Source organism: Williamsia sp., from assembly GCF_036566845.1.
Taxonomy (GTDB): Bacteria; Actinomycetota; Actinomycetes; order Mycobacteriales; family Mycobacteriaceae; genus Williamsia.
Genome location: NZ_DATCVM010000136.1, coordinates 1 through 52,901, shown reverse-complemented (window position 1 = coordinate 52,901; position 52,901 = coordinate 1). Strand labels below are relative to the sequence as shown.

45 protein-coding genes, 1 pseudogene and 1 riboswitch are annotated in these 52,901 nt (G+C 65.1%); of the genes and pseudogenes, 21 read left to right on the top strand and 25 right to left on the bottom strand.

Annotated features, from left to right (window positions below):
• The 3 genes from VIQ49_RS13040 to VIQ49_RS13030 form a co-directional block, all read left to right on the top strand.
• A partial coding sequence (locus VIQ49_RS13040; protein ID WP_331885176.1) for an isocitrate lyase/phosphoenolpyruvate mutase family protein occupies positions 1–376 on the top strand: 376 nt, incomplete at its 5' end.
• Positions 373–1,494, top strand: a complete 1,122-nt coding sequence (locus VIQ49_RS13035; protein WP_331885174.1) for a bifunctional 2-methylcitrate synthase/citrate synthase — start codon at positions 373–375, stop codon at positions 1,492–1,494. The genes VIQ49_RS13040 and VIQ49_RS13035, both read left to right, overlap by 4 nt.
• 120 nt (positions 1,495–1,614) lie before the next feature.
• Positions 1,615–4,998 carry a pyruvate carboxylase gene (locus tag VIQ49_RS13030; protein ID WP_331885173.1) on the top strand — a complete coding sequence of 1,128 codons (3,384 nt, stop codon included), beginning with the start codon at positions 1,615–1,617 and terminating at the stop codon, positions 4,996–4,998.
• Positions 4,999–5,180: 182 nt separating this feature from the next.
• Here the strand turns inward: VIQ49_RS13030 and VIQ49_RS13025 are convergent.
• From VIQ49_RS13025 to VIQ49_RS12995, 7 genes and pseudogenes are all read right to left on the bottom strand, one after another.
• Positions 5,181–5,387 (bottom strand): annotated as a pseudogene (locus VIQ49_RS13025) (hypothetical protein); the annotation flags it as partial.
• Between the two features lie 106 nt (positions 5,388–5,493).
• The gene (gene metE / locus VIQ49_RS13020) at positions 5,494–7,767 is read right to left on the bottom strand and encodes a 5-methyltetrahydropteroyltriglutamate--homocysteine S-methyltransferase (RefSeq protein WP_331885171.1); all 2,274 of its coding nucleotides are present in this window, start codon (positions 7,765–7,767) and stop codon (positions 5,494–5,496) included.
• Between the two features lie 148 nt (positions 7,768–7,915).
• A riboswitch (cobalamin riboswitch) is annotated at positions 7,916–8,145 on the bottom strand.
• A gap of 140 nt (positions 8,146–8,285) precedes the next feature.
• The gene (locus VIQ49_RS13015; protein ID WP_331885169.1) at positions 8,286–9,182 is read right to left on the bottom strand and encodes a hydroxymethylglutaryl-CoA lyase; all 897 of its coding nucleotides are present in this window, start codon (positions 9,180–9,182) and stop codon (positions 8,286–8,288) included.
• A gap of 48 nt (positions 9,183–9,230) precedes the next feature.
• Complete coding sequence (gene pucL / locus VIQ49_RS13010) at positions 9,231–10,139, bottom strand: factor-independent urate hydroxylase (protein ID WP_331885167.1); 909 nt, start codon at positions 10,137–10,139, stop codon at positions 9,231–9,233.
• A 25-nt stretch (positions 10,140–10,164) separates the two neighbouring features.
• Positions 10,165–10,491 carry a hydroxyisourate hydrolase gene (gene uraH, locus VIQ49_RS13005; RefSeq protein WP_331885165.1) on the bottom strand — a complete coding sequence of 109 codons (327 nt, stop codon included), beginning with the start codon at positions 10,489–10,491 and terminating at the stop codon, positions 10,165–10,167.
• A 54-nt stretch (positions 10,492–10,545) separates the two neighbouring features.
• Entirely contained in the window at positions 10,546–11,085 is a 540-nt protein-coding gene (gene uraD / locus VIQ49_RS13000; RefSeq protein WP_331885163.1) for a 2-oxo-4-hydroxy-4-carboxy-5-ureidoimidazoline decarboxylase, read from the bottom strand.
• 48 nt (positions 11,086–11,133) lie between these two features.
• Positions 11,134–13,140: a solute carrier family 23 protein gene (locus VIQ49_RS12995; RefSeq protein WP_331885161.1), complete on the bottom strand. Its 2,007-nt coding sequence runs from the start codon at positions 13,138–13,140 to the stop codon at positions 11,134–11,136.
• A gap of 221 nt (positions 13,141–13,361) precedes the next feature.
• On the opposite strand from VIQ49_RS12995, the gene VIQ49_RS12990 reads away from it, so the two are divergent.
• Positions 13,362–13,937, top strand: a complete 576-nt coding sequence (locus VIQ49_RS12990) for a nucleotidyltransferase family protein (protein ID WP_331885190.1) — start codon at positions 13,362–13,364, stop codon at positions 13,935–13,937.
• A gap of 88 nt (positions 13,938–14,025) precedes the next feature.
• Here VIQ49_RS12990 and VIQ49_RS12985 read toward each other — a convergent pair whose 3' ends face one another.
• The 8 genes from VIQ49_RS12985 to VIQ49_RS12950 form a co-directional block, all read right to left on the bottom strand.
• Positions 14,026–14,370 (bottom strand): hypothetical protein, encoded by a 345-nt coding sequence (locus VIQ49_RS12985; protein WP_331885188.1) that lies wholly within the window; start codon positions 14,368–14,370, stop codon positions 14,026–14,028.
• Between the two features lie 9 nt (positions 14,371–14,379).
• Complete coding sequence (locus VIQ49_RS12980; RefSeq protein ID WP_331885159.1) at positions 14,380–16,167, bottom strand: acetyl/propionyl/methylcrotonyl-CoA carboxylase subunit alpha; 1,788 nt, start codon at positions 16,165–16,167, stop codon at positions 14,380–14,382.
• 230 nt (positions 16,168–16,397) lie between these two features.
• Positions 16,398–17,882, bottom strand: a complete 1,485-nt coding sequence (locus VIQ49_RS12975) for a condensation domain-containing protein (RefSeq protein WP_331885157.1) — start codon at positions 17,880–17,882, stop codon at positions 16,398–16,400.
• On the bottom strand, positions 17,879–18,307 hold the full coding sequence (locus VIQ49_RS12970; protein WP_331885155.1) for a SufE family protein: 429 nt from the start codon (positions 18,305–18,307) through the stop codon (positions 17,879–17,881). The genes VIQ49_RS12975 and VIQ49_RS12970 overlap by 4 nt, the downstream gene beginning before the upstream one ends.
• A complete protein-coding gene (locus VIQ49_RS12965) occupies positions 18,304–19,200 on the bottom strand; it encodes a sulfurtransferase (RefSeq protein ID WP_331885153.1) in 897 nt (298 codons plus the stop codon). Before VIQ49_RS12965 ends, VIQ49_RS12970 begins: the two co-directional genes overlap by 4 nt.
• Positions 19,201–19,240: 40 nt before the next feature.
• On the bottom strand, positions 19,241–20,566 hold the full coding sequence (locus VIQ49_RS12960; RefSeq protein ID WP_331885151.1) for a condensation domain-containing protein: 1,326 nt from the start codon (positions 20,564–20,566) through the stop codon (positions 19,241–19,243).
• A 40-nt stretch (positions 20,567–20,606) separates the two neighbouring features.
• Complete coding sequence (locus VIQ49_RS12955) at positions 20,607–22,067, bottom strand: condensation domain-containing protein (RefSeq protein WP_331885149.1); 1,461 nt, start codon at positions 22,065–22,067, stop codon at positions 20,607–20,609.
• A gap of 17 nt (positions 22,068–22,084) precedes the next feature.
• Positions 22,085–23,581: a condensation domain-containing protein gene (locus tag VIQ49_RS12950; RefSeq protein WP_331885147.1), complete on the bottom strand. Its 1,497-nt coding sequence runs from the start codon at positions 23,579–23,581 to the stop codon at positions 22,085–22,087.
• Between the two features lie 616 nt (positions 23,582–24,197).
• Here VIQ49_RS12950 and VIQ49_RS12945 point away from each other — a divergent pair.
• Both VIQ49_RS12945 and VIQ49_RS12940 read left to right on the top strand, forming a co-directional pair.
• Positions 24,198–25,199, top strand: coding sequence for an ATP-binding cassette domain-containing protein (locus tag VIQ49_RS12945; RefSeq protein ID WP_331885186.1), 1,002 nt, complete (start codon positions 24,198–24,200; stop codon positions 25,197–25,199).
• Positions 25,200–25,270: 71 nt separating this feature from the next.
• Positions 25,271–26,062 (top strand): ABC transporter permease, encoded by a 792-nt coding sequence (locus VIQ49_RS12940; RefSeq protein WP_331885184.1) that lies wholly within the window; start codon positions 25,271–25,273, stop codon positions 26,060–26,062.
• 29 nt (positions 26,063–26,091) lie between these two features.
• Here the strand turns inward: VIQ49_RS12940 and VIQ49_RS12935 are convergent, their stop codons facing one another.
• Together VIQ49_RS12935 and VIQ49_RS12930 are read right to left on the bottom strand one after the other, a co-directional pair.
• Positions 26,092–26,967: a glycosyltransferase family 2 protein gene (locus tag VIQ49_RS12935; protein ID WP_331885145.1), complete on the bottom strand. Its 876-nt coding sequence runs from the start codon at positions 26,965–26,967 to the stop codon at positions 26,092–26,094.
• Between the two features lie 69 nt (positions 26,968–27,036).
• Entirely contained in the window at positions 27,037–28,323 is a 1,287-nt protein-coding gene (locus VIQ49_RS12930; RefSeq protein WP_331885143.1) for a glycosyltransferase, read from the bottom strand.
• Between the two features lie 150 nt (positions 28,324–28,473).
• Here VIQ49_RS12930 and VIQ49_RS12925 point away from each other — a divergent pair, with 150 nt between their 5' ends.
• From VIQ49_RS12925 to VIQ49_RS12915, 3 genes are read left to right on the top strand one after another with little or no spacing between them, the layout of a single operon-like run.
• Positions 28,474–29,790: a glycosyltransferase gene (locus VIQ49_RS12925; RefSeq protein ID WP_331885141.1), complete on the top strand. Its 1,317-nt coding sequence runs from the start codon at positions 28,474–28,476 to the stop codon at positions 29,788–29,790.
• Entirely contained in the window at positions 29,791–31,110 is a 1,320-nt protein-coding gene (locus VIQ49_RS12920; protein WP_331885139.1) for a hypothetical protein, read from the top strand.
• 23 nt (positions 31,111–31,133) lie between these two features.
• Positions 31,134–32,480 carry a hypothetical protein gene (locus tag VIQ49_RS12915; protein WP_331885137.1) on the top strand — a complete coding sequence of 449 codons (1,347 nt, stop codon included), beginning with the start codon at positions 31,134–31,136 and terminating at the stop codon, positions 32,478–32,480.
• Positions 32,481–32,488: 8 nt separating this feature from the next.
• Here the strand turns inward: VIQ49_RS12915 and VIQ49_RS12910 are convergent, their stop codons facing one another.
• From VIQ49_RS12910 to VIQ49_RS12900, 3 genes are read right to left on the bottom strand one after another with little or no spacing between them, the layout of a single operon-like run.
• Positions 32,489–33,142: a Maf family protein gene (locus tag VIQ49_RS12910; protein WP_331885135.1), complete on the bottom strand. Its 654-nt coding sequence runs from the start codon at positions 33,140–33,142 to the stop codon at positions 32,489–32,491.
• A 24-nt stretch (positions 33,143–33,166) separates the two neighbouring features.
• Positions 33,167–33,415: an acyl-CoA carboxylase epsilon subunit gene (locus tag VIQ49_RS12905; RefSeq protein ID WP_331885133.1), complete on the bottom strand. Its 249-nt coding sequence runs from the start codon at positions 33,413–33,415 to the stop codon at positions 33,167–33,169.
• Entirely contained in the window at positions 33,412–35,040 is a 1,629-nt protein-coding gene (locus VIQ49_RS12900; RefSeq protein ID WP_331885131.1) for an acyl-CoA carboxylase subunit beta, read from the bottom strand. Before VIQ49_RS12900 ends, VIQ49_RS12905 begins: the two co-directional genes overlap by 4 nt.
• A 160-nt stretch (positions 35,041–35,200) precedes the next feature.
• On the opposite strand from VIQ49_RS12900, the gene VIQ49_RS12895 reads away from it, so the two are divergent.
• The gene (locus tag VIQ49_RS12895) at positions 35,201–36,040 is read left to right on the top strand and encodes a biotin--[acetyl-CoA-carboxylase] ligase (RefSeq protein WP_331885129.1); all 840 of its coding nucleotides are present in this window, start codon (positions 35,201–35,203) and stop codon (positions 36,038–36,040) included.
• A gap of 114 nt (positions 36,041–36,154) precedes the next feature.
• Here the strand turns inward: VIQ49_RS12895 and VIQ49_RS12890 are convergent, their stop codons facing one another.
• On the bottom strand, positions 36,155–36,769 hold the full coding sequence (locus tag VIQ49_RS12890; RefSeq protein WP_331885127.1) for a hypothetical protein: 615 nt from the start codon (positions 36,767–36,769) through the stop codon (positions 36,155–36,157).
• Between the two features lie 202 nt (positions 36,770–36,971).
• Here VIQ49_RS12890 and VIQ49_RS12885 point away from each other — a divergent pair, with 202 nt between their 5' ends.
• The 3 genes from VIQ49_RS12885 to VIQ49_RS12875 are packed head-to-tail and all read left to right on the top strand — an operon-like array spanning position 36,972 to position 39,528.
• Entirely contained in the window at positions 36,972–37,496 is a 525-nt protein-coding gene (locus VIQ49_RS12885; protein WP_331885182.1) for a PH domain-containing protein, read from the top strand.
• A 32-nt stretch (positions 37,497–37,528) separates the two neighbouring features.
• Complete coding sequence (locus VIQ49_RS12880; protein ID WP_331885125.1) at positions 37,529–38,206, top strand: response regulator transcription factor; 678 nt, start codon at positions 37,529–37,531, stop codon at positions 38,204–38,206.
• A gap of 26 nt (positions 38,207–38,232) precedes the next feature.
• Positions 38,233–39,528, top strand: a complete 1,296-nt coding sequence (locus tag VIQ49_RS12875; RefSeq protein ID WP_331885123.1) for a HAMP domain-containing sensor histidine kinase — start codon at positions 38,233–38,235, stop codon at positions 39,526–39,528.
• A 28-nt stretch (positions 39,529–39,556) separates the two neighbouring features.
• Here VIQ49_RS12875 and VIQ49_RS12870 read toward each other — a convergent pair whose 3' ends face one another.
• Positions 39,557–40,099, bottom strand: coding sequence for a GtrA family protein (locus VIQ49_RS12870; protein ID WP_331885121.1), 543 nt, complete (start codon positions 40,097–40,099; stop codon positions 39,557–39,559).
• Positions 40,100–40,325: 226 nt separating this feature from the next.
• On the opposite strand from VIQ49_RS12870, the gene VIQ49_RS12865 reads away from it, so the two are divergent.
• Entirely contained in the window at positions 40,326–41,534 is a 1,209-nt protein-coding gene (locus tag VIQ49_RS12865) for a 5-(carboxyamino)imidazole ribonucleotide synthase (protein ID WP_331885180.1), read from the top strand.
• Complete coding sequence (gene purE / locus VIQ49_RS12860; RefSeq protein WP_331885119.1) at positions 41,518–42,060, top strand: 5-(carboxyamino)imidazole ribonucleotide mutase; 543 nt, start codon at positions 41,518–41,520, stop codon at positions 42,058–42,060. Before VIQ49_RS12865 ends, purE begins: the two co-directional genes overlap by 17 nt.
• Positions 42,061–42,124: 64 nt before the next feature.
• Here the strand turns inward: purE and VIQ49_RS12855 are convergent, their stop codons facing one another.
• The gene (locus tag VIQ49_RS12855; protein ID WP_331885117.1) at positions 42,125–43,201 is read right to left on the bottom strand and encodes an ABC transporter substrate-binding protein; all 1,077 of its coding nucleotides are present in this window, start codon (positions 43,199–43,201) and stop codon (positions 42,125–42,127) included.
• 180 nt (positions 43,202–43,381) lie between these two features.
• Positions 43,382–44,209: a dienelactone hydrolase family protein gene (locus VIQ49_RS12850; protein ID WP_331885115.1), complete on the bottom strand. Its 828-nt coding sequence runs from the start codon at positions 44,207–44,209 to the stop codon at positions 43,382–43,384.
• A 156-nt stretch (positions 44,210–44,365) separates the two neighbouring features.
• Here VIQ49_RS12850 and VIQ49_RS12845 point away from each other — a divergent pair, with 156 nt between their 5' ends.
• From VIQ49_RS12845 to VIQ49_RS12820, 6 genes are all read left to right on the top strand, one after another.
• A complete protein-coding gene (locus VIQ49_RS12845; protein ID WP_331885113.1) occupies positions 44,366–45,526 on the top strand; it encodes an acyl-CoA dehydrogenase in 1,161 nt (386 codons plus the stop codon).
• 127 nt (positions 45,527–45,653) lie between these two features.
• Positions 45,654–46,856, top strand: coding sequence for a sensor histidine kinase (locus VIQ49_RS12840; protein WP_331885111.1), 1,203 nt, complete (start codon positions 45,654–45,656; stop codon positions 46,854–46,856).
• 59 nt (positions 46,857–46,915) lie between these two features.
• Positions 46,916–47,566 carry a response regulator gene (locus VIQ49_RS12835; protein ID WP_414731628.1) on the top strand — a complete coding sequence of 217 codons (651 nt, stop codon included), beginning with the start codon at positions 46,916–46,918 and terminating at the stop codon, positions 47,564–47,566.
• 174 nt (positions 47,567–47,740) lie between these two features.
• A complete protein-coding gene (locus VIQ49_RS12830; protein ID WP_331885107.1) occupies positions 47,741–48,502 on the top strand; it encodes an ABC transporter ATP-binding protein in 762 nt (253 codons plus the stop codon).
• Positions 48,499–50,955, top strand: coding sequence for an ABC transporter permease (locus VIQ49_RS12825; protein WP_331885105.1), 2,457 nt, complete (start codon positions 48,499–48,501; stop codon positions 50,953–50,955). Before VIQ49_RS12830 ends, VIQ49_RS12825 begins: the two co-directional genes overlap by 4 nt.
• 122 nt (positions 50,956–51,077) lie before the next feature.
• Positions 51,078–52,133, top strand: a complete 1,056-nt coding sequence (locus VIQ49_RS12820) for an Rv2578c family radical SAM protein (protein ID WP_331885103.1) — start codon at positions 51,078–51,080, stop codon at positions 52,131–52,133.
• A 2-nt stretch (positions 52,134–52,135) separates the two neighbouring features.
• Here the strand turns inward: VIQ49_RS12820 and VIQ49_RS12815 are convergent, their stop codons facing one another.
• Positions 52,136–52,843 carry a TIGR03089 family protein gene (locus tag VIQ49_RS12815; protein WP_331885178.1) on the bottom strand — a complete coding sequence of 236 codons (708 nt, stop codon included), beginning with the start codon at positions 52,841–52,843 and terminating at the stop codon, positions 52,136–52,138.
• Positions 52,844–52,901 lie beyond the last annotated feature (58 nt).

Sequence of the window (52,901 nt, the reverse complement as noted above, 5' to 3'; positions counted from 1 at the left end):
GGCCTACGCCGACGCCGGTGCCGATCTGATCTTCACCGAGGCGCTCACCGGCCCCGCCGAGTTCGAGGCCTTTCGCGCGGCTGTCGATATCCCGTTGCTGGCCAACATGACAGAATTCGGAAAGAGCACGCTGCTGTCGGCAAAGCAACTCGAGGACCTCGGCTTCAACGCCGTCATCTACCCGGTGACCACACTCCGTCTCGCGATGTTCGCCATCGAACAGGGATTGCGCGAGATCGATTCCACCGGAACCCAATCCGGACTGCTCGACACGATGCAGCACCGCAGCCGCCTCTACGAAGTGCTGCGCTATCCCGACTACAACACTTTCGACCAGAACATCTTCGATTTCACCATCCCGGGGGGTACACGATGACTGCGACGGATCACCAGCGAACGATTCACAAGGGATTGGCCGGGGTGGTGGTCGACACGACCGCGATCTCGAAGGTCGTTCAGGAAACCAACTCGCTGACCTATCGCGGATATCCGGTCCAGGATCTGGCCGCCCGGTGCAGCTTCGAGGACGTCGCGTACCTCCTGTGGAACGGCGAGCTGCCGACCGACGGGCAACTGCAGTTGTTCACCCAGCGCGAGCGGGCGTATCGCCGAGCCGACCGCTGGCTACTGGGCCTGCTCACCCGGCTTCCCGACAACTGTCACCCGATGGACGTGGTGCGCACAGCGATCAGTTACCTCGGTGCCGAGGATCCGGAGGAGGACAACACCGCAGAGAATCTTGACAAGTCGCTGCGGATGATGGCGGTGCTCCCGACCATCGTCGCCGCCGACATGCGACGTCGGCAGGGCCTCGACCCCATTGCCCCGCACAGCCACCTGGGCTACAGCGAGAACTTCCTCAACATGTGTTTCGGGGAGGTGCCGGACCCTGCCATCGTCTCGGCCTTCGAGAAGTCGATGGTGCTCTATGCCGAGCACGGCTTCAACGCGTCGACATTCGCCGCCCGTGTGGTGACCTCGACCCAGTCGGACATCTACAGCGCGGTCACCGCGGCCATCGGGGCATTGAAGGGGTCGCTGCACGGGGGTGCCAACGAAGCGGTGATGCACGACATGATCGACATCGACCGGCCCGAGCGAGTCGGCGAGTGGCTGGCGACGAAGCTGGCCAACAAAGACAAGATCATGGGCTTCGGTCATCGGGTGTACAAGAACGGTGACTCCCGGGTGCCGACGATGAACACGGCGCTCGCGGAAGTCGCCGCCGTCACAGACGGTGGACGCTGGCTCGCGATCTCCGCGGAACTGGCCAAGGCGATGGACGACGCCACCGGGATCAAGCCGAATCTCGATTTCCCGACCGGACCCGCGTATCACCTGATGGGATTCCCGATCGGGTCGTTCACCCCCATCTTCGTCATGAGCCGCATTGTCGGATGGACGGCACACGTCATTGAACAGGCCGGATCCAACGCGCTCATCCGTCCGCTCAGTGAGTACAGCGGTTACGAACAGCGCACAGTCACCGCCTGAACATGTGTGAGGGTGCTCGCGGGTCGTAGGGTTCTATGCAAGGTTCTGCCCGGGCAAGGTTCTGTCCGGTCCCCACGGTGGGGTGCAGTGATCGGCGCGAATGAAGGTGGAGGCGGGTTGATGTTTCGTAAGGTGCTGGTTGCCAATCGTGGTGAGATCGCGATTCGTGCGTTTCGTGCGGCGTATGAGTTGGGTGCCGGGACGGTCGCTGTGTATCCCTACGAGGATCGCAATTCGATTCATCGTTTGAAGGCTGATGAGGCGTATCAGATTGGTGAGCCGGGTCATCCGGTGCGGGCGTATCTGTCGGTGGACGAGATCATCGCGGCGGCTCGGCGGGCGGGTGCGGACGCGATTTATCCGGGGTACGGCTTCTTGTCGGAGAATCCGGATTTGGCTGCGGCGTGTGAGGCGGCGGGGATCACGTTCATCGGGCCGTCGGCGGCGGTGTTGGAGCTGACGGGGAACAAGGCGCGGGCGATCGCGGCGGCCCGCGAAGCTGGACTGCCGGTGTTGGCGTCCTCGGAGGCATCCGATGATGTTGAGGAGTTGATGGCTGCGGCGGAGTCGATGACGTTCCCGGTGTTCGTCAAGGCGATTGCTGGTGGTGGCGGCCGGGGGATGCGCCGGGTGGAAACCATCGACGAGTTGCGCGAGGCCATCGAGGCTGCCGCCCGGGAGGCGAAGTCGGCGTTTGGTGATGCGTCGGTGTTTTTGGAGCAGGCGGTGATCGAGCCCCGCCATATCGAGGTGCAGATCCTCGCTGACGGCTCCGGGAATGTGATGCATTTGTTCGAGCGGGACTGCAGTGTGCAGCGTCGCCATCAGAAGGTCATCGAGTTGGCGCCGGCCCCTAATTTGCCGCCGGAGTTGCGGGAGAAGATGTGCGCCGATGCGGTGGCGTTCGCCCGGCAGATCGGGTATTCGTGTGCCGGGACGGTCGAGTTCTTGTTGGACCGCAACGGCAATCATGTGTTCATCGAGATGAACCCGCGGATCCAGGTCGAGCACACGGTCACCGAAGAGATCACCGATGTGGATCTGGTGCAGTCACAGATCCGGATCGCTTCGGGTCAGAGCCTCGCCGATCTCGGGCTCTCGCAGGACACGGTGCAGATCCGGGGCGCGGCGTTGCAGTGCCGCATCACCACCGAGGATCCGACCAACGGCTTCCGTCCCGATACCGGCCGGATCACCGCCTACCGCACCCCGGGTGGGGCGGGCATCCGTCTTGATGGCGGCGCCACCCTCGGCGCGGAGGTGTCCGCGCACTTCGATTCGATGCTGGTGAAACTGACGTGCCGGGGCCGCAACTTCGAAACTGCTGTCGCGCGAGCACGCCGGGCGGTGGCAGAGTTCCGGATCCGCGGTGTGGCCACGAACATCCCGTTCCTGCAAGCGGTGTTGGAGGATCCGGACTTTCAGGCAGGCAATGTCACCACCTCGTTCATCGAGCAGCGTCCGCAGCTGCTGACCTCGCGGGTCTCGGCCAACCGCGGCACCAGGATTTTGAACTACCTGGCCGATGTGACTGTCAACAAGCCGCACGGTGAGCGACCGGCGACGGTGTATCCCCGCGACAAGCTCCCCGACATCGACATCACGTCGCCCGCTGATGGATCGCGGCAGCGGCTGCTCAAATTGGGGCCGGAGGGTTTCGCTGCTGATCTGCGTGCGTCGAAAGCACTGGGGGTCACTGATACGACGTTCCGCGATGCCCATCAGTCGTTGCTGGCCACGCGGGTCCGCACGTCGGGGTTGATCGCTGTGGCCCCATACGTGGCCGCGGCGACGCCGCAGTTGTTGTCGGTGGAGTGCTGGGGCGGTGCGACCTATGATGTGGCGCTGCGGTTTTTGAAGGAAGATCCGTGGGATCGGTTGGCGCAGTTGCGTGAAGCGATGCCGAACATCAACCTGCAGATGCTGCTGCGGGGCCGCAACACAGTCGGCTACACGCCGTATCCGGAGTCGGTCACCTCGGCGTTTGTCAAGGAGGCGGCGGCGACGGGTATCGACATCTTCCGGATCTTTGACGCGTTGAACAATGTTGATCAGATGCGGCCGGCGATCGATGCGGTCCGCGAGACCGGCACCACCATCGCCGAGGTCGCGATGTCGTACACCGGGGATCTGTCCGATCCCGGCGAACAGCTCTACACCCTGGACTACTACCTGCGCCTTGCCGAGCAGATCGTCGCCGCGGGTGCGCACGTGCTGGCGATCAAGGACATGGCCGGTCTGCTGCGACCGCAGGCGGCGACAACGTTGGTGACCGCGTTGCGGGAGAACTTCGACCTGCCGGTGCATGTGCATACTCATGACACCCCTGGTGGACAGCTGGCGACGTACTACGCGGCGTGGCAGGCCGGCGCGGATGCGGTTGATGGTGCGTCGGCGTCGATGGCCGGGACCACCAGTCAGCCGGCGCTCTCAGCGATCGTGGCCGCCACGGCCAATACCGAGTTCGATACCGGTCTGGATCTCGGTGCGGTGTGTGATCTGGAACCGTATTGGGAAGCGTTGCGAAAGGTGTACGCGCCGTTCGAATCCGGGTTGCCGTCGCCGACCGGGCGGGTGTACACCCACGAGATCCCCGGTGGGCAGTTGTCGAACCTGCGGCAGCAGGCGATCGGTTTGGGGTTGGGGGACCGCTTCGAGGACATCGAAGGTGCCTACGCCGATGCTGATCGGATGTTGGGCAGATTGATCAAGGTCACCCCGTCCTCGAAGGTGGTCGGTGATCTGGCGTTGACGTTGGTCGGGCAGGGAGTGTCGGCGAAAGAGTTCGCTGATGATCCCACCGCCTACGACATTCCCGGTTCGGTGATCGGGTTCTTGCGTGGGGAGTTGGGGGATCCGGCCGGGGGCTGGCCCGAACCACTGCGCTCTCGGGCCTTGGCCGGTCGGGCCGAACCCAAACCTGAAGTGGCGCTGACCGATCAGGACACCGCCGACCTGCAGGCCACCGATGCGGCGACGCGGCGTAAGACGTTGAACCGGTTGCTGTTCCCCGGACCGACCAAAGATTACGAGGATCACCAGGCCGCGTACGGCGATACCTCGACGTTGTCGGCGAACCAGTTCTTCTACGGTCTGCGGTACGGCGATGAACACCGTGTCGAGTTGGAACCGGGTGTGGAGCTGTTGATCGGTCTGGAAGCGATCAGCGAACCCGACAAGCGGGGTATGCGCACGGTCATGTGCATCCTGAACGGGCAGTTGCGTCCGGTGCAGGTACGCGATCGCAGCCTCGATGTCACCGAATCGGTGGCTGAAAAGGCCCAGGGCGGCAACCCGAAACACATCGCCGCGCCGTTCGGTGGTGTGGTCACCATCGTGGTCTCACCCGGAGATGAGCTCGCTGCCGGTGGCGCGATCGGTTCGATCGAGGCGATGAAGATGGAAGCGGCGATCACCGCACCGACCGGCGGCATCGTCAAACGTGTTGCGATCAGCTCGGTTTCGCAGGTCGAAGGCGGAGACCTACTCGTCGAACTCGAATAACCCTGGCCCCGAGCACGTTCGCCGGCGTCCCGACAAGGGCGCCGGCGAACGTGTCTCTACCGCTTGGCGGGTTCGGTGACGTACTCCGACAGATCGGCGTGGCGGGTCATGGTCCAGTGGTCGATGATGCGCCAGGGCAAGACCGCAACCACCCGTTTCGTCGGCGTTGCGGTACCCGTTGCTCATCCAGGGATGGGTCCAGACCAGACGGCACCCGTCAAGCTGTCGCTAGAAGATTCGGTCCGTATCTGGGCCCCGCAGGGACGCCATATGCTCCGCAGGATTCGGAACGCAGCTGACCGCTCGGGCTCGGTCAGACCGGCCAGCATTCTGATCTCGACGGATCGGACCGCTGCGGTCGCCTTTTCGAGGACCCGTCGTCTTCGAGACCAAACCCATCGCGTTCGCACTCCGGGACGTTGCAGGCAGCACCGTGCGCATTTGCCTGTACGCTGCAACGTCCCGGTAGCGGGGGGGGGAATCACATGTGGCGTGTCAGCCGAGCGCGCCCCGCACCCGGACGGTTGCGGCCACCAGGTTCTGGAGTGATTCTTTGACCTCCACCGGCCCCCTCGTCTTGAGTCCACAGTCCGGATTCACCCACAGGCGTTGTGCCGGCACCGCTTTGAGTGCCAGTCGCAGAGAATTGGCTATCTCGTCTGTCGACGGTACGCGTGGGGAGTGGATGTCATAGACGCCTGGTCCCACACTGTTCGAGAATCCGATCCCGTTGAGATCGTCGAGGACCTCCATGGACGAGCGGGCCGCCTCGATGGACGTGACATCGGCGTCGAGGTCGGCAATCGCGCCGATCACCTCACCGAACTCCGAATAGCACAGGTGCGTGTGGATCTGGGTGGAGTCGGCGACACCTGATGTCGACAGCCGGAAAGCGCCAACGGCCCATTCCAGGTACTCGGGTTTGTCGGATGCCCGCAGCGGCAGCAACTCTCGCAATGCAGGCTCGTCGACCTGGATGATCGCCACGCCTGCGGCCTGCAGATCCACGGTCTCGTCGCGGATGGCCAGCGCGATCTGATTGGCGGTCTCGTCCAGAGGCTGGTCATCGCGTACGAAGGACCACGCCAGGATCGTCACCGGGCCGGTCAACATCCCCTTCACCGGTTTGGCGGTCAGGGACTGCGCGTACGTGATCCAGTCGACCGTCATCGACGTAGGCCGGGAGACGTCACCGAACAGGATCGGGGGTCGTACGCAACGGGTTCCGTAGGACTGGACCCAGCCGTTGGCCGTGGCGAAGAACCCGTCGAGTTGCTCGGCGAAGTACTGGACCATGTCATTGCGTTCCGGTTCGCCGTGCACAAGGACGTCGAGACCGAGTTCTTCCTGCAGCGAGATGACGTGGGCGATCTCGGCCTTCATCCGCCGCAGGTACTCGACATCGTCGATGTCGCCGGAGCGTCGCTGCGCGCGAGCGACCCGGATCGCAGACGTCTGCGGATACGAACCGATGGTTGTGGTCGGCAGGACCGGCAGGTCGAGACGCTTTTCTTGCGCGACGAGTCGCTCGGCAGCCGGACCTCGGCCCACACCACCGGCGAGCACCGCCTCGACCCGTGCCCGGATCGCGCCATTGTGCAGACGAGGATCTGTGGCCCTGGTGGCGAGTGAAGCTGCAGCAGAATCGAATTGATCGCTGACCGTATCTCGGCCGTGGCGCAGCGCCCGCGAGAGCACAACCACCTCGGCGACCTTCTCGTCGCCGAAGGCCAGCCGGCTCCGCAGCTCATCGTCCAGATTCGCTTCCGGGGTCAGGCTGTACGGAACGTGCAGGGTGGAACAGGAGGTGGACACTGCGATGGACCCGGTGGATCCGAGCAGGGTTCCGAGGGTGGCCAGCGCCTTGTCGAGGTCGGTCCGCCAGATGTTGCGGCCGTCGACCACACCGGCGACAACATGCTTCCCGGCCAACTCCGGCACGGTGGCGATCGCATCCGCCGCTCCGCTGACCAGATCGATCCCCAGAGCTTCGATGTTGGTCTTGGCCAAGAGCGGCAACGCTTCCCGGAGCTCACCGAAGTAGCTCGTGACACAGATCGCCGGGCGTGAGAAGTCGGCGGCCAGTGCGTCGTAGACCCGGGTGACCGCAGCCAGGCCGTCGTCGGTCAGGTCGGTACACAGGACCGGTTCGTCGATCTGAACCCAGTCGGCACCGGCGGCGGCCAGCTCTTCGAGTAGATCGACGTACAGCGGGATGAGCTCATCGACTCGGCTGATCGGTGCGGCCGCCTGCCCAACGGCCTTGCTCAGCAACAGGAATGTGATCGGACCGATGATCACCGGGCGGGCGGGCACCTTCTGTGCTCGGGCCTCACGAAGCTCCGTCAGGACTTTCTGCGGGTTCAGTGAGAACACGATGTCAGTGCTGATCTCGGGAACCAGGTAGTGGTAGTTCGTGTCGAACCACTTCGTCATCTCCAGCGGTGTCACCTCGCTGTTGCCACGCGCGGCGGCGAAATACCGGTCGAGTTCATCGGTGATCGTGGCGTACCGCTCGGGAAGCGCGCCGAGCAGGACAGCGGTGTCGAGGATCTGATCGTAGTAGGAGAAGGTGTTGACCGGAACAGAGTCGAGACCGGCACTGACCAGGCGGCTCCAGCCGTCGCGACGGAGCGCTCCTGCGGTCGACTCCAGCTCGCCGCGGTCGATCCGTCCGGCCCAGTAGGCCTCGGTGGCGCGTTTGAGTTCACGGTTCGGCCCGATCCGGGCGGCACCGGTGATGGTGGTGGTGAAAAATTCGGCAGTCACGTCGGACGTCCTCCAAATGTGCACACGGAAGGTCTGCCACCAGAAGACGGGTACGCCGAAGCTCGCCCGGCGCCATCGAACGTGACACCCGGAGATCACAGTCTTCGCCAACCCGCCCGGTCCACGAGGCGGCAAGCCGCCGGACACGGCGTGTCCGGCACAGACGGCAGGTCTTCGGACTCACGGCTCTCGGCCCGGCGCCGGTGAAGGCGTCGGAGCCGAACCTACTGACCGTCGCTTCCCAGGGGGACCCCCAGTGCTCTGACGGCGGTCGATTCCGTATACCGCTGCGGGACAGTCCCGGATTCTCACCGGGTTCCCTCTCACGCCGAATACCTCGGCGCTTCGAATCGGCAGCCGATCTCCGCGGAGTTCCGCGAATGACCTGGCTGCGTCAAACCAACTGCAATCGAGAGTCTAGCCCCACGCCGGGTGCTGTCGGTGACCACGGGGCTCGATTCTCTGGAGTTCGGCAGTCAGGCGAGCGGGATCAGGCGAGCGGGATCGGGCGAGTGGAATCAGACGAGAGGGAAGTTGCCCGCCCGGTTGAGTTGGCCGGGCACATCTTTCGAGAGCAGGCCGCCGAGCCAGATCGCGGTCTCGGCCAGCGATTCGAGTTCGACGCCGGTGTGGACCCCGGATCGGTCGAGGGCGTAGACGAGGTCCTCGGATGCGATGTTGCCCGTCGCGGCCGGAGCGAACGGGCATCCGCCGAAGCCGCCGATACTGGCGTCGAGCGCCTGGGCGCCGAGCTCGAGTGCGGTTAGCGCGTTCGCGTATCCGGTGTTGCGCGTGTTGTGAAAGTGCCAGCGCAACGGCACATCCGGCGCGCTGCGGGCCGCACCTGCGGCGAGGGTGCGAACCTGCTCGGGTACCCCGACACCGATGGTGTCGGCCAATGCGATCTCGTCCGGCCCCCCTTGGGCCACCTGACCGATCAGATCGGTCACCCAGGCGGCGTCCACGGTGCCGGAAAATGGGCACCCGAAGGCGGTGGCGATGGTGACCGTGGTGCGCACACCCGCTGCCCGTGCCGCTGCCGCGATGTCGATCCATGCTGCGACGCCCTCGGCGACCGTGCACCCCTGGTTCCTGGTGCTGAACTCGTCCGTTGACACCACCACCACGTTGACCTCGTCGACACCTGTGGCCAGGGCGCGGTCGAGGCCACGACGATTGAGCACCAGCCCGATATAGGAAACCCCGTCGATCCGCGGGACCTGTGCCATCACCTCTTCGGCGCCGGCCATCTGAGGAACGCGCGCGGGATTCACGAAACTCACGGCTTCGACACGTTTCACGCCCGCGGCAACGCTGCGGTTTATGAGTTCAACCTTGGCATCGACCGGCAACACCGTCTTCTCGTTCTGCAGGCCATCGCGGGGACCGACCTCCACCAATTGCACCGTCTTCATCCATCCATAGTGCACGCGGCACCCGCGGTGTGACGAGACAGGTATCGGCTAGCTCAGCCAGGCTCGTTGTGGTGTCCAGGAAGGGCCGGCGTCCGGAGCGTCGTCGCGGGTGACCGTGGCCTGGATCAAGCCGTAGGGACGGTCGTCGGCATTGAACACCTCGTTGTTGTTCTCCAGGCCGAAGGGGGAGAGGTCATAGACGAAGTGATGGATGTTCGGAGCCGACAACCTGACCTCCGTGATGTACTCGAACGCTTCCAAGATCGCCGTGCCGATCTGAAACAGGGTCTGCTGTAGCGCGAGTGAGTGCACCGTGGCGAACTTTTCGATGATGATCTGCTTGACCACCGGGTAGACCGACTCCCAATCCACATCGGTTGTGGTGAAGCGCCACTTGGCCACCAGCGATGTCGACATCACCCGATCTCGGGTGGGCTCGAGGATCGTGTATTCGTCTTCGAGGAAGTCGTGGAACTCCGAACCGGTTGACTTGAGGACCACCAGATCCTTCAAACCTCCTATCACCCAGGTCTTTTGAGCATCCCCCTTACCCTCGACCGTGATGTCCGCGGTCCGGACCTCCTGGCCCTTGCGGACCCACGTGTGGTCGTGTTCGACACCGTCGACCACCGCTCGTTCCCAGCTGTATTCCTCGACCTCGATCCGGGCTCCGTCGACCGGCGAATTGTTGTCGACAAAGTGGTACGCGAGGTCGAGGGCGTACTTCTCGATGCTCTCGATGCCCTTTTCCTTGGCGAATGCGTACGCGGTCTGCTTCTGGGTATCGGTGGGAAGGACCTTGCGCTGATCACCGTCGGAGTGGGCGGCCGCGAAATCGCCACGGAGCGACGTGCCGACGTTGATGTCCTTGATCTCGTGACGCGGTGAATCCCGGTAGATCCGGACCACCCGGTTCTCGGCTTTCCCGTACTGGTTTTCGCCAAGGATGATGCCCATGGTGTTGTGTCGCTCTCTTTCTGGCTCAGCTACCCCGATACGTGGAATAGGCATACGGACTGAGTAACAACGGCACGTGATAGTGCCGCGAGGTGTCGGTGGCGGCGAAAGCGATGGACACCTCCGGGTAGAAGTGCTCTATCTGTCGGTCGCCGAACCAGTTTCCGGTTCCGAATATCAGGTGATATGTACCCGCGGCGAGGTCGCCGTCGCCGAATGTGCCGATCCGGCCATCGGAATCGGTTGTACCAGAGGCTATCTTGACTCCGTCGGATGTGCAGAGTTCGACATGCATGCCAGCTGCCGGGAGACCGGTGACCGCATCGAGAACATGGGTACTCAAACTGCTCACCGCGTGACCACCATCATCCACATTCTCCGATCATCCCACCTCGACCGGTTGGGATCACGAGGTGAGCGCGTCTTCGTCGGTGACGTATCGCACCGCCGGTTCCAGCATGACAGTGAGTCGTCGCCGATTGATCTTCGACAGCTCCATCCGCATAACGCGCCGTTCGGTCTCGGGGCTGTTCCGCAAGCGCTCTTTGAGAATTGCCAGGAGCTCTGCTGCCGGACGACCGTTCGCGAACACGAGGTAGACATGGCCGAACTTGGCCTCGTACTCGGCATTGCCCTTCCGGAGGTCGTTGAGGACCTCGGCTTCGGCGCCGGTGACACCGGACTGCTCGCTCGCCGACGACGCGTTGTCCGGTTTGTCGCCGATGCGTGGATGACCGTCGAGGGCTTCGTCGAGGTCGGCGTCGGTGAGCTCGGCCAGGATCAGGTCGGCGCGCTCGAACAGGGCCTCCTGGTCGACAAATGGGCGCCCGGCAGCCACCCGGATCGCCCAGATCCGGGAAGTGCAGCATTCGTACAGGGCATGAATCGCTTGGCTCTGGCGCAATTCGTTGAAGCTCTCCAGGCCCCGCCAGTCAACTCGTCGCACGTGGTGCCTCCGTCTGGTTTCTTCTAAACGCGTCTATCAGGTTGTGCATCAGCCCATTACGTCCTGGAAACGGTTGAACCGCGCCGTGATGATGGGGTTGGCATCGGCGACGAGATCGTCGAAACGATAGTTCGCGATCTTCGCGATCTCGATCAGGGCGAACGACTTCTCACTGGTGGCGGCGTTGTCCATCCGGGTCCAGCCGTTGCGCAGCACCCGTTCGTAACGCTCGGTCTCGCGGGCGCAGATCACCAGCGGAAAACCGAATTGCTGACGATAGGCTTTGGCCATCTCCACGATGTTATCGTGCTCGTCCTCTTCGAGATTGGACAGTGCGGTGTGATCGGACGCGACCATGTCGCCGACTTCGTCTTCTGCATCGAGATCGGGGAAGGACCGGATCAATTCGAGTTGCTGGTCGTCGCTGCCGGTGAGCAGGGCTTCCTGGAATGAGGCGCGCAGGTCATGGGCGCTGTCGAACGGCCGCTGCTGATACGCGCGGTCAAGCACCCAGGTGACGTCCTGGACCAGGCTGCCGAACGTCTCACGGAACTGCTCCTGGGTCATCTCGTTCACCTGTGCAAGCCGTATCGAACCGCTTCCGGCCACGGCCACACCGCGACTTCCGGTGTGAAAGAACAAGATGTTCAACAGGATCGCCGTCAGGGCACCCATTGTGATGCCGGCACCGAACGGGATCTCCAGGAGTCCCGGGACGGCCTGGTCGACGCCCGACGTGGCCGGGATGTCGACGACCTCCCCGTCCACGATCGCCTGCGAGGGTGCCGACGACTGCGAGAACTCGACGTAGAGACCCATCGCCAGCGAGGTGCTCACGATGATCAGGTTGCGGTGATCGGTGAAGTCGACCTTGCCCAGCGTGTGGATGCCGACAACGGCAACAGTGGCGAACAGGGTCATCGCGGCGCCGCCGAGTACTGGCGCCGGGATCGCCTCGACAACCTTCGCGGTCTTGGGGAGCAGGCCCAGCATGATCATGATCCCGCCCGCGGCTGCGACCACCCAACGGCTCTTGACCCCGGTGAGCCGGACCAGGCCGACGTTCTCGGAGAACGCGGTGTACGGGAAGGAGTTGAAGATGCCGCCGATGACCGTGGCCAGACCGTCGGCGCGGACCGTCGCGGCGATGTCGTCCTTCTTGATGCGCTTGCCGACGATCTCGCCGGTCGCGAAGACAGAACCCGTGGACTCGACGGCGATGATCATCAGGACCACGATCATCGAGACGATCGCGATGATGTCGAAGCGTGGCATACCGAACGCGAACGGTGGTGTGAAACCCACCCAATCGGCGTCGGCGACCGGGCTGAAGCTCGTGTCGCCCAGTGTCCACGCGATGAAGGTGCCGATGACCAATCCGAGGAGCACCGCGATGGTCGCGAGGAATCCCCGGAAGAAGCGCTGCATCAGGACGATCAAGAAGATGGTGCCGATGGCGTAGATCAACCAGCGACTGTTCCCGGGGTCCGAGGTGTGTGTGGCCGGGTCGGTGGTGGCGTCACCGATGCCCACCGGCAGCAGCGCGATACCGATGATGGTGATCACCGAACCGGTGACCACCGGTGGGAAGAACCGGATGAGTTTCGCGAAGTACGGGGCGATGAAGAACGTGAACACGCCGGCACAGATGACGGCGCCGTACACGGTGAGGAGCCCGACCCGGCCGCCGCCGTTCTCGTTGGCGATCTTGATGACCGGTGCGAGCGCGGCAAAGGTGATGCCCTGCAACAGGGGGAGCCGGACCCCGATCTTCCAGATGCCCACCGCCTGCAGCAACGAGGCGATCCCACAGGTGAAGAGGTCGGCGGTGATGAGCATCGTCAACGCTTCGTCATCGAGGCCGATCGCACCCGCGATGATCAACGGCACCAGGACGGCGCCGGCGTAGAAGGCGATGACGTGCTGCAGGCCGAGTGTGACGAGTTTGCCGGCCGGCGGGACCTCGTCGACCGGATGAACGCGCTTCTTCTTCTGCTTCACAGGCGCGGGTGTCGGGTCGCCGGGTGTGCTGTCGTTCTCGGTCTCGCTGCTCATCGGCCCGCCTCGGAGATATGTGTTCCAACGTCGGCGCGAAGCGGCCGGCAGGTCCGGCCGCAATGCGCATGGATCACAGGATCGCCCCAACCGGAGTCGTCCGCTCGGCGAGCGGATCGGATATATCGGGCGGCGGCGGACCCGGGCCCGCGATTCGTGTGTGATGGTTGTCGCGGCAGACGTTGTCGCGGGAGGGGCCGGAGAGGTTGGCGGTGAATCGCGTGGGACTCGGTGATGAGGGGCGGACCGCACCACCCGAGGTGGTGGGTGTGCTGCTCGCGGCTGGCGGTGGAACCCGGTTCGGGATGCCGAAAGTGCTTGCCGGAGAAGGTGAATGGCTGCGGTCGGGAGTTCGTGCACTGGCCGGGGGCGGGTGCACGCAGGTGTTGGTGACGGTGGGCGCCGCCGAACCCGAGATGCCGCCCGATGCTCGGGCCGTGCGGGTGGAGAAGTGGCACGACGGGCTGAGTGAATCGGTCCGGGCGGGCCTGATCCGGGCCCGTGAACGGGAGGGGCTGACCGGAGTGGTTTTACATGTTGTTGACATCCCGGACACGACCGCCGAGCAGGTGGCCAGACTGTTGGAGGCGGCCGGCCCGACTCGGACAGCGCTGGCCAGGGCGACACATTCCGGCACAGCCGGGCATCCGGTCTATCTCGGCGCCGATCACCTCGATGCGGTGCTCGAGGTCTTGTCGGGTGATCGTGGTGCCGGGCCGTACCTCGCCGGCCGCGCCGACGTCATCGACGTCGAATGTGGAGACCTCGGCAGCGGTGTCGACCGCGACTACCCGTGAACAGCCAAACGCTCCACCTATACGAAGACGCTCCGGGAATACCCGGAGCGCCTTCGTTTAAGTGGAGCGATTGTGGATGTATGGCGCGCTAGTCCCGGATCGTGTAGCCGAGCGCGCCTTCACCGAATCGGCGGACAACCGTCTTGGCCGCTTCGAGCGCGACCTGATGGCCGTCACGAGCGAAACCGGTCAGCTGTGCGAGGTAGGTGTCGCCCTCGGGTTCGAGGGCGACCTCCGCAAGCATCTCGCCGGTGGTCGGTTCGCAGACCGCCCAGGTGAACCGGGTCTCGTCGGCCCAGCCCGCATCACACGATCGGACATAGTCGGGATCGGTGACGCCGGCCAGCGCCAGCGCCGGCCGGTCGGACACCCGATCATCGTCGCGGTACGCGCGGAGATACCACGCGCCCGCATTGATCTCGACCGCTTCGATGGCTACCGCCTACTTGAGCTCGAACAGGACGGTGCCCTGGGTGACGGCTGCGCCGGCTTCGATGCTCAGGCCGGTGACGACGCCATCCTTGTGTGCGGTGACGGGGTTTTCCATCTTCATGGCCTCGAGCACCACCACCAGCTCACCGGCGGCGACTTCCTGGCCTTCGGTGACGGCGACCTTGACCACGGTGCCCTGCATGGGAGCGGTCACGGCATCACCGGAGGCAGCAGAAGCGCCACCCTTGGCGCGGGTACGCGACTTCGGCTTCTTCTTGACCGCGCCGTTGCCGCCACCGTTACCGATGGCCAGATCGCCGGGCAGCGAGACCTCGAGGCGACGTCCACCGACCTCGACCACAACGGTCTTGCGAGGCTCGGCGTCGTCCTCTTCGATCGGCTGTGCGCCGGCGTAGGGCTCGATCTGGTTGTCCCAGTCGGTTTCGATCCACTTGGTGTAGATGTCGAACTTCTCGCCGTCGCCGATGAAGGCCGGGTTGGAGACGATGTGGCGGTGGAAGGGCAGCACGGTGGCCAGACCCTCGACCTGGAACTCGGCCAGTGCGCGACGTGAACGCTCCAGGGCCTGCTCGCGGTTCTCGCCGGTGACGATCAGCTTGGCCAGCATCGAGTCGAACTGGCCGCCGATGACGTCGCCCTCGACCACACCGGAGTCGACGCGCACACCGGGGCCGGTCGGCTCCTTGTAGACGCTGATGGGGCCGGGTGCGGGCAGGAAGCCGCGACCGGCATCCTCACCGTTGATGCGGAACTCGAACGAGTGGCCACGCGGAGCGGGATCCTCGGTGAACTCGAGCTTCTCGCCGGCGGCGATCCGGAACTGCTGGCGGACGAGGTCGATGCCTGCGGTCTCCTCGGTGACCGGGTGCTCGACCTGCAGGCGGGTATTGACCTCGAGGAACGAGACCAGGCCGTCGCTGCCGACGAGGAACTCGACGGTGCCGGCGCCGTAGTATCCGGCTTCCTTGCAGATGGCCTTCGCCGATGAGTGGATGCGCTCGCGCTGCTCGGCGGTCAGGAACGGGGCCGGAGCTTCCTCGACGAGCTTCTGGAAGCGTCGCTGCAGCGAGCAGTCGCGGGTTCCGGCGACGATCACGTTGCCGTGCTGGTCGGCGATGACCTGAGCCTCGACGTGGCGGGCCTTGTCGAGGTAACGCTCGACGAAGCACTCACCGCGGCCGAAGGCCGAGATGGCCTCACGGGTGGCCGAGTCGAACAGCTCGGGAATCTCTTCGATCGTGTAGGCGACCTTCATGCCACGGCCACCGCCGCCGAACGCGGCCTTGATGGCCACGGGCACGCCGTGTTCCTTGGCAAAGGCGACGATCTCGTCGGCGTTCTTGACCGGGTCCTTGGTGCCGGGCGCCATCGGGGCGTCGGCCTTCAGCGCGATGTGGCGCGCGGTGACCTTGTCGCCGAGGTCGCGGATCGACTGCGGTGAGGGGCCGATCCAGGTCAGCCCGGCGTCGATGACGGCCTGTGCGAAGTCGGCGTTCTCGGACAGGAAGCCGTAGCCGGGGTGGATCGCGTCGGCACCGGACTTGGCGGCGGCGTCGAGGATCTTGTCGAACACGAGGTAGGACTCGGCCGATGTCTGTCCACCGAGGGCGAACGCCTCGTCGGCAAGCTTCACGAAGAGCGCGTCCGCATCGGGTTCGGCGTAGACCGCGACGCTGGTCAGTCCGGCATCTTTTGCGGCGCGGATGACGCGGACCGCGATTTCACCGCGGTTGGCGATGAGGACTTTCGTGAGTGCTGTGCTGGCGTGACTTGGCACTGGATCTCCTGTCGGGCGCGGGTGTCTGCGCGTTGGTGACACTGTGGTGGATATCGATCTTGGATATCGACGTCTTGTGGTGTGGCGCACTGGTCCATCGGTGGATGGACGACAGCACTCCAGTGGAGTCTAAGCACCTCGCGGATCAGTCTCGACTCCAACCCACGGATCGCTCGCTCGGCCCGGGTTGGCTACTCACGGGTAACCGAGAACGTGGTCTTCGATCACGTTTACCTACTCACGGGTAAGGATCCGAATGTGCTCTGATCACCGATCTGTTTGAGAAAGTCGCCGAACCGGGACAGGTAGCGTCCGACCTGATTGTGGGTCCGACCGTGCGCCGGGAACCGTGCGGAGATCCGCAATCCGGACGCCGTCCGGTTGATCCAGATGTAGACCTCGTCGCAGGAATAGTTGTGGCTCCGCAGAACTCGCGCCCGGCCGGCATCGGCCTCGGCGTGCCCGGGTGCGAACCGCAGGTCGATGAACGACACCACGAACTTCGGCTCCGGGAAGTCGGCGGCGCCCGGTTCCTGGCCGAGGATCTCGCCGACCCGGAGGAAGGGAAGCGTGCCGGCTTTGCGGACCCGGCGCATCTCGTCGGATGCCCGATCGATCAGCTGACCGAAATCTGACGCTCCGGTCGTGTCGAGCCGGAAGGGGACCGTGGCCACAAACCATCCGAGTGCACCGAACCACTGTTGGTCACCGCGGGTGTGGCGGGGGATCACACACCGCAACACCGGACCGCCGCCGAGTTCGGCGTACACCGCGGCGAGCGCCGCGAGCACACCCGACGAGAGCGAGCCACCCGCCGCCGAACACACGGCGGTGAAACGGTTGGTCTGCTCGTCATCGAGCAGCGCTGAGGTCAGCGAGCCCTGCGGAACCAGGTTCGAGGTGGTGTGGGCGGCGTCGTCCTGGCGGTCGGCGTCACCGGCATCGGCGTGTGCGCCGGTCTCGTCCGGGTCGTCCGCCAGCTCGAAGCCGGGCAGTCTTCCGCCGGTGTCGTTGAGGAAGTCGGCCCAGACCGCGATCGCTTCGTGATCGGCGCCGGCTGCGTCGGCCTCGCGTCGCTGATACGCGCTGAAGTCGACGTACGAACCGACCGCGGGGAGCGCATGATCGGTCCGGCGCCGGGCTGCGCCGTAGAGCGCGATCAGCTCGTGCTGCGCCATGATCAGCGAATAGCCGTCCACCAGTGAATGATCACCGGCGAACAACAACGTGAACGATCGTTCCCGGGCAACGGTGGCGAACATGTAGGCGGGCCATTGCAGGGGTGCGGTGGCCCGGTCGAAGGCGCCGCCGAGCTGATCGAGCAGCGGCGCGGGTTCGGAGTACCACCCCACGCGGCCCATCCTCAGCTTGATGGTGCCCGGCCCTGTCGTCATGCGGGCCAGCCGGTCGCTCCAGATCACGACATGGCTGCGGAGGACCTCGTGCCGGTCGATCCAACCCGCGAGGGTGCTCCGGACGGCCGGCACCGACATGGGTTCGTCGAACTCGATCGCCAGACCGAGCCACGATTCACGACCACCCTCGCGCTGCGTCCGGAGCCGGTGCTCGAACGCGCCGCGGAGATGCAGTTCGTGATTGTGCGATGTGGGGCGTGAGTCCTCGGTCCAACGGCCGAGCCCACCCTCTGTGTAAGGCGTCCATTCGACCAGCCCACCCGGTTCGACGGGCTGGTCCATCATCTGGATGAACTTCATGACCCCGCGGGCCGGGCGGAGGCGCCCAGATGAGCCTTGATGCGGGTGAGCATCGCGGACATGCCCCGCAGCCGCAGCGGACTGATCGCCGAGTCCAGACCGAGCCGGGTGTAGAAATCTGCAGGGACAGCGAGGATCTCGCCCGCGCTGGCACCGTTGAGGCCCTGGTACAGGATCGAGGCGAACCCGCGCGTGGTCGGAGCCTGGGGTGGTGCGCTGAAATACAGCTGCACCGAATCGGGGTCGCTGTTGTCCACCGAGAGGAACAGCGGCGACTGGCATTCGGGCACCGGTTCCATCGCCGCCTCGGCCAGACTCTCGGGGAGTTCGGGGAGGTCGTCCGAGAACTCGAGCAGGAGCTGGATCTTTTCAGAATCCGAGAGGGCGGCGAAATCTTCGACGATCTCGTCGAGCGCCGCGGTCACCTCTGACCGCTGTGGCTGCCGGGTTCGGCGCCCACCGCGATGGGCGCCCGAACAGCGTTGCCCCATTCGGTCCACGATCCGTCGTAGTTCCGGACCTTCGTGAAGCCGAGCAGATGGGTCAGGACAAACCAGGTGTGCGACGACCGCTCACCGATCCGGCAATAGACGATTGTCGGGTCGTCGGCATCGAAATCGGCGTACAACGTGTCGAGGTCGGCGCGCGGTTTGAACCGGCCGTCCGCTGCGGCGGCCTTGGCCCACGGGATCGACACGGCGGTGGGGATGTGGCCGCCACGCAACGCGCCCTCCTGCGGGTACTCCGGCATGTGGGTGCGCTCGCCGGTGTACTCCTGCGGCGACCGGACGTCGATCAATGGTTCGGTTCCGATGAGGCCACGAACCTCATCGGCGAACACGCGGATGACCGAGTCGTCGCGGGTGACAACCGGGTACTCCGATTCGGGGTACGACGGCACGTCGAACGTGATGTCGCGGTCCTCGGAGAACCAGGCATCGCGGCCACCGTCGAGCAGGCGGACGTCTTCGTGCCCGAACAGCGTGAACACCCACAGCGCGTACGCGGCCCACCAGTTGCTCTTGTCGCCGTAGACGACGACGGTGTCGTCACGCCGAATACCCTTGCTGCGCATCAGCTCCGCGAACTGCTCGCCCGAGATGTAGTCGCGGGTGACCGGGTCGTTGAGGTGAAGATGCCAGTCGATCTTCTGTGCGGTCGGGATATGGCCGATGTCGAAAAGCAACACATCTTCGTCGGACTCGATGATCTTCAGTCCATTGGTCCCCAGATGCGCACTGAGCCATTCGGTGCTCACCAGACGCTCGGGGTGGACGTAGTCGGCGAAGCCGGGGTTGTTGTCGGTCTCCACGGTCACGGGATTCACTCCAAATCGACGCAGGGCGGTACTGGCTGGTTTACCCCATGAGACTAGTGCCAGAACCGGGCGCCGGTTGCGGGGAGTTGATGTTGGCCAGGAATTGACCGAGCTTGTCGAGGAACTCTCCGATCACAGCCTGCGCGGCGGGTGTTCCGGGATACCGCGTCCGCAACGCCAATCCGCGGTCGGTACGCGAGAGCCAGAACTGTGCATCGTCGGCCGAAGTCGCATTCGAGATGTGCTGGGCACTGATGTTCTCGTGCGCCGACGAACCCGGCAGGGGGCGATAGTCGACATAGGACACCATGAAGATGTCGTTTCGTTGGGGTCTGAGACCGCCCATTGCCGCGAGTACGTGGGGCACAGGGATCTCACCGAGGCTCACCGCGTTGCGCAGCGCCGGTCCCGTGCGCTGAACCGAGTCGATGAAGTCGTCGGTCGCGACGACGTTCAGGGGTGCATTCGTGGTGAACCATCCGACTGCTCCACGCCACTCCTCTGACCGCCGGGTATGCAATGGGAACAGCAACGACATCTGCGGCCCTCCACCGAGTTCGCGGATACACCAGGCCATCGCCGCCAGGAAGCCGGCGAACACAGTGGCACCGTTTCGCCGGCACAGGGCCTCGAAATCGTGTGTCGTCTCTGCGTCCAGAAGTCCGCGCAGATCAACGGCCTGCGGAGCGACCTGTCCCTTCGACAGCCCGAGTTCGAGAGGAAACGCGGGCGGTGTGTTGTCGTGTTCGTCGAAGAACGTCAGCCAGGCCCGCATCCGCGGGTCGCGGGAGGTCACGACAGCTGCCTCCGACTCTGCGGCACAGAAGTCCACAAAACTGCCGGCCATCGGCAGTGAATCGGCGGCGGATCCATCCGGCGTGGCCAGGCATCCCTGATACAGCTGATGAAGGTCGTCGACGATGATGGACATCGAGTACGCATCGACGTGGACGTGGTCGAATCCGCAGATGATCGTCGACCGGTCCTCCCGGTCGATCGCCGCGAGCAGAAATGCGGGGTAGTCGAATGGGTGGCACGCGGCGTCGAGTTCGTTGCGAAGCAACAGGCGCAACTCTTCGGAGGTGGACGTCATGATGGTCGGAGCCGGCCGCAAGATCAGGCGGTCGGGATCGTGGACCTCGCGATCGATCTGATCGTCGCGTCGCACAAATGAGCTGTGCAGCGTACCGTGCCTGCTGATCAACAGCCGGTAGGCCGCAGCGAGTGCGGTGGGGACAATCGGGCCGTCGACATCGAATGCGGCTGCAAGCCAGACACTTCCACTGTCGACCGCTTCCAGGTGAAACCTCTGGTTGAACGACAGGGGTACCTGTGAGCCGATCGCCACGCTTGTGGTCGAGTCCACCGTCCACCTCATCAGCCCGCCGGGTGCGGGGGTGTAGTGGTCAATCGTGGTGACGTGCAAGCGTGGACTCCTCAGGGCAGGGTTCGGGTACAGCGTAGTCCCCATCGCGTACAACGCTGTTGATCACGGTCCAGAGGTGTTCGTGGTAGCGCTTGACCGAAAGTCGGGCGACGGTGGTGTCCGGTGTCTGGCTGCCGAGGTACAGACGCGAATGATCGCGATTGAACCACATCGACGCGTTCGAGGTTCGTCCTTCGCCCGTGAAGAGGACCCCACGATCATAGGCCGGCGTACCGTCGCCCGGGAACCATCTGAAATCGATGTAGGACAGCAGATTTGGACTCTTTGCAACGTCCTGTGGTGAGGCCCCTGCCGCGAGGAGCGCGCCCAGTACGGTTGGCGTGGGTACGGCAGCGAGGCGCTTCGCACGGGTGTGGCCTGCCTGCGCGGACGGCAGCAGGTCGGTGAATGTCGGTGAGCCCGAGACGTTGAATGCGACCGGGGCAAAAGCGCAGAACCAGCCTTGGGACAGGGCGAAGTCGGCGGTCATTCGAGTGTTCAGGACGCTGATGCCGAAATAGTCTGTGCGAAAGGCCAGCTCGTACTCCGTGATCGCAACCGCGGCAAAGATCCCACTGATGAGCTTGGTGCCCGACGCCTTGCAAACGCGATCGAAATCGTCGAGACCCGTCGCATCGAGCAGGTCGAGTTCGACCGGACGCACCGGTGCGCTCTCGCCGGGCCCGAGCCCGAGGTCCAACGGGAAGCCCGGCATCGTCATGGCGTTCGTGTCAAAGATCTCAACCCACTCCCGCAGCTCTGGCGAGTCGGGGGAGAACGACTGTGCCACCTGGTCTTCCACGCGGGCGTAGTCGATGAAGCCGGCGGTCTCCGCCGTCGCGAACTCTGACGGGGCGTGAGCCCGTACATCGGAGTCGTACAACTCGGCTATCTCGGTCAGGGCCATGGCCATGGACGCGCCGTCGGTCAGTGCGTGATCGCAGCCGTAGTAGATGGTGAACCCGCCGGGCCGGCTGATGGCGCCGAAGGCGAAACCGGGCCAGTCGGTGGTGGAGGCCTCCGATGCCAGGCGCCGGTGCAGGTACTCGCGGAACTCCGAGTCCTGGTCGAACGCGCCGGCAACCGAGACCTCGAAGTCGACCGCCGCGGGGGCGACCACGTAGCGTGTCACCTCGGTTCCGTTGGTGCCGAAGAAGGTTCGCAGCCCGTCATGCCTTTTCACGAACGCGCACAGGGCTCTGGTCAAGGCGGCTCGGTCCAGATCACCGTCGATGTCGGTGCCGGATCCCAGGTACGCGTGGTGGTCAGCTCCCGCCAGGGCCGATGTGTGGCAACCCCGGACGTGGTTCGCCTGCAGGAACGGCACCGGGCCGCAATCCGGCAACGCGCTGCCGGCGAGTTCGGCGGCGGCGGCGGTCGGATGCCATTCGAGGAGCGTGCCCCCCTCGGGTGTCCACCAGTCCATCGCGGTGATGATCACAGTTACCTCGCTTCGCCTCAGGCCGGGAACTTGTCTCGTGACCCGAGCGCGGTCAGAGAACTCAGAGGAAGTGTTGCCGCGCGGTTGCCCTCGACGCTGTCGGAGAGAACTGCCACCGCGCTGTGTGCCACGTCGCCCAGGATGGCGCCGAGCACGTCGATGAATCCGTGGACGTTGGTCGTCGCGACATTGTTGCCGGGATACCGCGCCGAGATCGTCATCCCGACCGGCGTCCGCGCGATCCACATGTAGACCTCGTCGTTCGAGTAGGCCGTGCTCCGTAGCGTGCGGGCATGCCACTGTTCCCAGTCGCCGGCACCCGGGACGAATCTGACGTCGAGGTACGACACGACGAACCGTGGCGCCGAATGGTGGCCGAGGAGCTGCGCGACGCGGGGGAAGGGGAAGCGGGAGAAGCTCTTGGTGGACGACACCGAGTCTGCGGCCGCGTCGACGCAGTCGGCGAAGGTGTCGAGACCGGTGATGTCGACTTCGACTGGAATCATGCCGACGTACCACCCGACCGACTCCGCGTACTGTGATTCGGTGCGGGTGTGCATCGGCATGACAAACCGCAATGTGTCCTCGCCGGAGAGTTCGCGTGACGCCAACGCCAGTGCCGCGATGACCGCCGAGGCCAGGGTGGTTCCCAGCAGGCGGCTGTGGGAGCTGATCGAGTCGGCCTCGGTCGCCGACAACAACCACGACGACGAACCGTTCTGAAGCGAATGGGGTGCAATCGCCGAAGACTTCGGCGTCACCGGTAGGCAGAACATCGGGAACTCACCGCCGGATGAGTCCAAGAATTGCCTCCAGGTGGTGACGACCGGATCGTCGAAGTCCAGTCGGCTTCCGATCGCACGATCGGCGGTGCTGAAGTCTATGTGACTGCCGATCGCGGGAAGGCCCGCATCGGTTCCGTATAGCTCTGCGCCGTAGATCCTTTGGATCTCGTTGATCGAAAGCAGCATCGAATAGGCGTCCATCACCGAATGATCGGCACCGAAGATCAGCAGGAAGCCGGATCGCCCAGAAGTGTTGTCGCCGGTAATCGTTGCTGCCAGGCAATGAGGCCACTGCAGGGGAGAGATCTTGGTGTCGAAGAGTTCGGCCAGGTGTTGGTGTACGCGCGTACCAGTACGGAGCAGCCCGACCTCGAGGGGTGTGACGTCCAGTTGTTCGCCGGAGTTGGTGCTTCTGCGCAGTACGTTCGGGTCGTCCGGTGTGTCAGGACCTTTGGTGACCGTGGTTCGGAACGCTTCGTGGCGGCGCATCCAAGTTGTCAGGGTGCGCCGCACCGCATCGCGGTCGTATCGATGATGTATCTCGAAAACTGCACCAAGCCAATCATTTTCGGAGCACGAACCGGATCCCCGGAGGTAGTGGCTCTCGTGTTCGTAGGTCAGCGGCCGATCATCGATCGCCCAGCTCTTCAGATTGTCGCCCGTGGTCGGGATCCATTCTGTCAAGTGCCCCGCCGGTAGTGCGTAATCGGCAAGTTCGGTGAATTCCATGAGTCTGCATCCGATTCCGGGTAGTGAGTGTGACAAATGAAGAATGTCGAATGATTGCGATTGCTGAACGCGCCGTGCTCTCGGGTGCGCTTTTCAAGCTTAGAACCGGACTACGATTTTTTCATCGGCCAGATAAAGTGTCCTTCGTCACGGAAATCGGGGTGAGCGTTGCCTCGAGCCATTGAAAAAATCAGAAGACGTCGTGAAACCCGCTTTCTTGCTGGGTGTTTCGTGAACCGACCGGGTCGCCGCGCTGTCGCCTGTCGGTTACGTGCGTGTGAATGCCGAATCCTCCGATGTGTTTTCGGGGTGATGACAAGAATATTGCGAGGGCATGAACTCGCCTGGTAGGGCCGAATATTCGCATGAATATCGGGAAGGAAGCTGATCACGACGGCGTCGGAGGGTACTTGCCGAGGCGGCACTGGCTGCCTATTGTTGTTGGCAGCCGATCCGCGGGCTGTGGAGAACGGCTCGGGGGTCTGGGGTGGATGTTCCAACTGTATGTCATATCCAAGGAGCGACGATCGGCATCGTTACATTTGTCTGCACAGGCGACGTGTCAGCATCGGCGCCGCGACGATTGTGCGGCTCGCGCTAGTCGAGGGAGGATGACATCGTCATTTCTACTGACCTGGCAATCGAAGCAGTCGGTCTGACAAAGGCTTTCGGCGGCTTCCGAGCTGTCGACGGAATCGATCTGGTCGTTCCGGCAGGCTCGGTCTACGCAGTTCTCGGCCCCAACGGGGCCGGCAAGACGACGACGGTCCGAATGCTGGCCACGCTGCTTCGTCCAGATGCGGGCGGCGCCAGGGTTTTCGGATTCGACGTGGTCGGTGAGGCCACCGCCGTTCGGTCCCTGATCGGTGTCACCGGGCAATACGCGTCGGTGGACGAAGATCTCACGGCCACCGAGAACCTGGTCGTCTTCGCCAAACTCCTGGGGCACTCGCGTACCCGGGCCAAGGTCAGGGCGGAGGACCTGTTGCACGAGTTCGGCCTGGAAGGTGCGGCGGACCGTCCGCTGAAGAACTTCTCCGGAGGTATGCGCCGCCGACTGGACCTGGCCGCCAGCCTGATCTCCCGCCCGCCATTGCTGTTCCTTGATGAACCGACAACCGGACTGGATCCGCGCACGAGAGCTCAGATGTGGCACACAGTCCGCGACCTCGTGGCCGGGGGGTCGACAGTCCTGCTCACAACGCAGTATCTGGAGGAAGCCGATCAACTGGCCGACCGCATTGCCGTCATCGACCACGGCCGCCTCGTCGCCGATGGGACAGCCGACGACCTGAAGGCCGCGGTAGGGGGTTCGACACTGCTTCTCGTCCCCGCCGATCCCTCGCATGCCGCCGCCGCGGCAGCCATAGTCGCCGGATTCGTCGATGGCGACATCGTGGTGTCCGGTCCTGCCGGGCAGATCGAGGCACCGATTGCTGACCTGGAGATGTTGCCGGAGTTGCTCTTTGTCCTGCGCGGCGCCGGGATCGACGTCGAGGAGATCAGCGTGCAGAAGCCGAGCCTCGACGAGGTGTTCTTCTCGATCACCGGCCAGCCGATGAAACCGCAGCCGGTGTCGGACGAACCCGACGTCGCCCAGCACGAGGATGCGGCGTGACCGCCGGAGACGTGTCGATCGCCGGCGCGGCCGACCCCCGAGCGGTTCGATCGGTGCATCCCCTTGTCGCCTTGTTGTCAGCTCGTGCAGTGCCACAGCATGTCTCGATGACAGAGGCCGTCCGGCAGTCCGGGACGATGGCCCATCGAGGTCTGCTCAAACTCAAGCACAACCCACAGCAGCTCTTCGATGTGGTGGTCCTCCCGATCGTCCTGACCGTCATGTTCTCCACCATTTTCGGTGGGGCCATCGCGGGCGACGTGACGGGATACCTGCCGACCCTGGTGCCGGGCATCCTGGTCCAGGTCGCGGTGGCGGCATCGGTCACCACCGGAGTGCAGCTGCGGGAAGACATGGACAAGGGGGTCTTCGATCGATTCAAGTCGTTGCCCATTGCCCGGATCGCGCCGCTGGCGGGCTCACTGCTCGCCGATGTCGTGCGGTACGTGATAGCGACCACCGTGACCGTGATCGTCGGTGTTGCAATGGGTTATCGACCAGGAAGTGCAGTCGGTCTCTTTGCAGGCTGCCTGTTGGTGATCGTCGTGGCCTTTGCGTTGAGTTGGATCTTTGCCCTGATGGGCGTCCTGATGGACAAGGCGTCGACCGTGCAGGGTGTATCGATGCTTGTGCTGATGCCGCTGACGTTCGTGTCCAATGCCCTGGTGCCGATCGACACGATGCCGGGATGGATGCAGTCCTTCGCGACGGTGAATCCGGTCTCCCACTTGGTGACAGCAGTGCGGGAACTGGCGGGCGACGGTCAATTCGGCCCTGAGATCGGCTGGTCACTGATCGGAGCGCTGGCGGTTCTTGCGGTATTCGCGCCCTTGACTCTGAAGGTGTACATGGTCAAAACGTGATGGCACCGAAGATTGCTCACGTCGACCGATCACGGCATGGCACGGTCGATACTCGCCCGGAGGATGTTCCTGGCCGAGAATCTCCCGGTCTCCTTGTCGTAGGAGCGGATGATCACCAAGCGTCCGGTATGCAGGATGGTGATGGCCGGCAGGTATATGGTCGCCGCAGCTGCGGCAAGTGCAAACCTTTTGTGTAAGAGCAGTGTTCGAGGAAGGCAGAGCATGTAGGTGACAAATCCGCGGATGCTCGTCTCCATTCGCCGGGGGGATACACCCACGGTCAGGTGGGCCAGGAACGCGTTGCGTCCACCGGATTCCTGCACACACAGGCCGCAATCCACGTCCTCGAACACGTCGCGTCTCATGCTGACCTTGTCGCGCACTTCGAGCCAGGTCTCCCTACGGAGGGTCATGTTCGATCCGTAGAGCACCGGAACGTCCTTGACCGTATTCTTGGTGGTACGTGGTGGACGCAGGAGACCCACCCTCTTCTTCAGATTGCCGATCGAATCGCCGTACGGGAGCCCGTACGCTTCGCCCCGTCCGCACAATGCAGCCCAACGCTTCTCGGTGTCACTGTGGAGGAAATCGACGATGGTCTCGGCCCAGCCCGGGGGGACCAGAGTGTCGGAGTCGATGCGCGATATCGCCGGTCCGGTCGCGGCGTCGAGCCCGGTGTTCCGCGCGTAGACCAGCCCCTGCCGTTCTTCCGATACCAGGATCACCTCAGAGAACCGGTCGGCGAAGGACCTCACTATGTCGACGGTTGCGTCCGTCGAATTATTGTCGACCACAATGATTTCCAGGATGTGATCCAACTGCTCGGTGAGGCGGGTCAGGCACTGCCCGATGATCTCTTCCTCATTGAAGGTCGGCACCACCACGGACAGGCACTTCGCATCCATTGTCTCCCCCTGCGAGATCGTGGGCACGTCGGTTACGGCGAACGCCGTCTTGCGCAATGGTATCCAGTTTCATCCGGCGTCGCCGGGTCGACGCCGGCCCGCTGCCGCGTTCTCTATCAGTGTTGCGGCCCGCGCGACAGCCTTCTCCGGCCTCACGATTCGTTCGGCCAGCCCTTGCGCGCGGCGCCGGTATTCCGGGGTCAGGATCGATTCGAGGGTGTTCTGAAGGCCTTCCGTACCGATGGATTTGAGGGCGCCACCGCCTCCGACGCCGGCGTTGCGAACCTGTCGAGCCCACATGGGCTGGTCGGCCCCGACCCAGTAGATCGCGGTGGGTAGCCCCGCCCGCAGGGCCGCTGCGGTGGAACCCGCGCCGCCGTGGTGCACCGCGCCGATACAACGGGGCAGGATCGCATCATGGTCGACGGTCGAGGTCGCGAACATCCGGTCGCCGCCGTCGGGCCGCTCGAGGCCGCTCCACCCGGTGGCCAGGAGAACCCGGAGGCCGAGTCGATCCGTTGCAGTGGTGATGATCTGCATCAATCGTTCGGGGTCCGAGACGGTCATGCTCCCGAAACCTACGTAGAGGGGCGGCGGTCCCGAGTCGATCCAGGCGAGTAAGTCCTGATCAGATGTACTGTCTCCCATGCGTGTCCGGGTTGATCGATCCAGTCCCAGGAACCCCACCAGTGGCCGGACGTCACCCCATTCGTCGGCGAGTCCGGGAAAGAGGGCGGGGTCGTAGGCCTGGATCTCGGGAACCCCCTGGCGGGCGATCCGGGATGCGACGGTGGCGCCGGTGTCGTCGAGGCCCAGATCATCGAGAAGTGCCTTCTCTGCCGACCGTCCGGCGCGCCAGAGGATCTGCTCGACCAGCCTCCAGCCGGGGCGGATCAGCGGCTTGGGAAGGAGGGAGGGGGCGACCAACGACACCTGACCATTGCGGCGGACCGGGCAGTAATGCAGCGGCACGTAGGGAATTTCGCGGACCTGCGCAACATTGAGCGCGCGTTCCTGCCCGGCGCTGCCGCCGACCAGCGCATCGGCCCCGGGCGTCAGGTCCATCAACTCCCGCTGCATTGTTCGACCACCCCGCAGCGTGATCTCCGACACAGCGCGGAGTTTGGTGACCGGATTCGCGGATTTGAGGTCGCGGGAGACCAACTCGGATTCGAGCAGGGTGCGCGTGTCCGGACCGTAACAGTGCGTCGACAGTCCTGAGGCGCCTGCGAATTCGGCAAGGTTCGGTGGAACCGCCAGTGTCACAGTATGTCCGCGACTGTCCAACTCGATACCGAGGGCAACCGCCGGCTGGACATCACCGCGACTTCCGTTGAACGCCAGTACAAACTTCATCGCACCTCCTGCGAAGGTCGCGCCCTGTGCCGATGTCAGGAGTCCGCACCGGCGGTCTGGGGCACGGCTGCTGACACTGCACGACCCTAACCTCTCACCTAGGATCGTTGTCGAGTCGAAGGTTTCGTGCGCAGAACCCGGGGAGGTGGCATGCGCGTTGTGCTCGCGCTGAACGGAACGCGTGGCGATGTCCAGCCTGCGGTGGTGCTCGGTGTCGAGCTGGCCGGACGGGGACACGAGGTGGTGGTCGGGGCGCCGCCGAATCTGGCCGGGTTCGTGGAGGGCGCCGGCCTGGCCGTGCGGTCCTTCGGATACGACACACGCGCACACATGAACTCAGATCTTGTTCGAGACGGATTGCGGAAGGGCGGACCGCGCGCACGGCTTCGCGCTTTGACGGAGATCCGGGATCGGGGATGGCAACAGATGGTCGACGAGATGTTCGATCTCTGTGCGACCGCGGACATCATCGTGACCGGTTTCACCACCCAGCAGATCGCTTTCGCCTTTGCCCAGCGCGATTCGGTGCCCTTGGTCGTGCTGCATCACGCGCCGATCGCGGACAATCCGCTGATCTCGCCGTTCCCCGGTGCTCCGCTCTCCCTTCCGCCCTGGGTCAATACGCTGAGTTGGCGTCTGGTCGACCGGTTGTTCTGGATCCTGACCAGACGACGGGAGAATCGACTCCGTGCACTCCTGGGTCTGGGGCCGGTGCGAGGTGTCCTGTCCCGAAGGATGGCCGCAGCGGGCGTGACCGAGGTCCAGGCGTACGACCCGGTGTTCTGTCCCGGACTCGAGGACGCGTGGGACAACCGCCGCCCGTTGGTCGGTTTCGTCGATCTTCCGGGCGAACTGCGGAGCCGGATCGGAACCGAGGTGCCCGACCCCGCGACGGATCATTGGATCGCCGGCGGGCCGGCGCCGATCTACTTCGGATTCGGCAGCATGCCGGTTCGGGACACCGCCGGTGTCCTGACGGCAATCGAGACGGCATGCCGACGGTTGGGGCAGCGAGCGCTGATCTGTGCGGGATGGAGCGATCTGGGTCTGGGAGAGTCCGAGGCGGGAAGTATCGACCCGCGCCGGTCCGACATGATTCGAATCGTGGAGTCGGTCGACCATCGTCGGGTGTTCACCCGTTGCCGGGCGGTGGTCCATCACGGCGGTGCGGGCACCACGTCGGAGGTGATCCGCGCCGGAAAGCCGTCGGTCGTCTGCTGGGTCGGTTCGGATCAGCCGTTCTGGGGTCTGCAGCTCGAACGCCTCGGTGTGGGGGTGTCGACCCGTTTGAAGGGGATCACCGCCGAGACATTGGAAGCCAGGTTGCGCACCGTTATGGCACCCGGATACACCCAGCGATCGCAGGACCTGGCGACCAGACTGATCCCGGCAGAACAGGCGACGGCAGCCGCTGTCGACGTGATCGAGCGGGCGGCGCATCGCCGCTCGTCGGAGTCCGTCGGATAGATGAGACTCGCTCCGGAAGAGTTCACCTATTGGTTCGTCCGTCGCGCCTTCGGCTGGTCGGTGGTTCTTCAGGTGGTGTGGACCTTCGACCGTCCACCCTCGCCGGAATCATTGACCGCGGTCGCGGCAGAGCTGGCGCGGAGTCCGCTGAGCCGTGGTCTTGTCCGGTCGACGGTTCCGTTCGGTCGGCCTCGCTGGGTTCGCTCGGAGTCCGCGGGGGAAGCGATCATCGACGATTCCACGATCATCGCCGATCTCGTGGAAGAGTGGGCAGCCGACGAAATGTACACGGCGCCTTTGGATGCCGAGCGCGGTCAATCGTGGCGCCTGCGTGGAGCGCCGACCGACGACGGTGGCTTCGTGCTGTCGTTGACCGCGCTTCACCTGGTGACCGATGGCCAGGCGATGGTTGACGCTGCGGCAGGAGCCCTCTCCGGTCACGGTGCAGACTCCGTGGCGGGGGATCGGCGGGTCACCGCACGTTCACTGCTGGCGGATGGGGCAGACGGGGTCAGGCTGGTATCGGAGGCGATATCGGGCGTGGTGCGAGCCGTGTGGGCGACTACGCGGGGACGCTCGACACCGCCGGTGCCGGTGCGGCCGGACCGCTCGCCGATCGATGTGAGATCGCCGACGGCGACCGGGCGGTGGGCGATCGTCAGCGTGGATCGTGGCGACTGGGGCGCGGTGGCGGATCACCATGGAGGTACCGGCAATTCGCTCTTCGTGGCGGTGATCTCCGGACTGTTGCGGTCGAGCGGACACTCGCCGCCCGGGCAGCCGATCAAGGTGGGAATCCCGGTGAGTCATCGTACGGCGGGCGACACCGGTGGTAACGCGACCGCAGGGGTGTCGGTGTACCTGACCGACGATCCCGACCGTGGCGGCGACCTCGGTCCGATACGACGAAAGTGCAAGGCCGCGTTCACCGCGTTGTCGCAGGGCCGAAGACCGGCCATGATCCATCTGATGCCCCTGATGTGGCTCATCCCGACGTCGCTGATCGTCAAGGCGGTGAGCTCCGGAGGTGGTATGCCGGATGCGGTGGTCTCGAATCTTGGTGTGTTCGCCGCCGAACTCACGAATATCGGTGGTGTACAAGCTTCCGGTGTGGCGTTTAGGGGTATCGCCCAGGGGGTGAACGCGCAGCTGCCCTACCGATTCGGCGACGGAGTCCAATCGTGGCTGTTGGAGGTCGGCGATCAGATCACCTTCTCGGTGGTGGCTTTTGACGAATCCGCCTTCCCCGGTCGGGCGGACCTGCATCGGTTGCTGGGCGCGGAGCTCGATGCGTGGGGCGTGCCGTATCGCATCTGGTGACATGACGATCGAAGGGTGAATCAATGCATCCCACAGTGGAAGCGGGCAGGGTCGGCGGTGCCGATGAGTCGTACTTGTTGGCAGAGGACCTCTTTGGTCTCGGGGCGCCGATACAGTTCATGTGGGTCTTCGACGAGGACCCGGGTCGAGCTGCGATCGTCCGTCTCCGTGATGAGTTGTCCTGCGGACGCCTCGATCGCAGGGTCCTTCGCACTCGCGTTCCGTTTGCTCGCGACCGCTGGGTCCGGGCCGGTGTCGTGCCCGGGGTCGACTTCGGGCGAGCAGCGGTTCCCGATGCCGACATCGGGGAGTGGCTGGACGAACGTTTGCGCGAATCGGCGCTGCGCCCGGCGGACGGTCATGGCTGGAAGCTCGATGCCGTGGCCACCGATTCCGGGAAATATGTAGTCTCACTTCTCGTTTCGCACATGCTCTCGGACGGTCAGGGGCTGTACGCCGCGTTGGCACAAGCCCACGCCCAGGTGTCGACCAGCAATCTGCCGACCGCGGTGCAGGCCAGTGGGCGCAAGGGGCTGCGAGCCGACCTCTCCGATGCCGGCGGACAGGTCCGCGCCGCAGGCCGCTCCCTGGCTGTCATTGCCCGCGAGTTGTGGCGTAATCGTCATGATGCACAAGGGAAGTCGAAGGAGAAGCGGTCGCCGGCCGGCACGGACGCACGCGGCGGCCCCGATCCGACCCTGGCCACGGTCGATGTGGACAAACAGCAGTGGCTCGACTGCGCGGCCGAGCACGGTGGGACCTCGAACAGCCTCTTCACAGCCCTGCTCGCCGGACTGGTGCAGCGATCTGGATATCGGACGCCCGGCTCGCAGATGAAGATCTGCATCGCGGTGAACCGACGGGGGGACGACGACGATCGTGCGAATGCCTCGGGTGGCGTGTGGATCCGGCTATCCGGTGAGATGAACCCCCGGCGAGGTCTGGCAGAGATCCGGGCGCTGAGCAAGCAGGCGTTTGCCGACTATGCGAACTCGGGTTCGGCGCAGGTCTCGGACAACATGCAGGCGGTTGTCCGATTGCTGCCCAAGCGGCTCGTCGGGAAGCTGATGCAATCGATTCCGGGCCCGGACACGACGGTGTCCAATCTTGGTGTGGTGCCGTCGACCGCGCTCGAACTGGGCGGAGTGACTGCGTCGTCGTTCGCGATCCGCGCCATCATGACCGGACGTCCACCTGAGCATCGCCGGACGCTGGGACCGGCCGTGGCGGCGTGGGCGGTCGACTACGGTGACACGATCACGATCACGTTCTTCGGCATCCATCCGGACCACTTCGGGGACAACGAACTGCTCCGTGAGCAACTCGGCGAAGAACTGACCGGGTGGGGTCTGACGTACAGATTCTGGTGAGCCGGGCGTCACGCGTCGGTGGCCGACAGATCAGTGCCAGTCCAGAGATCGGTGACATTGACACCGACCCGATCGAGCAGGGTGCGGACCAGCGGGAGGCTGATACCGATCACCGATGAGGGGTCACCGTCGATGCCGTCGATGAACCAGCCGCCGAGGCCATCGAGTGTGAATGCTCCGGCCACCTGCAGCGGCTCGCCGGTACCCACGTACGCCGCGATCTGATCGTCGGTGGGCGAACTGAAACGAATAGTTGTTGCGACGCTGCCGGTTTCGGTGGCCACGATCTCACCGTCGATCAGTCGCAGCAGGCAGTGGCCGGTGATCAGCTGTGCCTCGGTACCCCGCATCTGCGCCCACTGGGCGAGCGCGACCTGTGCGCTACCCGGTTTGCCGGAGAGGGAGCCATCGCGAAGCAGCATCGAATCGCAGCCGATGAGAACCGAATTCGCGGCGATGTCCTCGTCGAGGCGGCCGGCGACGTCGATCGCCTTGGCGTGGGCGAGCATCGTCACGATCTCGGGCGGTGAGGACGCGCTGCCCGCTTGTGCGAGCAGCGCGTCCTCATCGACATCGGAGACCGATACCACCGGGCTGATGCCGGCGGCGCCGAGGATCTTTCGGCGTGCGGGTGACGCCGACGCCAGGACGAACCGGGTCATCGGCGATTCCCGAGCGTCACCGGATCAGTAGTCCCACCGCAGGTTCGGGAATGCGCTCGGCGCCAACCCACCTGCCGGCCGGAGCCGATCGGCGTGCGAACCCCAGAGTTCGCGGGGACCGGGATCGGCGGGCGCACCTGGTCCGCTCGCCGCGGCGAGGACGCCGACCAGCGCAGCGACCTCGGCGTCGGACGGGTTGCCCTTGACCACGGTGAGGAACGGTGCAGCCGGTGCCGCGGTCTCGTCGCCCGCGGGTGTGGTGTCGTCGCTCATAGGGGGATGTTTCCGTGCTTCTTCGGCGGCATGTTCACGATCTTGCGCTCGAGAAGCTTGAGCGCGGTGGCGATCTGTCCACGCGTGTGTGACGGCGGGATGACCGCGTCGACGTATCCGCGCTCGGCGGCAACGTACGGGTTCACGAGGGTGTCCTCGTACTCCTGCTGCAACTGCAGACGCAATGCATCGACGTCGTCGCCGTTTGCGGCGGCATCCTTGAGCTTGCCGCGGTAGACGAAGCCCACCGCGCCCGAGGCGCCCATGACGGCGATCTGTGCGGTCGGCCAGGCCAGGTTCACGTCGGCGCCCATGTGCTTGGAGCCCATGACGTCGTACGCGCCGCCGTACGCCTTGCGAGTGATGACGGTGATCTTGCCGACCGTGGCCTCGCCGTAGGCGTAGAGGAGCTTCGCGCCACGGCGGATGATGCCGTTGAATTCCTGATCGGTTCCGGGCAGGAAGCCCGGGACGTCGACGAGGGTGATGATCGGCACGTTGAAGGCGTCACAGGTCCGCACGAAGCGTGCGGCCTTCTCGGAGGCATCGATGTCGAGGCAGCCGGCGAACTGGGTCGGCTGGTTGGCGACGATGCCGACGCTGCGTCCGTCGACACGACCGAAGCCCACGATGATGTTCATCGCGCGCTCGGCCTGGACCTCGAGGAACTCGTCGTCGTCGAGCACACGGCGGATGACCTCGTGCATGTCGTATGGCTGGTTCGGGGAGTCCGGGATGAGGGTGTCGAGCTCGAGGTCCTCGTCGGTCAGGGTGTCCTCGATCGATCCGGCGGCCGGTGCGGCAACCGGGACACGCGGGGCCTCGCCACGGTTGTTGCTGGGCAGGTAGCTCAGCAGGTCCTTGACGTAATCCAGGGCGTCTTCTTCGTCGGTGCCGACGTAGTGCGCAACACCGGACTTGGCCATGTGGGTGTGGGCGCCGCCGAGGTCTTCCATCGTGACGTCTTCGCCGGTGACGGTCTTGATCACGTCGGGGCCGGTGACGAACATCTGACTGGTCTTGTCGACCATGACCACGAAGTCGGTGAGCGCGGGGGAGTAGACGTGCCCACCGGCGGCCGCGCCCATGATCAGCGAGATCTGCGGGATGACACCCGAGGCGCGCACATTGCGGTGGAAGATCTCGCCGTACAGGCCGAGCGAGACCACACCTTCCTGGATGCGGGCGCCGGCGCCCTCGTTGATGCCGATCAGCGGTCGGCCGGTCTTGATCGCGAGATCCATCACCTTCACGATCTTCTCGCCATAGACCTCACCGAGGCTGCCGCCGAAGACCGTGACGTCCTGGCTGAACACACAGACCTCACGGCCATCGATGGTGCCGTATCCGGTGACCACACCGTCGCCGACCGGACGGCGATCTCCCAGTCCGAAGTTGGTGCTGCGGTGACGGGCCAGTGCGTCGAGCTCGACGAACGAACCGTCGTCCAGGAGATGGGTGATGCGCTCACGAGCGGTGAGCTTTCCCTTCTCGTGGGTCTTCTCAACTGCTGCTTCGCCGACCGGGTGTTTGGCCTCGGCAAGGCGATTGTGCAGGTCAGTGAGTTTTCCGGCAGTTGTGTGGATGTCCGGCGCCGCTTGCGCGTCCTGGGGGGAACTCGTCATGGCCTTGATGCTATCCACACCGTGTGAAGACGGTGCGCGCCGGGCTAACCTGAGGTTTAACTCACATTTGAGGTGGGGGGTGCCGGACACGGGCGGATCCGGGTGCCGAATCGTGGCCGGAACCGACGTTGAATCGTGGTCGGGCCAATAGGCTGAGGGTATGAATCCGCAGGCAGCGAACCGCGTCCCCATCGACGAACACACACTTCGAGACGCCGTGGCCGGTACGCGCTGGCAGTCGGTGCGGGTGGTCGAGGAAACCGGTTCGACCAATGCCGACCTGGTTGCCCTGGCCGCGAGCACGGACAGCGTCGGTTCGGTGCTGGTCGCAGAACATCAGAGCGCGGGACGCGGACGGCATGCCCGGCACTGGGAGAGCCCACCGCGCACGCAGGTGGCCATGTCCGTCGCGGTCGCCGCGGATTCTCCGGATGCCCCGTCCGCGCTCGGCTGGCTGCCGCTGTTGACCGGGCTCGCGGTGGTGGAGGGCATCCGGGCGGTCAGCGACCTCGCGCCGGTACTCAAATGGCCCAACGACGTACTGCTGCCCGAGCCCGGTGGGACCACCGACGGCGTCGGCGGGCGCAAGGTCTGCGGGATCCTGGCGGAACTGACCCGCGGTCCGTCGGGGACGGTCGCGATCATCGGGATGGGGATCAACGTGAGCCTCACCGAGGCCGAATTGCCGGTCCCGACCGCGATTTCGCTGGACCTGGCGGGCGCTGACGTCAGTCGGCAGGACCTGGCCGCGGCGGTTCTCACCGCGCTGTCCCGGCGCCTGCAACAGTGGCCGCAGGATCTCGACGGCCTGCGCCGCGACTATCGCGACAACTGCGTGACGCTCGGTCATCAGGTACGCGTGGAGCTGCCACTCGACGAGCAGCTCGAGGGCGCGGCCGTCGAGATCGACAACACCGGGCGGGTGGTGGTGGAGGACGCCACGGGTAAGCGGGTGGCGGTGGCAGCCGGCGACGTGACGCACCTGCGCGTCACGGACTGAGCCCCGGTCGGGCCCGGGCCCAGGAATGGACGAACTCGCCTGCGCGAATCCTGCAGGCGAGTTCGGATGTGATCAGTTCACGGTGAGATCGGTTCAGGCTGAAATCAGTTCACGTCAGTGATGTTCCATGCTCTTGGTTCCCATCGCTGGGATCAGGAACATGATGGGCAGGCCGATCACCGCGTGGACGATCGCCGTCGAGATACCGGTGACCCATTCGAGCGACAGCAGCAGCGGGATCAGCATGGCCGCGACCACAAGCAGTCCGACGATCCATTTGAAGAACTGGTTGGGCGCCGGCGTCGCCAGTTGCAGGACGTACCAGAGCGCTCCGGCGAAGATGGCGCAGAAGAACGCGACGACGCCGAACCAGTACTCGTCGTTGGCCATCGGATTCCAGACACCTAGGGCGCCGGTCTCGTTCACCCGCGTGATGATGAGCCGGATGATCCAGGCGACAAGCCAGGCCGCGAGGGCGGTGACCACTGCGGTGGCCAGGACGCCGCCGATGTACATCCCTGGATTGACCTGTGGCCGACGGGGTTTGGGCCGGCGTTGCGGGGTCGCCGGTTGCGGCGCGGCGGCGTAGTACTGGTCGTCCCGGTACTGGTTGTCACGGTAGGGCTGCTGATAGCCCTGATCCGGGTAGGCCTGGGGCGCCTGCGGATCGGCGTTGTATCCCTGGTCGAACCGCTGGGTGCGCGGTTTGTTCGGGTCGTTCGGGTACATCGTGCACCTCCCTTGCAGGTGAGTCTACTGATCGTGATACCTGCGGTGTTCAATGATGAGGGGACAACCGTAACCCCATGTTCGCGAATTTCTGGGCGCGACGTCCGCTCGGGGGCGATCCGGGGTGGTTTGATTACGGCACGTCGAGTTGTGGCGCACCCTGCGTCGGGTTTACATGCGAGTCGAATGGGAAGGCCTGTTGATGGGGTATCCGGAGAGCATTTTGGCCCAGGGCGAACGCGTGGTCCTGCACCACCACCCGCACTGGAAGTGCTTGTTGATGCCGACGCTGGTCTTTGTCGTCGGGACCGCGTTGGCCGGTGCCGCGGGGGGATACCTGTCGACCTCCGATCTCGGGTCATCCACCAAGACGACCCTGGGCATCATCATCGCGGTGCTGTGGGTCGGTATCGTGTTGTGGTTCTTCGTCCGCCCGTTCATCAGCTGGCGGACCACACATTTTGTGCTCACCGATCGCCGCGTCACCTACCGCAACGGCATCATCACCCGCTCCGGTATCGACATCCCGGTCCAGCGCATCAACTCAGTCGAGTTCCGGCACGGTCTCGTCGACCGGATCCTGCGGACAGGAACGCTGATCATCGAGTCGGCGTCCGAGGATCCGCTCGAGTTCAACGACATCCCACAGGTCGAACGAGTCCATTCGCTGCTTTATCACGAGGTCTTCGACACTGCTGACGGCGACGACTTCCGCGGACGTCGGTGAACATCGGCGGGCGAGGGGCCTAGGTTGGTCACGTGACCGATGTACTGCTCGCCGAGGACGATGAAGCGATCTCCACGCCGCTGGCCCGCGCGCTGAACCGCGAGGGCTACGGCTGTGAGGTCGTCACCACGGGGACCGATGCGCTCAGCCTGGCCGGCAGCGGACGGTTCGAATTGCTGGTGCTCGACCTGGGGCTGCCCGAGATGGACGGACTCGAGGTCTGCCGCCGCATCCGGCAGACCCGGCCGCAGCTGGCGGTGCTGATGCTCACCGCCCGGACCGACGAGGTCGACTTCGTTGTCGGTCTCGACGCCGGTGCCGACGATTACGTCGGCAAACCGTTCCGTCTCGCCGAGCTCCTGGCCCGGGTCCGGGCGCTGCTACGCCGCAAACAGACCGCTGACGTGGTGATCGAGGCGGGCGACGTCCACCTCGATGCGCGAGGTCGCCGGGTTCTGGTGTCCGGGGTCGACACCACCCTGGCCAACCGGGAGTTCGACCTGCTGCGCTATCTGATGGAGCGCGCCGGAGAAGTGGTCAGCCGCGAGGAGATCCTGACCGAGGTCTGGGGTACACCGGATCTGCTGTCGTCCAAGACACTCGACATGCACATCTCCTGGTTGCGCCGCAAGATCGGCGACGACCAGCCCGGCCGCCGGAAGCGAATCGTCACCGTCCGCGGTGTCGGCTTCCGCTTCGATCCCGACTAGACGTGCGCGGCCGCATACTCCGGTCGATGATCGGGATGGTCGTCGGCATCGGACTGCTTCTCGGTGTGCCACTGATGTTCACCGCGTGGTGGTGGGTGGACGACACCGTCCACAAGGATCTCGACAACAGACTCGAACGCATCTCGAGCGAGTTGCTCCGCCAGGAGGGCGAGGACGGCACGGTCTCGGGGACTCTGGATCGGGAGAAGTTCCGGCTGCTCGTGCCCGACCAGGGTTTGCTGGTGATGGATTTCCCGCAGTCGACCCCGGCGGGCCCCGTGCAACGTGAGGTCAGCATCGGCACCGAACTCGAGGAAGCTCCGGTCAGCGAGTCGCTCGCCTTGGGTGAGGCCGGGACACTGACCCTGTCCATTCCGCAGACGCAGGTGCGCGGCCGGCAGTGGGGCGCGGTGGGCGTCGTTTCGCTGGTGGTGACGATCTCGGTGATCGCGGGTGTCGTGGTGGCGTCGGTGACCGCCGGACGCCTCTCCGATCCCCTCGAAGAGGTCGCCGAGCGAGCTGCGCGAATGGCCCAGGGCGACTTCGGGACCGCGGGCCGGCACTACGACATCGAGGAACTCGACCGGATGTCGTCGGCGCTCGATGCCGCGAACAGTGAGATCATCACCCGGCTCGAACGGGAGGGCCGGATCATCGGTGAGGTGTCCCATCAGCTCCGGAGCCGTCTCACCGCGATCCGGCTCCGGCTCGACGAGTTGTCGATCCATCCCGACACTGCCGTGGTGGACGAGGCCGAAGCGGCTCTCGGCCAGGTCGAGAGACTGGCCAACGACCTCGACGAGCTGATCTCGGCCGCACGCGGAGAGCGGGTGGCCACGCTCGATCCGGTGGCGATCCCGGAGCAGGTCGCCCGGGTGGTTTCGGACTTCCATCAGGCATTCGAGGTGCGGGGGCGCCAGTTGACCGCACAGACGGCCGGACAGGCCGCCGCACGGGTGACTCCCACCCGGCTGCGAGAGGCCCTCGCGGTGCTGGTCGACAACGCGCTGCAGCACGGCGAGGGCGACACCGTCGTGGACACCCGGGAACTACCGGGAAGCGGCATGATCCGGATCTCGGTGTCCGATCAGGGGCCTGGGGTGACCGACGAGAGTGCGCCGCACGTGTTTGCGCGGGGCTATTCGGAAGGTGGTTCGAGCGGTGTCGGGCTGTCGCTGGCGCGGGCACTCATCGAGGCCGATGGAGGGCGATTGGATCTGTTGCACCGTCGTCCACCGACCTTCGCGATCGTGGTGCCGAGATACGACTTCGACGATTTCAGTGCGGCCACCGGGCTGAGCGATCAGAGCGAACCTCGGTAGCGCACCTGACGCCTTGCTGTGGGCAGGCCTATTCGGGCGTGGGTGCCGGTGCGGGTTCGAGGCCGGCCGCGTCGGACGGGGTGCTGTTCAGGTCGGTCTCGGGGAACGCGAAGCGGCGCAGCGCCCAGAACCGGAAAGCCATCTGGATCAGATTGCCGATGATGTAACCCAGGACGAAATCGATGATGACCAGCTGTTTGACGTCCACCGAGTTGCGGACGTCGAAGAGGTTGTTGGCGACGAACAGCGGGGCCGCCTGTAGGACGACACCGACGCCGCTGATCGCGAAGAACAGCATGGCCTCGTGGTGCGTCTGGCGACCGCCGCGGTTCTTGAAGGCCCACTCGCGGTTGAGGACGTAGCTGACGATCGTGGCCAGGACACCGGAGATGATCTTGGCGACGACCGGCTTGGCTTCGAGAACCGTCAAGCTCAGCGAATAGAAGATCGCCATGTCGAAGAGCATCATCGATCCGCCGATGATCGCGAACTTGATCAGCTCGTGGTGACGCATCGACAGCGCTCGGATCGGCGCTGGCGTACGGGACATCAGCCCGTCGATGAATGACACAAGGATGCAGTCTACGAAATATTTTCGTCCGGGTACGAATCCCGCACCTCGAGACCCTGCCCGTGTCATGCGTTCGGGGCTGCACGTGACACGATTGGTAGCCGTGACGAGTGATCGAAGCCCAGCTCCCGAATCGGTCGCGGCAACGGTTCCCCCGGCCCCCGCCCCGGTCTCCGCAGAGCGCGGCGCCGCGACAACCGGCAGCCGCACGGCCGCGGGGTCGGGGATGCCCGTGGTGACCATGATCGGCGGCGGGCAGCTGGCCCGGATGACACACCAGGCAGCGATCGCGCTGGGACAGCGTCTTCGCGTCCTGGCCGGTTCGGCTGACGAACCTGCCGGTCAGGTGACCCCTGACCTGGTTCTGGGTTCGCACACCGACCTCGACGACCTCCGGGAGGCGGCCCGCGGTTGCCACGCGCTGACCTTCGATCACGAGGGTGTGCCCGTCGAATATCTCGAGGTGCTCGTCTCCGAGGGCGTCAAGGTCTTGCCGCCGCCAACCGCATTGATCTACGCCCAGGACAAGTTGCTGATGCGCCGCAAACTGGCGTCGCTCGGCGCACCCATCCCGGACTACGTCGAGCTGGCGGGCACAGATCCGCAGGCGCAACTCATCGAGTTCGGTGACCGACATCACTGGCAGATCGTCATCAAGGCGATCCGCGGCGGCTATGACGGTCGCGGTGTCTGGCTGATCGACGACCGTCGGCAGGCGCTCGATGTGCTGGCCGGAGCGCCCGAGGGCACAGCCCTGATGGCCGAACAGAAGGTCACCTTGCGCCGCGAACTGTCGGCGATGGTCGGCCGGTCGCCGTTCGGTCAGGGTGCGGTGTGGCCGGTGGTCGAGACCGTGCAACGCAAAGGTCAGTGCGCAGTCGTGATCGCCCCGGCGCCGTCGCTGGACGCCGACGTCGCCGCGCAGGCCCAGCGACTCGCGTTGTCGCTGGCCGGTGAGCTCGGGGTCGTGGGGGTGATGGCAGTGGAGTTGTTCGAGACTCTCGATGGTGATCTGCTGGTCAACGAACTGGCCATGCGACCACACAACAGTGGACATTGGAGCATGGACGGCGCGGTCACCGGCCAGTTCGAACAACATCTCAGGGCGGTGCTCGATTACCCGCTCGGAGATACCGGTCCGCGGGCCCCGATCACGGTGATGGCGAACATCCTGGGTGCGGAGAACCCGCCGGAGATGTCCATGGACGAACGACTGCACCACCTCTTCGCGCGGATCCCTCAGGCCAGGGTGCATCTCTACGGCAAGGGTGAGCGGCGCGACCGCAAGATCGGGCACATCAACGTGCTCGGCGCGGCATCGGACGACATCGACGATCCGGACGACGTTGCACGTGTCCGGGAGATCGCGGAACGCGCGGCACACTGGATGTCGCAGGGAGTCTGGACCGACGGATGGGATGTACACGGTGAGTGATACACGGGACGTGACAGCAGCGACGACGTCGGGGCCGCAGGTCGGCCTCATCATGGGCAGCGATTCGGATTGGCCCACGATGGAGGCGGCCGCTGAGGCGCTGGCTGAGTTCGGTGTGCGATTCGAGGTCGGTGTCGTTTCGGCTCACCGGACCCCGCAGCGCATGCTCGACTACGCGAAAGATGCTGCCGCACGAGGAATTTCCGTCATCATCGCCGGTGCCGGTGGTGCTGCGCATCTGCCGGGCATGGTGGCGTCGGCGACGCCGCTGCCCGTCATCGGCGTGCCGGTGCCGCTGAAGTATCTCGACGGCATGGATTCGTTGCTGTCGATCGTGCAGATGCCGGCCGGTGTCCCGGTGGCCACGGTGTCCATCGGCGGCGCCCGCAACGCCGGTCTGCTGGCCGTGCGGATCCTGGCCGCCGCCGATCCGGCTCTGCGGGCCGCGATGGAGCGGTTCCAGGCGGGCCTGTCGGACATGGTCCTCGCGAAAGATCAAGCGCTGCGGGACAAACTGCTGGGCTGAATCGTTTGAATGGCCCCGTTGCCCCGCCGCCCGGGATCCGGGCGACGGGGCATCGTCACTTGAACTACGCCGGGAAGCTCTGGGGTGCTTCGCCTTTCACCGCCGCGCTGAGCGCCGGGACCAGGTTCTCGATGGAGTAGAGGTGACTGAGCGGGGTGAGGAAGTAGATGGCCCCGGCCAGAGTCGGATCGGTGTAGACCACGTTGCCGTTCTTGACCGCATTCAGATTCGGCAACGTACCGAACTTCATCAGTTCGTCGAATCCCTCCTGTGTTTCGGTGGCGAACACCATCACGTCGGCATCGAGGAGTTCGACGTTCTCGGCCGAGATCAATGCCTGGCTGTCGGGTTCGGGGGAGAACTTCTCCAGGCCCGGCGTGATGACAAACCCGAGATCGGTGAGGAAGTCGGTGTTCAACCCGGCCGGGTAGGTGTACAGCGATCCGTCGTAGGGTGCGCCCTGCGTGAAGGTCGCCGAGAGCCCCGCGAACTCGGGGTGTTCAGATCGTGCTCGGGCATAGGCGTCTTCGACCTCCGTGACGATGTCGTCACCGGCCGCCGAACGACCCACGGCGGACGCGATCAGTCGCGTCTGTGCCTGCCAGTTGGAGAAGAAGGCCGACGCGTCTTTGACGGTGCCCACGGTGGGAGCCAACTGGCTGAGCTGGTCGTAGCTCGTCTGGTCCATGCCGGCGTTGGTCCCGATGATCAGATCGGGTTCCAGGGCGGCAATCTTCTCGTACTGGAAACCATCGGTGACCGAGAGCACCCCGGGTTTGTTGTCGCCGAGGAGCTCCTGGGCCCACGGCCAGACCGCGTAGGGCTGGTCGCCGTACCACTCGGTCACGGCGATCGGTACGACGCCGAGTTGCAGGAGGATGTCCTGCTCGGTGTACCCGACGCTGACCACCCGTTTGGGTTCGGATTCGATGGTGGTGGAACCGAACTCGTGTTCCACCGTGAGCGGGAACGAATCGGTTGCCTCGGTCTCGGACGTCGACGATGTCTGCGGTTCGTCCGCTGAGCTGTCGGACGAGCAGGCGGCGGCCAGACCGGTCAGCAGGGTCAGCGCGGCGACGATGCCGAGTGCCTTTTTGGCGCGTCGTCGCGTATCCCGCGCCCGCATGTGAGATCTGGTCATCGTGCTCCTCTGTTGCCATGAATCGCTCGTGTCATGAATTGCCGAAGGCCGGCCCCGGATGCGCTGAGTGCACAGCGACAAGGGGCGAAGGTCGATCAGGCGCAATTGGGGAGCCTAACCTAACCATTGGGTCAGCAACAGAGGTCTTGAGATGTCGGCCCCGGCCATCCGGGCCGGCGATCAACCCGCGGTGGTGAGCAGGCGTCGCCGGAAGAGGTCGAGGACCTCATCGAGTGCTTGACGGGTCGGCTGACCGGGTTCGTCGATGAGGTGCTCGGTCAACGGTGAGTGCGGCGGTATCGGCGACGGACCGGCAGCGCTGTCGTCGAGTTCGATCGCCACAAAGGCGTCGCCGAGTTGCTCGCGGAGGAACTCGAATCGCTTTGGCGGAGACAAGCGGTCATTCTTGAACCGGACGCCGAGAACTTGAAGCCCCCGGGCGCAACGCCCCTTGACCGTTTCGAGTTCTTCGGGCGAGATGTCGATGTTGCCTGCCAAGGCGTTGATCGGCCGCCCGGGCAGCGAGGGTTGCGCCAGTACCGGTGCGAGCAGGCGCTCGTCGGTGGCCATCGCCAGCGCGAATCCGCCGGTGAAACACATGCCGATCGCGCCGACGCCGGGTCCGCCGCAACGCGCGTGCTCGTGCGCTGCCAGTGCGCGCAGCCAGGCGACGACCGGCGAGGATTTCCCGGTGGCCAGGGTGGTGAACTCGCTGCTGATGCAGGCCGGGACCAGGGAGGCCACCATCTTTCCGAGGTCGGCGGGCGCCGCGTGGTGGGGATCGAGGCCGTCGATTCCGAAAAGGCTGGGAAGTACTGCGGTGCAACCGATGTCCGAGACCTTGCGGGCGAACTCGAGGACCTTCGGGGTGATCCCGGGAATCTCGGCGATGATGATCACCGCCGGGCCTTGTCCTCGGCGGTAGATGATCCGGGTTCTGCCGAAGTGGGTGAAGTCGGTCTTCTCGAAATCGGAGAGTGCTTCTGCAGGTGAGGGCTTATGGCTCATCTGGGGTTCGCCTTCCACATGCTGGGTTGGGGTTGACCCAAGGCTAGCTTTGGCTGCTGCGTTGGGAAGGCTAGTTACCCGCCAGTAACTGAAGATCTCGGCGGTATTAGAATTGGGCGAACAAATTATCCGCTGGCGCCTACGAGGAGTGTTCTGATGGCCGGTAACCCGGACTTTGATCTGTTCAAGCTTGGTGACGAGCATGACGAGTTGCGTTCGGCGATCCGGGCGCTCTCGGAGAAAGAGATCGAACCGCACGCCGCGGACGTCGATGAGAAGGCCCGGTTCCCCGAGGAAGCTCTCGCCGCGCTGAACGCGTCAGGTTTCAATGCCATCCATGTGCCCGAGGAGTACGACGGTCAGGGTGGTGATTCGGTCGCCGCGTGCATCGTGATCGAAGAGGTCGCCCGCGTGTGTGCCTCGTCCTCGCTGATCCCGGCGGTGAACAAGCTGGGCACGATGGGTCTGATCCTCAAAGGATCCGAAGAGCTCAAGCAGCAGGTCCTGCCGACCCTGGCCTCGGGTGAGGCAATGGCGTCCTACGCGTTGTCCGAGCGGGAGGCGGGATCCGATGCGGCGTCGATGAAGACGCGGGCCAAGGCCGTCGGCGACGACTGGGTCCTCAACGGTTCCAAGTGCTGGATCACCAACGGCGGCAAGTCGTCCTGGTACACCGTCATGGCCGTCACCGATCCGGACAAGGGTGCCAATGGCATCTCCTCGTTCATCGTCCACAAGGACGACCCCGGCTTCACCGTCGGCCCGCTGGAGAAGAAGCTCGGCATCAAGGGCTCGCCGACCGCGGAACTGTATTTCGAGAATTGCACCATTCCGGGTGATCGGATCATCGGCGAACCGGGTACCGGGTTCAAGACCGCTCTGGAGACCCTCGATCACACCCGCCCGACCATCGGCGCCCAGGCCGTCGGTATCGCTCAGGGCGCTCTGGATCAGGCGATCGCGTACACCAAGGACCGTAAGCAGTTCGGTAAGTCGATCAGCACCTTCCAAGGTGTGGAGTTCATGCTCGCCGACATGGCCATGAAGGTCGAGGCCGCTCGTCTGATGGTCTACACCTCGGCCGCGCGCGCCGAGCGTGGTGAGAAGAACCTCGGGTTCATCTCCGCCGCCGCCAAGTGCTTCGCCTCGGATGTGGCCATGGAGGTCACCACCGATGCGGTGCAGCTCTTCGGTGGCGCCGGCTACACCCGCGACTTCCCGGTCGAGCGCATGATGCGCGATGCCAAGATCACCCAGATCTACGAGGGCACCAACCAGATCCAGCGCGTCGTGATGTCACGAGCACTCCTGCGCTGACCCGATCTTGGTGGGTTCGGGTGAGCATATGCCCAGGTCGGCCTCACCAGAACCCACCAACTCCGGGCTCTCAGATCCACCCGTGGTCTGATGCCGGGCCGCGCGGTGACGTACTAGATTGACCGGAATGGACACCCAGCGGCTCCTCGATCGCTGGAACCGGTTTGCGCAGACGAAGACGCTGCTCCTCGACTCGCTACTCGCCGCGGCGATCGCGCTCGTCGCGGTGGTACCCGAACTGTGGGAACACATGGGCGCGAACACCGGGTGGCGGATAACGCTGGGGACCGTCGTCTGCGTGGCCTTGGCGTTCCGTCGAACTCGTCCGGACGCGTCCGGCCTGGTGATCGCCGCCGCGGCCTTCATGCATATCGCGGTCGACGAGCAACTCAGTCCCGCCGTCAGCGTTACCGGCGTGATCGGGTTGTATTCGATGGCCGCCTACGGTTCGGTATGGGGCACCCGAGCGGCGCTCGTCCTGGGGGTCCTCGCCGGCATGGGCTCCTCTGGACGCTTCTACTCCGAGGCCCCAGAGTCGCGCTCCTTCGAATACAACTTCATCGGTGCGGCATTCCTCGCAGCGATCACCGCCGGTGTGTGGGCGGTCGGGATGCTCCGCCGCTCGAGGATGCGCGAGGTCCACTCGCTCAGGGAGCGAGCCCGGCTCCTCGAACTCGAGCGGGCGCAGGAAGCCGAGCTCGCCGCGGTCGGTGAACGCACCCGCATCGCCCGCGAGATGCACGACATCATCGCCCACACCCTGACGGTGGTCATCGCGCAGGCCGACGGCGGTCGCTACGCGGCCGAGCATGATCCGGCGGCGGCGACCCGCGCGCTGGCGACCATCGCGGACAACGGCAGACAGGCCCTGGCAGACATGAGATCGCTGCTCGGTGTGCTGCGCGACGACGGTCCGCGCGACACCCGGGCCGTGCCGGGCATCGGCGATCTACCCGAACTGATCGATGCCGTCCGGGCCGGCGGATTGCCGGTACGCCTCGAGTCGGTGGGCGGGCCCCGGGATGTATCCACCGGTTGCGGGCTCACCGCTTTCCGGATCGTGCAGGAATCGCTGACCAACATACTCAAACACGCCGGAGTCGATGCTGCGGCAGATGTCGAATTACAGTGGGGAGAAGTGGATTTGACGATCACGGTGACGGACAACGGCCGCGGCGGTGGCCCCGGACAGGTCGAGTCCGGAGCCAAGGGTGTGCTGGGTATGCGCGAGCGCGCGGAATTGCACGGGGGGACATTGCGAGCCGGTGCGCGGACGGATGGACCCGGATACCAGGTGAGTGCTGTCCTGCCGATCGGTGGATTCCGGTGAGTGATCCGATCCGGGTCGGCCTCGTCGACGACCAGGCACTGGTCCGGGCGGGCTTTCGCATGGTCATCGATTCCCAGCCCGACTTGTCCGTGGTGTTCGAGGCCGGCGACGGTGCGGAATCGGTCGCCCGCCTCTCGGTGAGCGGTGCCGACGTGCTGCTCATGGATGTGCAGATGCCCGGCGTCGACGGCATCTCCGCGACCAGGCAGATACTCGCCTCTGCCGGTGAGGTGCCGAAGATCCTGGTTCTCACCACGTTTGACACCGACGAATACCTCTTCGCCGCCATTGCGGCGGGCGCAAGTGGATTCCTGCTCAAGGATGCGCAGCCCGAAGACCTCCTCGGAGCGATCCGTACCGTTTACGCGGGTGACGCGGTCATCGCGCCACGATCGACCCGCCGCCTGCTGGCGCACGTGGCCGCCACAGGTTCGCTACCGCCGGCGGAGGTGGGTGCGGTGGCCCGGCCGCAGGACGTCAACCTGATCGATGCGCTGACCCCGCGTGAAACCGAAGTGCTGCAAGCGATTGCGATCGGGAAGTCGAACGGCGAGATCGCCGCGGATTTTCATCTGTCGCTCGCGACCGTGAAAACCCACGTCGGCCGAATCCTGACCAAAACCGGTTCGCGGGACCGTGTGCAGGTGGTGCTGTTCGCATTCCGGACCGGACTGGTCGGTCTCGACGACCTTCTGCGACTGCACGAGTAGTCCCACCGGTGGGGGAGTATCAGACCGTGGAATGATGCCCAGCGGTCCAACAGATACCTCGCCGCGCCGATGATCGATGACCACTTCCGGCAATACGTTTGTCCCGCAGCTCAATAGAGCGCGCTGATATCGGATGCACCGGCAGTGGGGTGCGAACAATCGGGAGGTACGGCGATGCAAGTGGCAATTGCGGCACGCGCGATAGAGATGTACAAGTCATACGGCGAGGGTGACGCGGTGGTCCACGCGCTGCGCAACGTCAGTGTGGATGTGCCGTCGGGACGGTTCACGGCGATCATGGGACCGTCGGGGTCGGGGAAATCGACACTCATGCATTGCCTGGCCGGACTCGACACCCCCACCGCCGGCACGGTGATGGTCGGCGACACAGATCTGGGGCGTTGCAACGACTCTGCGCGGACCCGGTTGCGGCGCCGGGAACTCGGTTTCGTCTTCCAGTCCTTCAATCTGCTGCCGGCGTTGACCGCTCGCGCCAACATCGTGCTGCCGCTCACGCTCGACCGGCGCAGGCCTGATCCGGCCTGGTTCGACGAACTCGTCGATGTCCTCGGTCTCTCCGGCCGCCTCGACCACATGCCAGGGGAACTGTCCGGCGGGCAGCAGCAGCGGGTTGCGATCGCACGGGCGATGCTGGGCCGGCCGCGACTCATCCTGGCCGACGAACCCACCGGCAACCTCGACAGCACGTCGGGCGCGCAGGTGTTGTCACTGCTGCGGGACAGCAGTCGACGGGACGGGCAGACCATCGTCATGGTGACCCACGATCCGGTTGCTGCCGCGTACTGCGATCAGGTCCTGGTGATGGCCGACGGTCAACTGGTCGATCGAATCGTCTCGCCCACAGCGGAATCGGTCCTCGCGTCGATGGTCCGTCTCGGACCTGCCGCCGCACCTGTCACCGGAGGACTGCGATGAGGGGCTTCGCCTGGGCGCAGTTGCGCGCCAACAAGGGACGCTACCTGGCCTCGGCGCTCGCGGTGGCGGTCTCCGTGGCGTTCGTCGCAGCGACGTTGACCCTGAACGCGACCTCCAAGGCATCGATGCGGGACGCGGTGGCCGGTCAGTTCTCCGGTGTCGATGCCGCCGTACTGGTCCCCGGTGAGTTCGCCGATGACACCGGCCGGCAGGTTGCCGGTGTCCCGGGGGTCGCGTCGGCGACCGTGGACCGGGTCCGATGGGTCAGCGTCACCAGTGGCGACAAGTCGTACAACCAGGTGAGTCTGGGGACGATGGCCGACGATGACGCGCTGCGGTGGCAGCGGCTCTCGGTCGGAGAGCTGCCCCGGGGGCCGGCGCAGGCGGTGGCCTATGCGGGTTCGAATTTCGCTGTCGGACAACGGCTCTATGTGCGGCCGGACGTCGACACCGCCACCGATCGGGTCGCCACCGAGATGACGGTGGTGGGACTGCTGAAGTCCCACGGCGCCGCAGCCGGCACCACGCAGCTCTTCGCGCCCTCGGAAGCAGTGGCCGCTGTCGCTCCGGGCCGGGAGTCCGAGCGCGGCGAAGATGTGGTCATCCGGTCCGTGTTCGACGGTTCGGCCGATCCCGCAATGGTTTTCGACGCCGTTCGCGTGCAGGTCGCGTCGGTACCCGGCGCCGAGGTGGTCACCGGAACCGCGGCGGCAGACAAGGTGCTGTCGCGGTACACCGGTGAAAACGACATGCTTGCACTCGTGCTGTTGGGCTTCGCCGCCATCACTGCGCTGGTGTCTGCACTTGTCATCTCCAATACCTTTGCCGTGCTGGTGTCTTCGCGTACCCGTGAGCTCGCACTGCTGCGATGCGCCGGAGCAGAGGTGCGCCAGATACGTTCCGTGGTGCGGTTGGAGGCGCTGATCCTGAGCGTGGTCGCCTCGATCATCGGTGTGGTGCTGGGCATCGGCGGAGTGGCGGCAGCGACGGCCCTCGTGCGGCTGACCGGCGCCCGGGTTCCGCTGACAGACCTGTCGATACCGGTCACCGCAGTGATCGTGCCTCTTCTGCTGGGCGTGGTGATCACGCTCGTGGCATCGACCGTGCCGGCCCGGATGGCGACCAAGGTGTCCCCGCTCGCCGCGTTTGCCGCCGGCGACACGTCGGGACGCGGTGGCCGACCGGTCGCGCGCCTGTGGTGCGGTGCGGTCCTCGGTGTGGTGGGGGTGGCCGTTCTGGTGCTCGGCCTGACCCAGGGGTCGGGCGCGGCCGCCGGATTCGGTGGTGCGATGACATTTCTAGCCGTCATGCTGATCGGTGTCGTGGTCTTTCCGCCACTGATCCGGGGTGTGGGTATGGGTGGTGCGCGGGCACTGCGCCGGACCTCGGTGGGGCCGGTGGCCGAACTCGCGGCGGCGAACCTGGGCAGGTCTCCCCGCCGTACGTCGGCCACCGCGTCGGCGCTGATCATCGGGATCACGCTGACCACGATGATGGTGACCGGGGCGGGGGCGGTCCGGTCCAGTGCCTCCGCATTGATCGCCGACATGCATCCGGTCGACTTGATCATGTCGTCGGGCAGTCCGTTGGGCGACGACGTCGTCGAGGGGATCCGGAGGACATCGGGTGTCTCCGGCACAGTTGCGGTGACCCGCACGGACATCGGCGTCAACGGCGTCCCGATCGCGGTGGGTGCCGTCGACACGGCGCAGCTGCAGAAGGTGATGCGCAGCGGCAGTGCACCGTTGTCCGACGAGATCGCGCTGGCGCCGGAGGACATGTCAATGGCGGGGGTTCATGTGGGACAGGAGGTCTCGGTGGTGGCGGGCGGCGTCACGCGCGTCATGCGGGTGACCGAAGGGGACAGCGGATCCTTCGCCGATCGTGGGGCGGTCTCAGCCTCCGATGCCCCGACTGCGGTGGCGGTCCGGCTCGATTCGACCGGCGAGAACAGTGACCATGTCGTCGCATCGCTGCGTGACCTCGTTGCCGCCTCCACGCCCGACGCGACGTTCTCCGGCGGGGTCGAGATCGGACAGCAATTGGACGATGTGGTCACACTGGTCCTGCGGATCGTGCTGGCGCTGTTGGCCGTGGCGGTGATGGTGGCGCTGATCGGGGTGGGGAACACGATGGCACTGTCGGTCATCGACCGTCGTCGTGAGAACGCACTCCTGCGGGTGGTCGGTCTGAGTCGATCCGGAGTCCAGGCCATGCTGCTGATCGAGGCCGCCACGGTGGCGGCGGTGGCCTCCGCGTTGGGTGTGCTCCTGGGTACCGGCTATGGTCTTGCCGGTGCAGCCGCCGTGCTCGGCACCGAGAAGTTCGCCGCTCCGGACATGCCGTGGGGTGTGCTGACGGGCATCGTGGTGGTCGGTGGACTCGCCGGGTTGCTCGCCGCCGCGCTCCCGGCCCGGCACGCACTGCGTGCGGATCCGGCTGCGGCACTGTGAGAATGCGAATGCTGCCGTGCGGAAAATGCGGATACTTCGGCGCGGCTTGATGATTGGCAGGATCTCGATGTCTGGGTGCGGTGGACTTGACATCGAATAGAACGGATGTTCGACTTGTCCCCATGCGATGGGACGGTCAACTTCTGGCCTCCGAACCCGAATCGGGTGAGGACTCGGCCTCTCCGGCCCTGCCAGGGCTGGAGAGGGCCGGTCTGGTGCGGTCGGTTCAAACCCCCGACTTCGAGGGCGTGACCTTTCACGAGGTCCTGTGTAAGAGTGCGCTCAACAAGGTGCCCGACGGGGCGAAGGTTCCGTTCACGTGGTCGATCAATCCGATGCGCGGATGCCTGCACCAGTGTGTGTACTGCTTCGCCAGGGGTACACACGAATACCTCGATCTCGATGCCGGCCGTGACTTCGACACCCAGATCGTGGTGAAGATGAATGTCGCCGCGGTCCTGCGAAAGGAATTGTCGCGCAGGAGCTGGAAGCGGGAACCGGTGGCGCTCGGCACCAACTCCGATCCCTACCACCGGGCAGAGGGGCGCTACCGGCTGATGCCGGGGATCATCGGAGCCCTGGCCGATTCCGGTACGCCGATGTCGATCCTCACCAAGGGAACGTTGCTCCGCCGCGACCTTCCGCTCCTGTCACTGGCGTCCCAGAAGGTACCGGTGTCGATCGGGATCTCACTGGCGCTTCTCGACGAAGACCTGGGCAAGCATGTGGAGCCGGGGGCTCCGTCGGCCCGCGCGCGGCTGGATCTGATCACCGCGGTGCGGGACGCGGGTATGGATTGTCATGTGATGGCGGCGCCGATCCTGCCGCAGCTCACCGATTCCCGGGCCGCACTCGACGACTTGTTCGCGGCGCTGGCCGGTGCCGGCGCGACGTCGGTGACCGCGATTCCTCTGCATCTGCGTGGGCCGACCCGCAACTGGTATCTGACCTGGCTCGGCGAGAACCATCCCGCGCTGCTGAAGACCTACCGCCAGATCTACGGCCGTGGTGCCTACGCGGCCTCGGAATATCAGAAATGGCTGCGCGAGCGCATGACACCCCTGATCGAGAAACACGGGCTCGCCGGTCCTCCCGACGAAGGCCCAGGGGATAACCCGCTGCGCCGGGCGGCGCAGACGCATGCGCCCGTGAAAGAGCTTCAGCCAACCCTGTTCTGAGGTCAGGACAGGGTGGTGGTGACCTTCTCGGTGGCTGCGCGTGACGGCAGTTTGCTCTCATCGGGATGCGCCACCTGCACCAGGGAGCCGCCGGCGATCAGCGGCGTCAGCAGATGGACGATGAGGTTGTCGGTGGTATCCCAGAGGCCGGTGGACAGGACCCGGGAACCCGCCACGATCGCCGCGGCGCCGGCTGACGCGGTGGCAGCGGCGACGATCTCTGCCACGGTGCGGTCATCGAGTGCCGGATCGGCTGGGCCGCTTGGGCGGAACTGGTCTCCGTGCACCCGAACCGATGCCGCGTAGTCCGTCAGACCGATCGGTAGATTGCGCAGCGGCATGCCGAAGGGGTCGAGTGAGACCACCGCGATCTCGGGCGCCTGATCCATGCCGTCCAGACTGTCCATCGAGCAGAACGCCAGCGCGGCATCGTCGCTGTAACCCAGCCGCACGTGCATACCGGCCCACCACGCCCCGAGGAGTACGCCGGCGGTCTGCCAATGGGCGGGCAGGTCGACCGCGACGACGTCGCCGGGCATCAGCCCGAACTCGTCGCGAATCATGTTCGCGGTCTTGGCCGCCCAGTTGGCGGCCGTCAGACCCGACAGTTCGGTTCGTTCACCGGTGGCGTCGTTGTAATAGGTCAGAAGTGGCTGGGTGCCGTCTCTGGTCAGCGCCGGATCGAGGGCGGCGTCTGCAAGGGTGATCAATTGACACACTCCGGGCCGGTTCCACCGGCAGTGATTCGAGGGGCGGGTGGGGCGGGGG

Bases quoted from the DNA above. Each gene is read 5' to 3' on its own strand.
- VIQ49_RS12890 (WP_331885127.1), bottom strand. From the start codon at position 36,769: ATGTACCCGAACGACCCGAACAAACCGCGCACCCAGCGGTTCGACCAG.
- VIQ49_RS13035 (WP_331885174.1), top strand. From the start codon at position 373: ATGACTGCGACGGATCACCAGCGAACGATTCACAAGGGATTGGCCGGG.
- VIQ49_RS12900 (WP_331885131.1), bottom strand. From the start codon at position 35,040: ATGACGAGTTCCCCCCAGGACGCGCAAGCGGCGCCGGACATCCACACA.
- VIQ49_RS12930 (WP_331885143.1), bottom strand. From the start codon at position 28,323: ATGAAGTTTGTACTGGCGTTCAACGGAAGTCGCGGTGATGTCCAGCCG.
- VIQ49_RS12950 (WP_331885147.1), bottom strand. From the start codon at position 23,581: ATGGAATTCACCGAACTTGCCGATTACGCACTACCGGCGGGGCACTTG.
- VIQ49_RS12910 (WP_331885135.1), bottom strand. From the start codon at position 33,142: ATGACCCGGTTCGTCCTGGCGTCGGCGTCACCCGCACGCCGAAAGATC.
- VIQ49_RS12835 (WP_414731628.1), top strand. From the start codon at position 46,916: ATGGTCATCGATTCCCAGCCCGACTTGTCCGTGGTGTTCGAGGCCGGC.
- VIQ49_RS12840 (WP_331885111.1), top strand. From the start codon at position 45,654: ATGGACACCCAGCGGCTCCTCGATCGCTGGAACCGGTTTGCGCAGACG.
- VIQ49_RS12925 (WP_331885141.1), top strand. From the start codon at position 28,474: ATGCGCGTTGTGCTCGCGCTGAACGGAACGCGTGGCGATGTCCAGCCT.
- VIQ49_RS12975 (WP_331885157.1), bottom strand. From the start codon at position 17,882: ATGAAGTTCATCCAGATGATGGACCAGCCCGTCGAACCGGGTGGGCTG.
- VIQ49_RS12935 (WP_331885145.1), bottom strand. From the start codon at position 26,967: ATGGATGCGAAGTGCCTGTCCGTGGTGGTGCCGACCTTCAATGAGGAA.
- VIQ49_RS13015 (WP_331885169.1), bottom strand. From the start codon at position 9,182: ATGAAGACGGTGCAATTGGTGGAGGTCGGTCCCCGCGATGGCCTGCAG.
- VIQ49_RS12845 (WP_331885113.1), top strand. From the start codon at position 44,366: ATGGCCGGTAACCCGGACTTTGATCTGTTCAAGCTTGGTGACGAGCAT.
- VIQ49_RS12830 (WP_331885107.1), top strand. From the start codon at position 47,741: ATGCAAGTGGCAATTGCGGCACGCGCGATAGAGATGTACAAGTCATAC.
- VIQ49_RS12895 (WP_331885129.1), top strand. From the start codon at position 35,201: ATGAATCCGCAGGCAGCGAACCGCGTCCCCATCGACGAACACACACTT.
- VIQ49_RS12825 (WP_331885105.1), top strand. From the start codon at position 48,499: ATGAGGGGCTTCGCCTGGGCGCAGTTGCGCGCCAACAAGGGACGCTAC.
- VIQ49_RS12920 (WP_331885139.1), top strand. From the start codon at position 29,791: ATGAGACTCGCTCCGGAAGAGTTCACCTATTGGTTCGTCCGTCGCGCC.
- VIQ49_RS12865 (WP_331885180.1), top strand. From the start codon at position 40,326: ATGCCCGTGGTGACCATGATCGGCGGCGGGCAGCTGGCCCGGATGACA.
- VIQ49_RS12875 (WP_331885123.1), top strand. From the start codon at position 38,233: ATGATCGGGATGGTCGTCGGCATCGGACTGCTTCTCGGTGTGCCACTG.
- VIQ49_RS12995 (WP_331885161.1), bottom strand. From the start codon at position 13,140: ATGAGCAGCGAGACCGAGAACGACAGCACACCCGGCGACCCGACACCC.
- VIQ49_RS13030 (WP_331885173.1), top strand. From the start codon at position 1,615: ATGTTTCGTAAGGTGCTGGTTGCCAATCGTGGTGAGATCGCGATTCGT.
- purE (WP_331885119.1), top strand. From the start codon at position 41,518: ATGTACACGGTGAGTGATACACGGGACGTGACAGCAGCGACGACGTCG.
- pucL (WP_331885167.1), bottom strand. From the start codon at position 10,139: ATGGGCATCATCCTTGGCGAAAACCAGTACGGGAAAGCCGAGAACCGG.
- VIQ49_RS12915 (WP_331885137.1), top strand. From the start codon at position 31,134: ATGCATCCCACAGTGGAAGCGGGCAGGGTCGGCGGTGCCGATGAGTCG.
- VIQ49_RS12905 (WP_331885133.1), bottom strand. From the start codon at position 33,415: ATGAGCGACGACACCACACCCGCGGGCGACGAGACCGCGGCACCGGCT.
- VIQ49_RS12850 (WP_331885115.1), bottom strand. From the start codon at position 44,209: ATGAGCCATAAGCCCTCACCTGCAGAAGCACTCTCCGATTTCGAGAAG.
- VIQ49_RS12820 (WP_331885103.1), top strand. From the start codon at position 51,078: ATGCGATGGGACGGTCAACTTCTGGCCTCCGAACCCGAATCGGGTGAG.
- VIQ49_RS12855 (WP_331885117.1), bottom strand. From the start codon at position 43,201: ATGACCAGATCTCACATGCGGGCGCGGGATACGCGACGACGCGCCAAA.
- VIQ49_RS12885 (WP_331885182.1), top strand. From the start codon at position 36,972: ATGGGGTATCCGGAGAGCATTTTGGCCCAGGGCGAACGCGTGGTCCTG.